Here is a 56,050-nt window from a genome sequence, read left to right on the forward strand (position 1 = left end):
ATCGGCTCCCAGCCCGGCGACGACATGACGTGCTGCGTCCGGTCCGAGAGCCTTGACGAACGCTGCCGCGAAATCCGGGTCATTCTGATTCTGCTGCACCTCGGCCCAGACATCAGGAGGCAGCTTGCCGTCCTTGTACTTGGCTGCCAGTTGCTTCGCCCTGGCCACGGCGGCAGCTGTACTCGTGAAGTTCCCGGTCCACTCAGTCCGCACCATGGCCGGCTTCTGCCCGAGTTGCAGCGCCTCGTGCTGGAGTTGCTCAGCCATGATCTGCCTGCGTTGCAGGCTCGGCAGTTCCGCTTCGATCCACCGGCTCACGGAGAGGATCCGATCGATCGGGCTGGTGTCCAACTGCGCCGTGCTGAACGATACCCGGATCTTCGGGAGGAGGGCATGCACCAGCGCGTGTGCGATCGCCAAGTCCTTGTTCATGGCCTTCAGAGCCGCGGGATCGATCCCGACGAAGGCCTTCTCCCGCGGCTCAGCCATTGTTCAGACGACGCTTCCAGCTCAATGCTTCCGCCTCATCGCACGTTGGTGGGGTGGATGCCAGCCGGTCGGACACGACAGCTTCGAGCATCTGCAGCTGGGCGTTGTAGATGCCCCTCTGCTCATGCAAACGATCGCCCCACCGTTCGGCGGTCGGACCGGACCAGACGTTGCCTGTAGCAAAGTTGGCGAGCGGGCGATCCAGCTTGCCCTTCAACTGGTCCTGTTTGTCCCGCACCACGCTCTGCAGCTCACGCAGATACTCGTAGAGCGGATTCGGCACATTCCCCATGAATACATCGTAAGGGGCTGAAGCTACCAAATCGGGTCTCGAGAGCACTGTTGCAGCTTCATGCAGTGCACATCATGGATTCGATGCTGCCCATCGCCTCACGGTTCTTCTGGATTGCTGCGGCGGCGCTAGAGGTCTGCTTCGATGTTGGTGAGATTCTTCTGGCACTGCACCCACGAAGCGCGGAACTTGTCGGCGTACCCGCCTGTCCACTTGGTGCTCGCGACAACCTTCGTGGAGGCGGGTGGCGCTGGCCGCCTTCTGGCCGACAACTTCTGACGATCCCGGCCGACGCGTCAGCGACTGACGACCTGAATCTCGTTCACGGTGATGGCTGCGGTTGCGGTGTTGTCGGGGCCCTCGATATCGCCCTGCGGCACACCACCAAGCCACCATTGGACGGTCCAACTGACTGTCGCGGTCATCGTGTACCGTCCGGACTTGGCGTACGACACTGTGCACGCACCGGCAGGATCGGCGGACTGTGACCACGGCACGCCGATCCCAGTGCATGAAGGAGCCGCGCCGCCGTCACCGGGATCGATCGCGATCCTGGGCACGATCTGCCACCGCAACGGGTAGCCGAACAGCCTGATCTCCTTCGAATTCACCGAGTAAGCACTCGGCTCGTACTTGCCGTCCTCATTGGTCAGCCAGATCCAAGTCGGCACATTGACGACGTTGGCGGTTGGCTTCGGACTCACCGCGATGTGCGTATCTGGGAACGGCAACGTTCCCGCGACCCAATACATGACCTGCTCGGCACTCGGTCGGGTGGGGGGCGGCGTCTTCCAGAAGCGGTACTCGATTCCCGCGCGACGCATCAGGTCGGTGCGCTTGATGCTTCCCGTCTCGTCCCAGCCAGCCGTTTCGGCCTCAAACTGCTCAAGCGTTGCGAACCTCCCGAACTTGCAGAACCGCGCATACCACTGACCGTCCTTGCCCGCCTTTGGCTCGCCCGGCCCCGGAACGAAGCCAGGCTGCACAACCCAAACACACAAAGGCGGCTGCCCACCTTTGGTCCAAGTGCTCCTGTGCTTCCCACCGGGGTCGCTGCTACCGCCCGGGCACTGCAGACCGCCATTCGACGTGTTGAATCCCGACGTGATCGAGCCCGTCGGGACGCATGTGGGCGAGGCTGCTGCCGGCCCGGCAACAGTCGTAAGACTGCTAACCAACGACAAGACGATGACGAGTGGACGGGCGAGCTTCATCTCGTGCATCCGTACGACTTGTCTTGGGTTTCAGTCAAATACACCATCCAGCGCCCCTTGACCAACTTGAGTCCGTCCCGCCTGGAGATCTTGCCTGCCGGCTTGGCGATGACCTTGCCGTTCTTGTCAACGGCGGTCAGGTTGTCGGTCACGCAGGCCACGACGGTTGCCGTCGACGACTTGCTCGACACTCGAATGTCGCTGACCTTCGACTCGAGCAGTCGACCGTCGCCGCTGATCTTGGCCCGCCGGAGTCCCTTGTAGTAGGTCTGGTTGTCTTTCGCGGCGGTAAGCGCTGGGTCGATCATGAATTTCTCGTACGGATAGGTGACGCCGCCGTCCCGCAAACCATTGATGACCTGCGTATAGAAGACCGCATACGCGGCGAGGACCTGCTGCCTGGCCGCGGTCGTCGGATCCACCGGCGTCGGCGTCGCACGTGGGGTTTCGGTCGGCACCGTTACCGGGGTGCTCGGGATGATCGGCGTTCGGTTACTCGCGGCAGCAGGTTTGTCGCTGCCGCCACAGGCACCGAGGGCCAGCAGCAGACCGATCGCTGCCAGCGTCGCGCCGTACCTGTTCACTCAGGCCTCCCCGTAATTCTGATACAAACACCTGATTGTAAGTGACAGCCGGTTCCGGATCGATCGCGAAAAGTTGCAGGAAGTTGCAACTCGGGTGATCGAGAATTGAAATGCGGCTGGTCGAAGCAAGCACGCCTCGCGTCAGCGGCGTGATCAAGGCGATCAGGGACGAAGTTGGCGCCGCCACTGCAAAGACCTGCAAGAGCATCCTGACCAGTACCTTCGCGCTCGCCGTCACACACGGCGCGCTGGCAGCGAATCCGGTATGAGAGATCAAGATCCGAGCGAACTCGAAGAAGCGGCTACCGCGGGCGCTGGAGGCCGATGAACGGGAGCAATGGTTCGACCTGCTCCGGCAGGACGAGCAGGCGGCAAGGGCCGACCTCATCGATTTGAGCAAGTTCAGGCTGGCAACGGGCGAACGCATCGGGGAGAGCCTGGCGGTGACCTGGCAAGACTTGAATCGCGAGACCGGTGAGATCGACTGCAGCCATCAGATCCAGCGGATCAAGGGCAAAGGCTTGATCCGGCGACGGGTCAAGTCATCAGCCGGTGATCGCATCGTCGGGTTGCCACCCTGGGCGCTGGAAATGCTTCTGGCCCGTTGGACACCAGGAACATCCCTGGACGCCCCAATCTTCCCCGACAGCAACGGCGGATTCCGCGATACCCACAACGTCCAGAAGGCCCTGCGCAACGCACGCCGACCGGTCGGAAGCCAGCGGCGGCAGCAGTTGGGCAAGATGCTTCGCGATCACCGCCGCGACGCCGGCTTCACACAGACCCAGGTCGTTGCAAAGCTCGGCTGGCGCAAGACTCGAATCAGCCTGATCGAGACCGGACGCGTCCGGCTGACGCCCGAGGAGTCAGCCACCCTCGTCGACGTGACAGCCTCACGCGGAGCGATCGGACGGCCGTCCTCAAGCTAACGGAGTTGGCCGGTATGCGCTCGTTGGCCGACGAGCTCGAGTGGGTGACGGCCCATGTGTTCCGGAAGACCACCGCAACTATTCTCGAGAATGCTGGACAGACACCACGCCAGGTCGCCGACCAACTAGGGCACGCTCACACCTCAACAACAGTCGACGACTACTTCGGCCGCAGACGCCGAAACCCCGAAGCCGCCGACCACCTCGAAGCCGCCATGAGACACATACACGATCGGGACCGCGACGCACCAGCAGGGCCCGAACCCTAGTTCGAAACGAGAGTGGTGAGGTCAGTCTGGTCCTGAGATGTCGAGGACATAGACATCGACGGTGGCCTGAGAGGCGAGTTGGGCAGCTTGTGCCTCGAGGCGAACACGAAGTGCTGCGCGGTCGTCGTGCGTCGACTTCCAGGTCTCCGGACGCTTCGTCGCGTTCACCCAGTAGACGATGTAGATGCCACGGCTGAGCCCAAGCGGCTTGAGATACTGATCAACCAGTTGGTTCCGAAGCGCGGTCATCAGATCTGGGTGTTCGACACGCTTGGCCTCAAAGATCACGCGTGCCTCGGTGCCCGACCCAGTTCTGGTAACCGTGATATCCATACGCCTGCCGGTGCCGGCGCCTTTGTGATGCGTAGCCTGGAGTTCTCGATCAGCGACGAGATGTGGCTTCAAGCGTTCGTTGATGCGCCGGACGAGCCAGTCAGAGATAATGTCCTCGGCCTCAGGTGCCGCGTTAGCCTGACCGGGGTAACCGTTCCAGATCTCCTTGAAGCCGTCCTGGTCCACGAGGTACCGCTGGATCCGATCGAGCTCCTCCATCAATGCGGCGGCAAGCCCGGCCTCATCTCGTACGATCCGCGCATCTGCATCGCTTGCAAGCCGTATCAGGTCAGTCGGTGTGATCGGCCCGTGCGCGAGCTCGGCTGCTCGAATACGGCTGTCCTGCATGAAATGCCGGAGGTAGTCAGCCTCTTCAGGCGATCGGCCCGACAGCAGCGATTCGAGAGAGGAGGTCATACCTGCCTCAGCCAGGCACTGAAGCACCCGATGCAGGACCGATCCAACCGAGGAGAACGGACTTTCTTCATCGTCCTGCGGTACCTGACTCTCCTCGAACAGCAGGCCGGCGAAAGGCTGAAGAAGCTCCAGGGCAAGCTCTGTCACCTGGAGATCGACAAGAGCCTGCGGTTCGGTGATCGCGCCCGCGCCAAGCCAGGCACCAACCAAGATGTCTGGCTTCAGAGCAGCAAGGACCCTGCTCGCGAGCCAAGGCTCGCCGGACAAGCGCGGCATCCTTTCAGCCAGCTCGAGCGCTTTCTCCGGATGATTCTTCTCGAGAACCCCCATCGCCTGCTTGCGGCGGTCCACCGGTAGATCGTCGGCGAGCGCGATTGAGGCAATCACCTCAACAAATCTGGGGTTGCCAAGCTCAGCTAACGGATGGACAAGCGTTGTCGATGATGTGTCTCTCGCGAGATCGATCACAGCGAGATCAATCGCCGCTTGACCAGCCTCAGGAGCTATCTCGCGAACCTTCTGGAACGCACCTCGTGCTCCATCCCGCAGAACCGCGCGAACCATCGCCGGCGCCCATTTCTGCCAATCTCCGTCCGGCAGGTTCCGCAGCAGGTCGGGCCGGTGGCTAGCCAGCGTCAAGATCAGATGCGCACCGGACCAGTCGGGAAGGACGAGGTCCAGCGGCTTCGACTCTAAGCCGACCCACTCATCTACCTTCGGCGTCCACTGACGGAGGAACGCAACCCCGCTGCCAACCACTCCTTGCTGCTCGTCGAGGGTCAGAGCATGCCAGTACTTGCGCTCGGTCAGATCGAAGGAGAACAGTTCTTCACCCGGGTGATCTGCCAACGCCACCGCTGCACGCCACCACTCGACGGCTTCGCCGTCCGCGGCGTTGATGCGTCGGCGCACCTCTTCGATCCTCTCCGCGTCCTTGGCGCCTTCGGCCTGCACCATCTCCCGGCCGGCCGCCGCCAGGTCAGGGTCAAGAGCGCATACGCCGCGCAGCCCTTGCGTCGCCTCAAATGCAGGGTGGTCGCTGGAGAGATCCAAGATCCGATCCGCGGCTCGCGCGTCGGGCGGATTCCCGGCGAGATGTGCGACGGTCCGAGCCGCCCCATCCCTCACATCTCCGGCAAGAGTTGGCAGAATGTCCAGCAACCAATCAACATCAGATCCGACCAGCAACCCGCACTGAGTAACTGTCAAGTAGCCGTGCTTCTGGTCGGCGTGAAGGACCTCTATTCCAAGTTGTCGCCGCTGGCCAGATGCTGCCGTAAGCCACGGCAGCTCGGCCCGTCCTCGTAGAGATGGGCAGGTCTGAGGTGCACAAGAAGGCGAGCTAATGCAGCCGGGATACCCGGCTGATCCCAATGTATCCACGCCGCGTCGATCAGACTTCGGGTGTATCGGCTCAGATCCGAATCGAGAAGGTCTCGATCCATCTGCCCAGCCGCAGCCAAGAGATGGATCAGGTCCTCTGCTCGAACCAGCGTGGGGATCCTTTCGAGCATCTGGGCATAGCCGATGTAGCGTCGCCGCCGCGTCGGCCTGATGCTTGCCGCGATGATATCCGCGGGCACGTGGTCCGGAAGAACAGCACGAAGAGTGGCACCCAGTACCTCATCGTCTGGGTCCTCCGTGGCGCTCAGGCTCAACAGCGGTTCCAGGCCCGCCAAGGTGGCACCGTCAGCCGTTACGGCCAGGGCAGCAACGGCTTCGGACCGAACCATCGTCGGCCACGCATTATCGAAAGCGAGGCTTCGAAGCTCCGGCGTCACATCTCGAACTACACAGTCGCGGGCGATGCGGCACAGCCATAGCGCCTGCCATTTGTTGGCTGGACTAGCTACTGCAGCGCGAATCTCGACCGCCAGGCCAGGATGCGCAAGTCCCGACAGATCCATTCCCCATGGCTCAACGAGCCAACCGGCGGTGGTACCTCGCAGCACTGCCTTCGCAAGGTGCGCCTTCAGCTCGTTGTCGGCGACCTCCACGATCGTGGACTGCAGAAGACCCTTGGCATTGCGTTCGACCAACTCGGGGTCGATATCTGAAGACTTGGTCAGCAGCCATCCGAGAACCGGAAGCATTGCTCCCGGGACAACGCCATCCGGATCGCATCCAAGCAATGATCTGAGCCTGGCGCCGCCGATCCTCCGATGGACCAGATACTCAGCCGCAAGAAACTCTGCGTACGCCCCGTGCGCGAACGCCAACACATCCGCAGTCCCGGACGTGAAGAGCACGGTCCCAAGAACCTCTTTGTACGCCTTCAGATTGAAGTTCGCCGTCGAGCCAGGCTCGGCATCAGACGGGAGATTCTGTACCGGCAACGCACCCGCATGGTCCTTCGCACCGAGGTGAAAGCGACCGTTGCCGCAGAACATCGCGAACGCGGCCAGCCTGCGAGCTACCACCAGCATCTGGTCCGGAAGCTGGACAGGCGCCTCACGAAAGGCACCTTCCTCCCTCATGAGCCGCACGACCGAGTAGGCCATCGAGTCGCCGACCTTGGCCGGAACGTCGCCGTGCTCCTGCCAATGTCGGAGAAGATCGAGCATCTGCAACGGGCTGCCCAGAAGCGCACCGAGCCCCGCGGTCCGCACCTTGAGCAGGAACGCGTCCGCGTCTGCCTCGCTGAGGCCAGCAAGTGTCCGCACAGCTTCTTCGTCCAACGCAAGCAGCTTCAGCTCCCGAAGGCCCGCCAACGAGGACTTCAAGCTGACCGCGAGGTCGGCATCCCAAGCCGCCGGCCGACAGACCAGACGCCACCGGACCCGACTGTGCTCAACGGTCAACAGGCGACTCCTGATAGTTGACCTGAGAACCGGCCGCGACCGCTTCGTCGATCGCGTCGACGTATACGACGTCAGCGTTCGCGACTGCTCGCTCGAACATGGCCGGCAGGCCCTCCGGCCCGGCCATCTTCAAGTCGACCGAGACAGCGCCTGGCTCGCGGGATCTAAGTTCCTCGATCACAGTGGTCTTACCTGCCCCACCAGGAGCCAGCAGCACGAACGAGTCGGGGGTGTTGGCCAGCTCATCAACCGAACGTGGGCGGTCGCCCGCGTACCACGGCCCCATCATCCCGTCGGTGTCGAGTAGACCCTCCGAGCTGTACCTAAGGTCGTCGTCGACACCCGCTACCCAGCGGTGCACTCTCGTCGTACTGATCATCACCCCAATGATGACACCGACATCCGTCGCTTGGTCGACGCCGAACGATCATCCGGCGGCGACTCACGGGCACGCGTAATCAGGATCGCGAGGCGTCGAGAGTACGTGCGACTCAACAGCAACCCAGAGCACTCTCGACGGCAAAGCAGTGAGTAAACAGTGAGTTGGAGCCAAAAAACCATCACTCTTGGCTTATATTCCCAGGTCGGAGAGCCGGTGAGGGGACTTGAACCCCTAACCCCCGCTTTACAAGAGCGGTGCGCTGCCAATTGCGCCACACCGGCGGGTGTGCGGGAAACATACTAGAGGTGGGGGTGGGGGTGGGGCGAATTCTAATCGGGGGTTGGGGTGGTGGTGGGGGTTTTGGTGGGGAGGTGGTGGCGGAGGGTGTGGGCGCCGGGGAGGGCTAGTAGGGGGATGGCGGCCATAGTCAGGAAGGCGGCTGTGGGGTGGTGGACCAGGAGGCCTACGGCTGTGGCTACCAGGAGGCCGCCTAGGTTGCCGGACATCCAGATGAGGCCGGCGGCGGTGCCTTCTGCTTCGCCGGTTCGGCGTTCTACCAGTTCCAGGACTATGGGGAGGGCTGGGAGGAGTAGGAGGCCGATGAGGGTGATGGAGAGGTAGCCGGTGGCGGTGCTGGGGGCGACTGCGAGGAGGGCGCAGGCGGCTGCGGTGGTGGCGAGGCTGGTGATCAGGAGGCGGGATTCGGCTTTGTGGCGGGCTACGAAGATGGGGATGGTGGCGCTGCCCAGTACGCCGGCTATCACGTTGAGCAGGAGGATGGTGCTGGCGGTGGTGCCGGAGACGCCGGCTGGTTCCAGGAGGGCCTGGGCGAAGGTGCTGATGGCAACGAAGACGCCGAAGGGGAAGATCGCCAGTACGCAGAGGCGGCGGATCAGCGGGTCGCCCCAGGCGGCGGCCAGGTTTCCGCGGGTGGTCGGGGTGGTCGGGGCGGGCGTGGTCGAGGCGGGCGTGGTCGGGGTACTTGCCGGTGCGGCGGGCGCAGGCGGGCTTGGCGGAGCGTCAGGTGCGGTGGGCGAAGGCGCACCTCCCGAAACCTCGCGGGCGGCGGACGGCTGTGGGTGGGGTGTGGGGGCTGGGGTGAAGGGGCCGGGGGTGCGGAGGGCGAGGGTGAGGATCGTGGCGGCCGCGATCGAGAAGATGGCGGTCAGGAGGAGCATGGTGGGGAGGGTGGTGGCGGTGGGGAAGATTGCTGAGAGCAGGAAGGCGATCACCATGCCGGCGAAGATGCTGGCGGTGCCGGTGGCGATGCCGGTGGGGCGGTGTTTTTCGGTCAGGTAGCGGGCGGTGATGCCGGTGACCGCGTTCAGGACCAAGGGCTGGGCGATCGACGCGATGATCTGGCCGGCCAGCAGCCAGGCGTACGTGTCGCCGGCCAGGCGGATGGTGGCGCCGAGGGCGGTGAGGACCGCGCCGGTGATGAGGGCAGGGCGGAACCAGCGGTCCAGGGCCAGGCCGCAGGGGATTGCCAGTACGACGTACAGCAGCGGGAAGACCTGGGCGAGCCAGCCGATCGCGCTTTCGGAGACGTTGTAGCGGGTGGCGGCGACGGTGGTGACGCCGGCGAAGTTGAGCCAGACGAGCTGGGTTGCCGCGCCGGCCAGGGAGTAGCCGACGATGGCCGACCACCGGCTCCGGATTTGCATGGCCGCACTGTACTCCTGGGTAGCTTCGGTGGCAGCCGGGCGGGAAGTCAGCACCTCGGCAGCGGCGGGGCAGGAAGTTCGGGGGCGTGTCGATTTCCGTGGGGGTCGATCGACGCTGGGGTGTAGGACAACAACTCAGGAGGAAATCAGCATGTCGTTTCAGGCTTACCTGGACAAGATCGAGGAGAAGACGGGGAAGACCCCGCGGGAGTTGGTCGAGGAGGCCAAGGGGCGCGGGTACGACGCCAAGGACGTGAAGGCCGGCGTCATCACCGACTGGCTGAAGGAGGAGTACGACCTGGGCCGCGGGCACGCGATGGCCTTGGTGCACGTGATCAAGAACGGGCCGCAGATCAGCGACAAGCACGTCGGCGGCAAGGGTACGCATGCCGATGCCACCAACATGCTGTGGCTGGATGGGAAGGCGACGAACCCGGCGCTAACGTAGTCGGGTGGATTCGAAGAAGTCGCCGCGGGACAAGTGGATCACCGTGTACGGGCGGAAGCCCGTACTGGAGGCACTGCAGGACCCCGGCCTGTCGGTGGCGAAAGTAGTAGTGGCAGACAACGCGACCGGTCACTCGCTGCAGGACATCCTGCGCGCGGCGGACCGGTACGGTACGCCGGTCGAGCGGGCGACGGCCAGCCGGGTGAAATGGCTGGCCGGGAACGGGAAGCACGACCAGGGCGTGGTCGCGGACGTGAACGCGCCGCGGATGACGCCGCTGGAGGAGTTCGTCCGGGAGCGGGGGAAGCGGCCGACGAACGTGTTCCTGCTCGACGGCGTCACCAATCCCGGCAACGTCGGGATGATCCTGCGGACCGCGACCGGCGCCGGGTTCGACGGTGTCATCCTGCCCCGGGCCGGTACGCCGCACGTGGGGCCGCTGGTGATCAAGGCGTCGGCCGGCGTCGCGTTCCAGGCGCCGATCGTGAACACGCCGACCGCGAAGGCGGCCGTGGAGCTGCTCCGGACCGCCGGGTACCACGTGTACGGGCTGTCCGCGCGGACGAAGGATTCGCTGTTCCGGACCGAGCTCGCACCGCGCGCCGTGTACGTACTCGGTGGTGAGACGAACGGCATCACCGTCCGCACCGACTCCGACCTGCGCATCCCGCTCAACCCCGGCGTCGAGTCGCTGAACGTCGCGGTCGCGGCCGCCGTGGTCGCGTTCGAGGTCACGAACCGCTGAACTCGCGGGCAACCTCGAGCTGGCGAACCGGTTGCGTACGGGTGCGCCGGCCGTCGAACTCGTGGCCGCCGTGCGCCAGGTAGCCGCGCTGATCAGCCGACGATCTTGTTCACCACGCCCTCGGCGTCGGCCCGGGTGAACCCGCCGGTGATCTCCACCTTGCCGCCGGCGATCGCGGACATCACTGTCGGCGCGGTCACCACCTGGCCGCGGACGAGGATCGCGAGCTGGTTCGCGGGCGGGTTCTGTTTGGCCAGTCCCGCGGTCAGCTGCTCGAAGAGTTTGGCGCCCTCGGCGTCGAGGGTGACGGCGATCAGCCAATCGCCGGTGGTTTTCTGGGTGTCGAGCTTCACGCCGGACACGTTGCTGCCGTCGAGTTCGACCTTGCCGAGGGTGTAGCGGTTGCCCTTCTCGTCGCAGGCGGTTCCCTTGGGGGCCGGCGTGGGGCAGGTGCCGGGTTGGCTGGTGATCACGCGGCGGAACTCGACCGCGGTCGGGGCGGACGGTTTGCTGGGCACCACGGTCGGTGGGGCGCTGCTGATCGACGGCTCTTTGCTGCGGTTGACGGCGATGATCACGCCGGTGGCGACGAGGGCGACCAGCACGACGGCAAGGCCGATGACGAGGGCGAGGGTGCCGCGGGAGACCTTCCGGGGCACCGGGGCGTACGGCTGCTGCCCCTGGAAACCGGGCTGAAACGGCGCATTACCGTGCGGACCGGGCGGGTACGGCGGCTGGCCGGCCGGATTCGGCGGGTAGGACTGCTGGCCCGGCGCACCCGGCGGCTGGTTCTGTGCGCCCAGCTGTTGGTTCTGGGGTGGGGGTGGTTGGTTCGGGGTGTGCGGCTGATCCTGCGGATTGTTGGAATCGTTCGGCGGGACCGGCGGCTGTGTCATGGGTCGAGTTTAAGTAAGCAAGATGTCACCCGTTGCGCAGACGTGCCGCCAGTTCGGCATTGCGCCGCGCGAGAGCACGCCACAGTTCAGGTGTCGACGCCACCCGTTCGCGAGCCGTCGCCGCACTCATCGCACGTTGCGTCCACGTACACATCCGCCCGTCGCGTACCTCGAACCGCACCAGCACCCCATCCGCCCACCCGTACACTTCCGCGTCCACCGCCCCGAGCCAAGCGACCTTCTGCTCCGAGACGATCCAGTCCAGCGCCTCCAGCTCCGCCTGTACCTTCGCCGCGAACTCGTACCGCAACTCCCCCGCCGCTCGGTCGCGCCGGCGGATCAGTTCGTCGCGCAGCGTACGAACCGCTTCCGCATCGCGTTGCAGCACGGCGATCGCCGTACGAGCCAACGCCGCGCGATCGCCCGGCCCGATCCCGAACAACCGGCCGAACTCTTCGGCCGACGCGTCCCCGGCAACCGTGTACTGCAACGGCAGCACGCGATACAGTCCCGAGATCGCCTGCCGAATCCGCAAACCACCGAGGTACGGCCCGAAATGCGGCGCCGTCCCGGTGATGGTGTGCTCGAACCGCAGCCCTGGCCTGGCACCGTCCGCGAGCCGGATGTACCCGACGACTTCCGCGCCACCCTCGACCCGGTTCCATCGTGGCTTCGAATGCTCGAGCAGGTTGCGTTCCAGCCAGGCCGCCTCGTGCTCGGAATCGCACCAAACCCCTTCCACGCGGGCGATCTGCCGAACCATCCGGCGCAGGTGCGGACGGTCGCCGACGTTCACCCAGTACGAACGCACCCGCCGCCGCAGGTTCCGCGCACGCCCGATGTACAGCACCTTCCCGGCGTCGTCGCGGAACCGGTAGACGCCGGGCGCCGTCGGTAGCTCGCGGACGCTGCTGATCATCAGCCCAGTGTGCCCGCTCTGACCCGGCGCGTGACCAGCCGGTGGCCGGTTGGCGGCAGCTTGACGGCGGCTTGGCCGCGAATGCCGGTGAGGTCTTGCGCGGCGGGGCGATGACGGTCGATCCTGACGGGCGATCCGAGTACCCGTAGGGGGCTGTGCGGGCGGGTGCCGGGGATCGTGCCGTGGGGGCTTCGTGAGGATTTCCGCCAAGTGGCTTCGTCCTGTCCTATTGTTCACAATCGCCATGCTGTGCGTACTCGCGCTGCTGCCGATCGCCGTCACGCCAGCACGCGCCGCTGTCGCACCGAGCGGTTTCAGTGAGCAAGTGGTGTTCAGTGGCCTGACCGATCCGACCAACGTCGCGTTCTCGCCGGACGGTCGCGTGTTCGTCGCCGAAAAGAGCGGCCTGATCAAGGTCTTCGACTCACTCGACGACCCGACCCCGAGTGTGTACGCGGACCTGCGCACCGAGGTGTACAACTACTGGGACCGCGGTTTGCTCGGGCTCGCGCTGAACCCGAACTTCCCCAAGGACCCGCGGATCTACGTGCTGTACACGCACGACGGGCTGATCGGCGGACCGACGCCGAAGTGGGGTACGCCGAACACCGACGCAGACCCGTGCCCGACCCCGCCCGGTCCGACCGGCGATGGTTGTCAGGCCAGCGCGCGGCTTTCCGTACTGAACGCGAACGGCGCCGAACAGGTGCTGATCGAGGACTGGTGTCAGGTGTTCCCGAGTCACTCGATCGGATCGATCGAGTTCGGCCCGGACGGGATGCTGTACGCCGGTGGTGGCGAGGGCGCGAGCTTCACCTACGTCGACTACGGCCAGGACAGCTACCCGGCGTCCGATGTCACGCCGGACAATCCCTGTGGTGACGGCCCCGCTCCGGTCGGCGCGACACTCAAACCGCCGGCCGCCGAAGGTGGTGCGCTGCGCGCGCAGGACGTGCGTACGCCGGGCGATCCGACCAGCCTGGACGGCTCCATCATCCGGATCGACCCGAACACCGGCCAGGCCGCGCCGGGTAACCCGATGGCCTCCAGTACGGACGCGAACGCCCGCCGGATCGTTGCTTACGGCCTCCGTAATCCGATGCGCTTCACGTTCCGCCCGGGTACGAAGGAACTGTGGATCGGCGATGTCGGGTACTCGACGTGGGAGGAGATCGACCGCGTCATCGACCCGACCGCGAAGGTGACGAACTTCGGATGGCCTTGTTATGAAGGCTCCGCGCGGCAGCCCGGGTACGACGCGATCAACGTGAACCTGTGCGAGAACCTGTACGCGGCCGGACCGTCGGCGGTCGCATCGCCGTACTACGCGTACAAGCACACCGACCACATCGTCCCGGGTGAATCGTGCACTGTCGGCAGCTCCTCGATCGCCGGAATGTCCTTCTACAGCGAGGGAAACTACCCCGCCGGGTACGACGGAGCGCTGTTCTTCGCGGACTACAGCCGACGTTGCGTGTGGGCGATGATGCCGGGCGCGAACGGTCTGCCTGATCCGGCGAAGACGCAGGTGTTCGCATCCGGGTACGGCGCGACGCGGTTGCAGACGGGCCCGGGTGGCGACCTGTTCGCGGTCGACTACGACAACGGCCGAGTCCTGCGGTACGTGTACGACGCGACGAACAACCCACCGACGGCGGTGATCCAGGCCGATCCGTCCAGCGGTCCGACGCCGTTGACCGTGACGTTCGACGGCACCGCATCCAACGATGCCGACGGCGATCCGCTCACGTACGCCTGGGATCTCGACGGTGACGGCGTGTACGACGACTCGACCGCGGCGGTTGTCCAGCACACGTACACGACGTCCGGCGAGGTGACGGCACGATTGAAAGTGTCGGACGGCCACACCACCAGTACGACGTCGAAACAGATCAGCGTCGCGAACACGGCGCCGACGGCAACGATCACCGCGCCTGGTCCGGCCACGACCTGGAAGGTTGGTGACACCATCAACTTCTCCGGTACGGCGACCGATCCCGAGCAGGGAACCTTGCCCGCGACGGCGCTGACCTGGGCGTTGATCATGCACCACTGCCCAAGTGATTGCCATACGCACACAATCACCTCGATGACTGGCGCGCGGGGGTCGTTCACCGCGCCGGATCACGAGTATCCGTCGTACCTCGAACTGCGGTTGACCGCTACGGACGCGCAAGGACTCACCGACATCAAGAGCGTTCGGCTCGATCCGAAGACGGTCACGATGAAATTCGGTACGTCGCCCGCCGGGTTGCCGGTGACCTACAACGACAAGAGCGGAAAGAGTCAGCTGACCGGCACGACGATCGTCGGATCGAGTGTTTCGGTGTCGGCAGATCCCTTGCAGACGGCAACGAACCAGGTGTATCGATTCGGTTTGTGGTCGGATGGCGGCGCCCGGGATCACAACCTGGTAGCGCCGGCGACGGCCACCACGTACACCGCGATGTACGGCGCGAAACGCAATCTCGCTCGCGGTCGACCTGCCGTTGCCTCCAGCACCTATCTGGCCGGGCGCGAGGCATCGAAGGCGGTCGACGGCGCGATGACGACCGCCTGGTCGAGCGCACGCACCGATCCGCAGTGGTTGCGCGTCGATCTCGGCTCGGTACAGCTCGTGAACCGGGTACTGCTGAACTGGCTGTCGACGTCCTACGCGAAGGCGTACCAGATCCAGGTCTCCGGGAGCGGGCGGACCTGGAAGACGGTCGCGTCGACAGTGAGCGGCGACGGCGGTACGGACAACGTGATGTTCTCGCCGAACTACGCGCGCTACGTACGGATCAACGCGACCAAACGAGCCGTTGCCGGAAGCTACTATTCGCTCTGGGAGTTCGGTGTCTTCCAGGACACCGGCGCGGCGACCGGGATCGCCGGGAAGTGCATCGACGTGTACCAGGCCGCGACCGCCAACGGTACGCCGACGACGCTCTACACCTGCAAGGGCGCGGTGAACCAGCAGTGGACGCCGTCGGTCGACGACGGGACAGTGCGCACGATGGGCAAGTGTTTGTCCGCTCGTGGCACTGCCCTCAAGACGCCGACTGTGCTGTGGACTTGCGACGGCTCACCGGGGCAGCGGTGGATTCCGCAACCGAACGGTTCGCTCGTCAACGCCGCCGCGCCACTCTGCCTCGACGCCAGCGGCGCGTCTTCGGCCAACGGCACCCGACTGATCCTCTACACGTGTAACGGCGGGACCAATCAGAGGTGGGCGCTGCCCTGAAGCAGGTCGCCGAGGCGGCGAAGGACGTGGCTGCGCCAGCCGCCGTTCATGAAGCGGCGGGCCAGCTGCTGGGTCGGGTCGTCCGGATCGAACCCCGAATGTTCCAGAAACAGCCGCGTTCCTTACCTTCGGGCTGGAGCGTCCAGGCGACCTCGGTTGCCATGCCGTCCGGGTCGGCGGCGTCGGCCCAGCTGATCCGCAGCCGCTTCTGCGGTGTCAGCTCCAGCACCTCGCAGGCGATCGTGCCGGAGAACCCGGTCTGCCCGACCGGCCGCGCCTGGAAGGTGAACTTGTGGCCGATCGCCGGCCGGAAATCGTTCGGCATCAGCCATTCCGCCATCAGCTCCGGCGTGGTCAGAGCACGCCAGAGCTTCGCCGGTGGATGCGGGAAGTACTGATCGACCTCGATCGTGGTCAGGTCGTCACTCGTTGCCATCAGCATCCATCCGGTCGAGTACGCCACCGAGCGCGGCCATCCGGTCACGCCAGAAGCGCTCGTACGGAGCGAGCCAGTCGATCAACTCCGCCATCGGCGCTCCGGTGACGCGATAGAAGCGATGCCGCCCGTCGAGCCGTTCCTCCACCAGGCCACTCTCCCGTAACGCGCGGAGGTTGCTCGGAGACGCTCGGGCGCGCCATGTCGAACTTCCCGGCCAGCTCGCCGGCGGTGTGCTCGCCGATCAGCAACGCGTCCAGAATGTCGCGGCGCGTCGGGTTGGCGAGCGCGCCGAACACCTCGTCCAGCGGCCCGCTCTTGACCCGTCGAGGCACGGTTCCTCAGCCCTGCAGCACGTAGCCGTTGCCGTCCGGGTCGGCGAACGTTGCCTGCTTCCCCCACGGCATTTCGTTGGCACCCTCAACGATCACGCCGGCCGCCTGCAGCCGCGCGATGTCCGCGTCGAGATCATCGGTGTTGATCGCCATAGCTTCACTATAGGTAGGAATATTCCTACACGTCGAGATTGGCCAGCGCGGCCGTCGTGGCCGCGTCGTTGGGCGTGTAGATCTCCAGCCGGTGGTCGGGGCTGTCAGGCTGCAGCCAAACCTGGTACGCGACGTTGGCGGGGCCAATCGTCGGGTGCTGGAGGTACATGTCCCCGGTGGTGCAGTCGGCGACCTCTCCGGTGGCCCACAGCTGGGCGAATCGGTCGCTGCGCATGGTGAGTTCGCCGATCAGGTTCGCCAGCCGGGCGTCGGTCGGGTACCGGCCGGCGGTCAGCCGCAGGTACGCGACGTGGATGCGAGCGAGTTCGTCCCAGTTGCGGTGCAGTTCTCTGGTCAGCGGGTCGAGGAAGAACATCCGCGGGATCGAAGGACGGGCACCGGCGTCGTACGGCGCCTCGTGGTCGACGTGTTCGGCGAGCAGCGCGTGCCCGGCGCGGTTCCACGCGAGTACGTCGCCGCGCCGGCCCAGCAGGATCGCGGGCGTTGTCTCGGCCAAGGACTTGAGCAACGACAGGACCCTCGGATGCGGCTCCTCGGGTGGCGGCTCGGCCAGGCCCGAGTGCACCGGCTGCCGGGCGAGGTTGTGCAGATGCGCGGTCTCCACGTCATCCAGCTCCAGTACTCGTGCCAGCGCGCCGAGTACCTGCTCGGATGCCGTCTCGGCCTGTCCTTGTTCGAGTCGCGTGTAGTACCCGGCGCTCATGCCGGCCAGGTGGGCGAGTTCTTCGCGGCGCAGTCCTGGTACGCGGCGGGCGGACCCGTACGTACGCAGGCCGATCTGGTCAGGGGTGACCCGATCCCGGCGGCTCTTCAAGAACGCTCCGAGGCTTTCCACATCATCGAGCGTACGCAACCACGCACGCCGGCTGGGTGTACCTGTCAGGTGTACCCACGACAGGTGGCTGGTTGCCGACGCTGCGAGCTCCGATGGTTGCCGTATGTCGCAAACCACCGCATCCACGACGAACCTGCGGGCCTGGCTTGGTCTCCTGGTCGTCCTCGGTCCCGTCCTGCTGGTCTCGATGGACGGCTCGATCCTGTTCCTCGCGCTGCCGCGCATCAGCCAAGCCCTCGATCCGTCCGCTGATCAGGCGCTCTGGATTCTGGACGTGTACGGCTTTGCGGTCGGCTCGTTGCTGATTGCTTTCGGCAACATCGGCGACCGGTACGGGCGGTTCAGGCTGTTGCGGATCGGGGCGCTGTTCTTCGGGCTCGGGTCCGCCGGTGCCGCCTTGGCCCCGTCGCCGGAGCTGCTGATCGCGGCTCGCGCGGTGATGGGGATCGCGGGCGCGACCCTGCTTCCGTCCGCGCTGGCGTTGCTGAGCGAACTGTTCGCCGATCCACGCCGCCGGGCACAGGCGATCGGGATCTTCGCGGCGACGTTCGCGGCCGGGTTCGCGATCGGGCCGGTGATCGGTGGGGTGCTGCTGGAGCGGTTCTGGTGGGGGTCGGTGTTCCTGGTGAACCTACCGGTGATTGTGGTGTTCCTTGCGGCCAGTCCGTTCCTGCTCAGCGAAGTACGCGCTACCCGGCGAGGGCGGGTCGATGTGCCGAGCGTGGCCGCGTCGGCGATCGGTCTATTGTTGACGATCTACAGTCTCAAGCATGCCGCCGCCGATGGGGTGTCCGGTGCGGCCGTGATCACGATGGTTGCGGGGCTGGCCGTGCTGGGCTGGTTCGGCGTACGTCAGCGGCGGTTGGAGCATCCGTTGATCGACTTCACGCTCTTCCGTGACCGGGTGTTCGGGATCGCTGTCATCACCGGGTTGCTCCCGCTCGCCGCGTGGTCCGCGACGGCGTACCTGGCCGGGATCTATCTGCAGTCCGTGCTTGGGATTCCGGTGCTGCGGGCGGCGCTGCTCGCGCTGCCTGGCGCGGCGGTGCTCACCATCACGTGCGTTGTCGTGCCGGCCGTGGTCGATCGGATCGGGAAGCGGAACGCACTGCTGATCTGCCATTTCACGATCGCCGGCGGGTTGCTGTTGTTGCTGCCGATCACGGTCAGTGGTGGGGCGGGCTGGTACGTGGCGTCGACCGCTGTCGCGGGGGTTGGGTACGGGATTTCGTTCGCTGTGGTCGCGGACACGGCGGTCGGCGCGGTGCCGCCGGAGCGGGCCGGGTCGGCGGGCGCGATCGCGGAGACCAGCAATGAGCTCGGCAACGCGCTGGGGATCGCGTTGCTGGGGTCGCTGGCGGCGCTGTTGTTCCGGCTGTACGGACCGGACCTCGCACCGACACTGGATGCGACGCTCCAGGTTCCTGGTCTGGCGGACACGGTCGTCGCCGACGCGAAGTCAGCGTTCGTCACCGGCCTACAGGTAGTCGCCGCCACGGCAAGCGCCTTACACCTGCTCCTCGGCGCCGTCACCCTCCGCCGGCTACCCCGAACCACCGGACGCTAGAAGTGCCTGCCGGCCCCGCCCACCGCCGCCGACCCGGGAACTGAAGGTGCCTGCCGGCCCCACCCACCGGCCCCGACCCGAAACTGGAGGTGCCTGCATTTTCAATCTATAGCTGATGGGGGGACTTGCCGCAAGCCCCCGATTGTGGTGGATGATTGCCGACCGCAACCAGAATTCCGGACACCTTGGGGGAAGTTGAGATGCGGGTTTTGCTGTCGACCTGGGGCTCTCGCGGCGATGTCGAACCGCTGGCGGGGCTCGCGGTCAAGCTTCGGCAGCTGGGCGTGGACGCGCAGGTGTGCGCCCCACCCGACGACGAGTTCGTCGCGCTGCTCGCGCGAGCCAACGTACCGATGATTCCACTCGGACCGAGCGTGCAGTCGGTCGTGTCGCGGCCGAAACCACCAACCGCGCAGGATGCGTTCAAGCTCGCGCCGGAGCTGGTCGCGGCGCGGTTCGAGACGCTGACGAGGGCAGCGGCGGATGGCTGCGACGCGATGCTGGCAACCGGTTTGATGCCGGCCGGCGTGCGTGATGTCGCGGAAAGGCTGGGCATTCCGTACGTGCTCGCCTGCTTCCACATCCTCGGTCTGCCGTCGCAGCACACCAGCCCGGGAAAGCGCCCGGGTACGCCGCCGGCCACCGGCCCGACCGATCGGCGCGCGGAGTGGGCCCAGGACGCCGAGCGGGTGAACGCCCTGTACGCGGAGGCGCTCAACACGCACCGCGCCGCGATCGGCCTGCCGCCGGTCGGCAATGTCCGCGATCATGTCTTCACCGAGCATCCGTGGGTCGCGGCCGATCCGGTCCTGTTGCCCGCGGCCGGGCAGACCGAACTCGACATCGTCCAGACCGGTGCGTGGATTCTGCCGGACGAACGCCCGCTGCCGGCGGACCTCGAGCGGTTCCTCGATGCCGGGGAGCCGCCGGTGTACGTCGGTTTCGGCAGCATGGCGTCGTACGCCCCGCAAGACATCGCCCGCGCCGCGATCGAAGCGAGCCGGGCGCACGGTCGGCGCGTACTCCTCGCGCGTGGCTGGGCAGGATTGTCAACAATCGACGATGCTGCCGACTGTTTCGTGGTCGGCGAGGTGAACCAGCAGGCGCTGTTCCCCCGCGTCGCAACCGTCATCCACCACGGCGGCGCCGGCACCACCGGAACCGCGGCCCGCGCCGGTGCTGCGCAGCTGATCGTCCCGCTGATCGCCGACCAGCCCTTCTGGGCCAAGCGCGTCACCGAACTCTCCATCGGCACCTCCGCCCCTGATCCCACCACCGAGTCCCTAGCGACCGCCCTGGCCACCACCCTGTCCCCCACCACCCAATCCAAGGCCAGGTCCCTCGGCCCCACCCTCCAAACCAACGGCACCGAAGTAGCCGCCAATCTCCTCCTCCAAACCATCAACAGCTGACCCAGCCCCGCTTGCCCGCTCAACGGGAGGGTTGCCCCCTGGAAATTCGAGGGGGCAACCCTGTACCCGAAGGGGCAACCCCTGTCAGCGGATCGGTTCCCAGGTGAAGGAGGTGGCGGTTCGGCGTACACGGCCGAGGCCTGGGAACGGGAGGTGGTAGGCGTGGAGGAGGACCTGCTCGTCCGCCGCCCAAGCGAGGATGCGGCGGCGGGTGGCGACTGAGGCAGGGTGGTCGAGGTCCCACGGCGTTGCCCAGCCTGGGTTGGTCACCTGTAGTGGGTCGTAGAACGTGTCCCCCACGCACAACAACCGCTCCCCAGCCGACTCCAGCAAGATCGCGGAGTGCCCCGGCGTATGCCCAGTGGCCGGTAGTGCCCGCACCCCGGGAAGAATCTCGTCGTGATGCTCGAAGGACCGGAGCCGTTCGCCGTACAGCCGGATCGTCTCTCGCGCCGCCGCGCTGTGCGGCAACGCGGATTCCTGCTCGATCGGCCCTGACCAGTACGCGACCTCGGCCACATGCGCGTACGCATCCGCCACCGGAAACGTCGGCTCCCCGGACCAGATCGCCGTGTCGACAACCGCCATCCCATCCACCGTGCTGACAAACAGACAGTTGTACCCACAGGTGAGACCGGACCGCTCCGTCGCGGCGCGTAGCTCCCGGCGGTCACGTACAGAACGACCGGACGAAGCGGCGGTGGGTTTTGTGATGTGGGGTAGCTCATGTCACATCGGTCGCCGTGGCGGCGTCAGGTGGTCATGAGCATAGTGATCGAGGGTTTTGCCGGAAAGATCGTTGGGGCGGGCGATGAGGCGTACGACGGCTTGAGCGGGAGCGTCCTGGTCGGCGGAAGCCCGCTGGGCGTACTACAGCCGGTGGACGTGCCGGACGTGCAGAAAGCCGTGCGGTACGCCGCGACGAGTGGTCTGAAGCTTGCGGTTCGGGGTGGTGGGCATGCGTTTGCGGGGTTCGGGACCAACGACGGCGGGCTCGTCATCGATCTCGGGCTGTTGCACACGGTCGAGATCATCGACAAGGAGCAGCACCTGGTACGGATCGGTGGCGGCGCGAACTGGGGGCAGGTGGTGGACGCGCTGGCGCCGCACGGGCTGGCGATCTCCTCGGGCGACACCAGGAGCGTTGGCGTCGGCGGCCTGACGTTGTCCGGCGGGATCGGCTGGAAGGTACGGAAGTACGGCCTCGCGCTGGACAGCCTGGTCGCGGTGGAGCTGGTCACCGCAAGCGGCGAGCTGGTACGGGCATCAGCGGACGAGCGCCCCGAGCTGTTCTGGGCGGTCCGTGGTGGTGGCGGGAACTTCGGCGTCGTGACCGCATTCGAGTTCGCGGCGCACCCGACCGGCGAGATCCACTTCGGCAAGATCGTGTTCGCGGCCAGTGAGATCGCGGACGTCCTGCCGCGGTGGGCCGACTACCTGCGGACCGCGCCGGACGACCTCACCTCGATCGCGTCCTTCGCGAACCCCTTCCTCGGCGGGCCGGAAGCGCCACTGGAGATCCAGGTCGCGTACGACGGCAGCGACCCCGCGGAGGCGCTCGACCCGATCCGGAAGCTCGGTACGGTGATCGCCGACGACGTCACGCCGACCCCGTACGCCGAGGTACTCGTGAGTGGTGCCGTACCGCCGCCGGGTATCCAGCTGGTGACCCGAAGTGCCTTTGTCGACAAGGAATCCGTCCCGGACGTGCTGCGCATCCTCGCCGAGGCGGGTACCGCGCAAGGCGCCCCGGTGATCGCCGTACGCACCGTCGGCGGAGCGGTCGCCCGGGTCGCCGACGACGCGACGGCGTACGCGCATCGCCAGGCCGAGCTGATGATCATCACCACGACCATCGGCCCACCGCCGGTGATCGAGGCGACCCGCCCGGGCCGGCAGCAACTGTGGGATCGCCTGTCCCCACACGTGCACGGCGCGTACGCGAACTTCCTGTCCGACGCCGACGACGCCGATGTGGCCGCGGTTTACCCGGCCGGAACGTACGAACGACTCGCGGCGACCAAGCGCGACTACGACCCGGCCAACCTGTTCACCGGCAACCACAACGTACGCCCGGTCTGACCCGGCTACTCTTTCAACTGCTCCGCATAGACGTCCGGCGACCAGCTGGCCGCGGTTTTCGTGACCAGCTTGGCGCCGAGGCGTTCGTAGAAGCGGTAGCCGGACGTGTTCTCGACACGTAGGCCCCAGCTGATCGGGAGGCGGTCCGGCAGCGCGTGCCGGGCGAGACCCAGCATCAGCTGCCGGCCAACTCCGGCGTCGCGGTAGCGCTCCCGGACGTACAGGTCGTCGAGCGCGAGCAGATCTCCGCCGACCCAGAGGTACGGCCGGCGCAGCGCGGACACGTACCCCGCCGCGTCGCCGTTCACCTCCGCGATCAGCACGACCACCTCGGCCCGCGCCAGGAACCCTTGCCAGTCCGCGACGCTCGCGGTCAGGTACTGCCCTTGGTCCTGGTAGTCGGCCAGCTCACCCATCAACGTCAGCACGGTTTCGGCGTCCGCGACCGTCGCGCGCCTGATTTCAGTGGACATGTACTCCTCCGGTCGAAGGTTTCAGCGCCGGCACGGTCACCAGCGCCAGCACCGCGGCGAGCGCGGCCGTGACCGCGGCGAAGGTGAATCCCCGGGTGAACCCGGTCGTCACCGTCCCGGCCAGGCTCGCGGCCGCGACACTCGACACCACCGCGACCCCGATCGACGCGCCGAACTCGTGGAACGTGCTCAGGATTCCGGATGCCAGCCCAGCCTCGTGCGGCGCGACGTGCGCGAACGTCGTGGTCGACGCGCCGACGAACGCCGCGCCGAGCCCGATCGTCCCGACGGTCATCCCGATCACGATCATGGCAGCACCCTCCCAGACGGCGGGGACAGTCACGCCGGCGGCGGTGATCACGAACGCGGTCAGCACCACCGGTCGGGCGCCGACCCGGCTGACGAGCTGTCCGCCGAGGTGCGCGCCGGCGATCGCGGCCAGTGCGACCGGAAGGAAGAGCAGTCCGGTACGCAGCGCGCCGTACTGCTTGAAGTGCTGCAGGTAGAACGAACCGAGGAAGAACATCGAGATCATCAGCGCGGTCGCGACCAGCAACATGAAGGTGCCGGCGGCAACGGTTCGCCGGGCCAGGATGCGCAGGTCCATCAACGGTGACCGGACCGAGCGCTGCACCTGGGCGAAGATCCCGTACAGCACCAGGGCGCCGGCCAGCGTACCGAGAGTTGCCGCCGACAACCAGCCGCGATCGCCCGCGTTGATGAGCGCATAGATCGCCGTACCGGTTCCGGCCGTGACCAGCAGTGCGCCGGGTACGTCGAGGCGGCCCTGTTCCACGCGCGGACCATCGGCCGGGAGCATCCGCAGCAACAGGGCGAAGACGATGACACCGATCGGCAGGTTGATGTAGAACACCCACTGCCAGCCAGGTCCCGCGGTCAGCAGACCACCGAGCAGTACGCCGATCGCCGACCCGCCGCCACCCATCGCGGACCAGATGCCGAGTGCTTTGTTCCGTTCCGCGCCGTCGAACGTCTTGGTGACGATGGACAAGGCGGCCGGCGACAACATCGCGGCGCCGACACCCTGCGCGACCCGGCCGCCGAGCAGCAGCTCCGGACCGCCGGCCAGGCCGGTGGCGAGCGAAGCGAGGGTGAAGACGGCCAGGCCGGCCAGGACGATGCGGCGCGAGCCGAACAGGTCGGCGGCGCGCCCGCCGAGCAGCATCAGGCCGCCGAACATCAGCGTGTACGCGCTGACCACCCAGGTCAGGGTCTCGCGCTGGAGTCCGAGGTCTGTTTCGATGTTCGGCAGTGCGATCGCGACCACTGTCACATCCAGGATCAGCATGAACTGCGCGACGGCGAGCAGCCCCAGCAGCCGCCACCGCCGGGGGTCCGGTTGGGTCATGGTTCCATCCTCAAGTCGAACACGTGTGTACGGTTTACAGCGCTACCGTAACTCGTACACTGGTGTTCGACAAGAGGAACTCGTACAACCGTGTTCGGAATTGAGGAGGGCGGATGACCGAAGGTGCACGACGGGCCGACGCGCAGCGGAACATCGCGGCGATCCTGGCCGCGGCGGCCGAATGCCTGGCCCGCGACCCGGGCGCGAGCACGTCCGAGATCGCGAAGGCGGCCGGCGTCGGCCGGGTCACGCTGTACGGGCACTTCCCGTCCCGCGCCGAACTCGTCGACGCGGTCTTCGTCCAGGCGATCGCGACCGGCGAGGAAGCACTCGGGCAGGTCGACCTCACCGGCGATCCACGGGCCGCGCTGTCCCGGCTGATCGAGTCGAGCTGGCAGCTGGTCGATCACTTCCGCGCGTTGCTGCTCGCGGCGCAGGAATCACTGCCACCAGGTCGCGTACGCGAACTGCACGCCGATCCGATGACGCGCGTCGAACGACTGCTCGAACGCGGGCGTACGCAAGGGGTCTTCCGGAGCGACCTGCCGTCGTCGTGGCTGGTCAGCGTGATGCACAACGTCATGCACGGCGCCGCCGCGGAGATTCAGGCCGGTCGCATCACGTCCGAGCAGGCCGGGCCGTACATCAACGCGACCCTGCTCGCGGCGTTCACTCCGCCAGGTACGGAAGTTCCCCAGTAGTCACTCCAGCCAGATGGTTTCGAAGGTCGGGTTGGCGTGGATGTGCAGCGCCTCGTACCCACCGGGGCCGGTGCGGAACTTGTGCGGGGTGTCGGCCGGTACGACCAGGATCTGCCCGGCTTTGCCGATCAGCTCCTCGCCGTCGACGGTGAAAATCGCGGAGCCGCGCCGGATGATGAACGTCTCGGCGTACGGGTGCTTGTGCAGCCGCGGACCGGAGCCCTCCTTCGTGGTCGACTCCAGAATCAGCGAGACGCCGGCACCACCGGGGAGCTCGGTGTAGTTCTCGGTCCACTCCTCGCCGTCGTCCCGCCCGTCCGCCCGATTGATCACCACGGCGCCGGATTTCGCGATCTCGGTCATGCGATCCCCTCCTGGCTAGGTCCTGCCACCGTAACCACGCCCGGGGACAAATCGGAAGGTCGGCGACGGGCACCGGGCCGGAGCGGACGGTCAGTGGGTCGGGACGTCGGTGGCACGGGGGCCGGCGATGCGGGCCGCGACGGGGGCGAGGGCGGCGACCACCACCGCGAGTACGGCGACCGCGCTGAGTGCGGTCGGGAGGGTCCACAGTGAGGCGGCCGCGCCGACTGCCGCCGGGCCGAGCAGGAAGCCGAGGTACGCGATCGTGGTGACGACGGAGATCGCGCCCGCGCGCCGCTCGGGACCAGCCCAGGCGCCGGCCATCCCGATGATCGTCGGCGCGCAGACCGAGGTCCCGAGACCAGCGACGCCGATGCCGACGAGCGCCGACCAGGGCTGGTCCGCGAGTGAGGCGATCAGCGAGCCGACCGCGGCGATGCACCCGCCCGCGACGAGTAGCTGAACCGGGCGGACTCGTTTCAGCAGCGCGTTTCCGGCGAACCGTCCGGTGGCGGCCGCGGCGGCGAACACCGCAGGCGCACTGGACGCGAGACCTGGCGCGGCATGCAGCGAGGTGTCGAGATGCACCGCACTCCAACTCTGCCAGGCGTTCTCCACCACATAGGCCAGAGCACACAACACACCGAACATCAGCAACGCCCCTTCCAACCTCCCTAACTTTCGTCGGGTTGGCTTCTCCGAAACAGCTTTCACGGTTTCAGTAGGTCGGGTTGTGCTTGTACCGCGTGGGATCAGGACCGTGAGGGCCGCGATGATGATCACGACGGCGGTGCCGGCGAGGACAGGTAGGGCGGCGGCTCCGGTCGCGCGGAGGGCTGCCGTGCTCAGGCTTGCTACGACGACGGCTACCGAGAAGAGACCGTGGGCGAGGTTCATGACCGGTCGGCCCGCGACGGACTCGGCCTGGGAGCCGGTGGCGTTGATTGCCACGTCCATCGCGCCGGAGGTTGCCCCAAGCAACAACAATGCGATGCTCAGCGTCACGGCCGAACCAGCGAGCGCCGGCAGTACGCCGCACAGCGCGAACAGCACTGTCACCGCGGGCAGTACCACCGCGCCGTACCGGTCGATCAGGTATCCGGTGAACCGCATCGACACCAGTGCCCCGAGCCCGATCATCAACAGCGCGACCCCGAGCCCCGCGTCGCTGACACCGGCACCGGAACGCACCGCGGGCAGGATCGCACCCCACGCGCCCCAGAAGAGACCGAACACCGAGAAACCGATTGCCGTTCTGAGCATCCGCGCACCCTAGTACACGGCAACCCCGATCTCGCAGCGTTGTTTCCGCGTCACTTAGCCTGCCGTCATAGCGGCCCGGAGCGTCTCGAAATCCGTTGTGGACAGTGGTATCAGACCTCGCCGCAGCTGGTATCCCCAGTTCGGCCCGGAAGTGAGTTGGAGCTCAACTTCCCGCAGCCCCGCACGGCGTACCGGCAGGAACTCGACCCGCCGTCGCCACGGCTCGACGATGCCTCGATCACCCATCGACATCGGTTCGCCTTGGTACGGCGCGTCGTCCGCGACCATCCCGAGCGCGGTGAACGCGCGGAGCGGTTCCTTCCCGCCGCGCTGTTCGGTCGGCGAGTAGATCGCGAAGCCGTCGCCGAGCCGTAGCCGGGCCACGCCGTGCCGCTTGCCGTGGTTGAGTTGGATGAAGCCGCCTTCGACCGCCCGCTGGGTGTGCTCCGCGGAGATCACACCCAGCCAGGCTCGCTGTAATTCAGTCACCGGACTACTGTCCAGCGGTATATGCGACATCCTTTGTCATCATTTTCCGGCGCAACCGGGCGATCAACGGCCAGGCGATCATCAGCAGGATCACCACATAGATGACGTACGCGACCGGTCCACCGATCAGGCCGGACGCGTCGCCGTTGGACAACTGCAGTGCCATCCGGGCCTGGCGTTCCGCGATCGGGCCGAGGATCACGCCGATGATCAACGGCAGCACCGGCAGGCCGAACCGCCGCATCCCGAAACCGAGTAGTCCGAGCAGCAGGAGCAGCAACAGGTCGAGCGGCTGCGCGTTCACCGCGTAAGCACCCATCGAGGCGAAGAAGATGATGCCCGCGTACAGGTACGGCCGCGGGATCTGGAGCAGTTTCGCCCAGGCCGGAGCGAGCGGAAGGTTCAGCAACAGCAGGAACAGGTTGCCGATGAACAAGCTCGCGATCAACGCCCAGACCAGCTTCGGTTCGCGCTGGAAGAGCAGCGGCCCGGGCTGGATGCCGTACGAAGTGAACGCGGCCAGCATCACCGCGGCGGTCGCGTTCGTCGGCAGACCGAGCGCCAGCATCGGCACGAGCGTCCCGGCTGCGGACGCGTTGTTCGCCGCCTCCGGTCCGGCGACACCCTCGATCGCGCCGTGCCCGAACTCCTCGGGATGCTTGGACAGCTTCTTCTCGGTCGCGTACGAAAGGAACGTCGGAATCTCCGCGCCTCCCGCCGGGAGCGCACCGATCGGGAACCCGAACGCCGTACCACGCAGCCAGGGTTTCCACGAGCGGCGCCAGTCCGACTTGCCCATCCACGGCCGGCCGACCGGGATCACCGTGCCCGGGTTCCGGCGCAGGTGCGCCGCGACCCAGAGCGCCTCACCGACCGCAAAGATGCCAACAGCAACGACAACCACATCGATGCCATCGGCAAGCTGTGGTACGCCGAACGTCAGCCGCTGCTGGCCGGTCACCTTGTCGATACCGACCAGCCCGATCACCAGACCGAGCAGCAACGCCGCGAAACCACGGATCCGCGACGACCCGAGTACCGAGGTGGCACCGGCGAACGCGAGCAGCATGATCGCCAGGTAGTCCGGCGCGCCCAGGCTGATCGCGAACTTCACCACCTGCGGCGCCACCAGTACGAGCAGCAGCGTGCCGATCGTGCCGGCGACGAACGAACCGATCGCCGCCGTCGCCAGCGCCTGCGCGGCCCGTCCGGCCCGGGCCATCTTGTTGCCTTCGATCGCCGTCACCACCGATGACGACTCACCCGGCGTGTTCAGCAGGATGGACGTGGTCGAGCCGCCGTACATGCCGCCGTAGAAGATGCCGGCGAACAGGATGAACGCCTGCACCGGCTCGAGGCCGTACGTGATCGGCAGCAGCAGTGCCACCGTCATCGCCGGGCCGATCCCGGGCAGCACGCCGACCGCCGTACCGACCGTCACGCCGAGCAGCGCGAGCAGCAGGTTCAGCGGACTGAGTACGTCGCCGAACCCGTTCATCAGGTTCATCAGGTTGTCCATCAGAGAATCCCTTGCAGTACGCCGGCCGGCAGGTTGATGCCCAGCCCGATCGCGAACGCGTAGAACGTGATCAGCGACAGCGCGACGGCGATCACCAGATTGCGGACGTAGTGGCGGTTGCCGAGCGCGTACGCCGAACCCCAGAACAACAGCGATCCGCTGATCACCCAGCCGAGCGGTTCGATGGTGGCGAGGTTGAGCACGAACGCGCCGATCAGCAGCAGGACGGTGCGCCAGTCGACGGCTGACGTCACGTCGACGTCCTCGCCTTCCTCGGCCGCGCCGGTACCGCCGCGGGCGACGTCGACCGCGTACAGGACGGCGATCAGCAGCAGCAGTACGCCGAGCACGATCGGTACCGGCTTCGGGCCGATCGGATCGTTGCTGGTGGCAATGTGCGGGAGCCGGGCGGCGTCGGCGATCACCAGACCGCCGACGACCGCCAGTACCGCGCAAACCCCGTACTGCGCCTTGTCCCGCCGAGTCTCAGCCTGAGCCTCGGCGGCGGTCACGAGGTCAGACCGAGCTTGGTGAGAACGTCCGCGACCCGCTTGTCCTGCTCGGTCAGGAACGCGCCGAACTCGTCACCGGTCAGGAAGGCGTCGGTCCAGCCGCGCTTGTCCAGCTCGGCCTTCCATTCCTTCGAGTCGCGCATCTTGGTCAGCGCGTCGATCCAGACCTTCTTGTCCGCGTCGCTGATCTCCGGCGGCGCCACGATGCCACGCCAGTTCGTGAACACCAGGTCGATCCCGGCCGACTTCAGCGTCGGTACGTCCTTGAGCGCCTCGATCGGCTGCTCGCTGGTGACCGCGAGCACCCGCACCTGACCGCTCTCGACCTGGTCCAGGAACTCGCCGAAACCGCTGGCACCGAAGGCGATCTTGCTGCCCAGTAGCGCCGGCAGCAGCTCACCGCCACCGTCGTACGAGACGAAGTTGACGTCCTTCGGGTCGATGCCGACGGCCTGCGCGAGCTGCATCGGCAGCAGGTGGTCCGGGCCGCCCGGCGACGAGCCGCCGCCGACCGCGAGCTTCTTCGGGTTCGCCTTCCAGGCCGCGACCAGGTCCTGGATCGTCTTGTACGGCGAGTTCTTCGGCACCACGATCGCGCCGGCCTCCTCGATCAGCTTCGCCAGCGGCGTGGTCTGGGTCAGCGTCGCCTTCGACTTCGACGTGTACGTCGCGCCGACCACGCCGAGGCCCATCTGCATCGCCAGCTTGCCGTTGCCCTTCTCGTTCACGGTCCGCTGCAGGCCGACCGTCCCGCCGGCGCCGGGCAGGTTGAACACCTGCACGCCGGTGGCGATCTTGGCGTCGTCCATCACCTTCGCGGCGACCCGCGCGGTGGTGTCGTACCCGCCGCCGGCCGTGTTCGGAACCATCAGCCGCAGACCGGTGGCCGGCTTGCCGTCCGTACCGGTGTCGGCGGCGTCCTTCTTGTCGGCGGTCGCACCGCAGGCGGTGGCGCTGACGAGCGCGAGTAGCGCGGTGGTGACCCAGAGCATCGGCCGTGACCTCATCGGCGGAATCCTTCCGTGTTGCAAGCGGATCAAGTGGCGACGATGCTGGCGTCCCGGCGGTCGTGGCGTCTGCGTTCTGGCCGCAGCGGTGGTTGAGTTCATTGTGGTCACAGGCAGAATCCGGGTGAAGTGTGGCACTCCGGCGCCGGACCGGTGATCATGCGGCAGGACCAACGGGTTTGTTTCGAGTACGCGAGGAGGTGGAGAGATGGCGATCGGGTTGCCCCCGAGAATCGGTCAGCTTGGGCGAATCGGGCGGCCGACGCTGGCCGGGCAGTTGCTCGTACTGCAGCTGGCGATCGTGGTCGTCGTACTCGTTGCCGTCGCCGCCGTCTCGCTGGCTCAGTCTGCCGCCACGTTCAACCGGGTGGAAGGCCGCCGGGTGACCGCGCTGGCCGAGCAGCTCGCCGGCAACCAGACCCTCCGGTTCGGTATCCGGAATCCGGCGCCTGCCGAGGTGCTCGCTCCGCTGCTGCAGAGCACGCTGATCCAGTCCGGCGTCACCTCGATCACCCTTTCGGACGCCCGCGGCAGAATCATCGCGGCCACCAACCTGACCACGATCGGAACCAAGCTCACGCTGGGTGATCCCGGCGTGGCCGACGGCCGCGGCTGGTCCGGTGAGCTGCGGGTCGATCGCGACAAGGAACTCGTGTCCCAGGTGCCCGTGCTGAGCCAGGGCACCGACGCGGAAGGACAGTTGGACGGTACGCTCGGCGACCGCATCGGCACCGTCACGGTCGGTGAGAGGTCCCCTTCGGTACTGCAGCGGCTGCGCGGCGCGTCCTCGTACCTGGCGATCTATCTCGGCATCGCCTGCCTGCTCGGGCTGCTCGGGTCGTGGTTGCTGGCGCGCCGGATCAAACGGCAGACGCTCGGCCTGGAGCCACGGGAGATCGCCGGGCTGGCCGAGCACCGGGAGGCGATGCTGTACGGGCTCGCCGAAGGTGTTGTTGCCCTGGACCCGCAACTGCGCGTGACGCTGGTGAACGACGTCGGCCGGCGGCTGCTCGACCTGCCCGAGAACGCGGTCGGTCGCAGCCTGAGCGACCTCGGCATCGAGGGCCGGTTGCGTGAGGTACTCGCCGGTGAGGACGACGCGCGGGACGCGGTCGTCGTCCGGCGCGGGCGCGTCCTGGTGATGAACCGGATGAGCGTCACCAAGGATGGGCGGTCGCTCGGATCGGTCACCACGTTGCGCGACCGGACCGAGCTGGCCCAGCTGGAGCGTGAGCTCGGGTCGTTCCGCAGCTCCGCCGAGCTGCTCCGGGCGCAGACGCACGAGTTCGCCAACCAGCTGCACACGATCTCCGGGCTGATCCAGATCGGGGAGTACGAGGAAGTGGTCACGTACGTCGGCGCGCTGAACCGCTATCGTGAGTCGCTCGACCTGACCGTGACCCGGCGGGTCCACGATGTCGCCGTCGCTGCCCTGCTGATGGCGAAGTCCTCGGTCGCGGCCGAACGTCGCGTCGAGCTCCGCGTCTCCGAACGAACCACGCTGCTCCGGCTGGACCCGGCGCTGTCCGCGGACATCGCGACCGTACTCGGGAATCTCGTCGACAACGCGGTCGACGCGGCGGCACAGTCCGGTACGCCGCTGTCGCCCGCCTGGGTGGAGGTCGAGTTGCGGCAGGATGCCACCAGCGTCGAGATCGTCGTTCGCGACTCCGGTCCCGGGGTGACGCCCGAGCTGGCGCAGGAGGTGTTCGCGCACGGGTTCACCACCAAGGCCGCCGCCGAGGGCGAGCGTGGGATCGGGCTGGCGATGACGCGGCTGATCTGCCGCCGGCGCGGCGGCGAGGTGGCGGTCACCAACAACGCCGACGGCGGCGCCGTGTTCGTCGCCCGGATGACCACGAACCAGGCCCGGCGTACGCCCGAAGGAGCCCGATGATCACCGTCCTGGTGGTGGACGACGACTTCATGGTCGCGCGCATCCACCGCGGCTTCGTCGAACGCATCGACGGGTTCGAGGTCGTCGGCACCGCGAACTCCGGCGATCAGGCGGTCGCGGCGCTCACCGGCCTGCGGCCCGATCTGGTGCTGCTCGACCTGTACCTGCCGGACGTGTTCGGCCTCGACCTGATCGCGCGGCTGCGGGCGGTCCGGCCAGAGGTGGACATCCTGGTGATCACGGCCGCGCGGGAGGCCGAGGCGGTTCGCGGCGCGGTCCGGCAAGGGGTCGTCAACTACCTGCTCAAACCGTTCGGTTTCGAGGATCTGCGGGCGCGCTTGCAGGAGTACGCGCGGCGGCGCGCGAGCGTACCCGAGCAGGTCACGTCGCAGGCCGATGTGGATCGGGTGCTGGCGCCCGCGCGGCCGCACGTGAACCGCCTGCCCAAGGGCCTCAGCCAGGAAACCGCGGACCTGGTCGCCGCGGCACTGCGCACGACCTCCGACAACCTCTCCGCCGCCGAATGCGCCGAGAAGGTGGGCATCTCCCGGGTCAGCGCGCGCCGCTACCTCGAGTACTTCTGCACCCGCCACCAGGCCGAAGTCGCCCTCCGCTACGGCACCACCGGCCGCCCCGAACGCCGCTACCGCTGGACCGCCTGACCCGCGCGAGTTGGGTTAAGAGGGTGTCTGAGCACTCTGCGCCGTAGCGAGGAGGTGCTCAGTGCGGTAGCTCGGCGCGCGGGAGGGAAGGCGTCGATGTGGTTTCATCGTTGCCTTTCCTCCCGTGCGGCGAGGTGCCGCACTGAGTGCCCCGCAGTAGGTGCAGAGTGCTCAGACGCCCTCTAAGGTGCCGGGTATGCCTCTGTATTCGTTCGAAGGTAAGCGACCGGTCGTGCATCAGGATGCCTGGATCGCGCCTACTGCCACGCTGGTCGGTGATGTGGTGATCGAGGCCGGCGTCTCGGTTTGGTACGGCGCCGTGATCCGTGCCGACCTGGGCACGATCACGATCCGGGCCGGCGCGAACATTCAGGACAACACCGTGATCCACGTCGGCCACAACGGCTGCGAGATCGGGCCGAACGCGACCATCGGGCACCAGTGCCTGATCCACGACTGCACGATCGGCGAGCAGGCGCTGGTGGGGAACGGCGCGATCGTGCTCGACGGCGCGGTCGTCGGGAAGCGCTCGCTGGTCGCCGCCGGGTCGACTGTGACGCCCGGAGTGACGATCCCGCCCGAGTCGGTCGCGATGGGCAGCCCGGCGAAGAAGATCGTGCCGCTGGACGGCACGGCCAAGCTGTTCGTCGACCACAACGCCGCCGTCTACCACGCCCTCGCCAAACGCCACGCCACCACCGTCGAACTTGTCGAGGACGAGTAACCACCCCCCTCTCCTCCCCACACACCCAGCCAGTCCCCATCCCGTCCGCCCCAAACGCGAGTGGATATCCACCGGTGTTGTGGGTTCTCCACCCGCATACCAGTAGAGAACCCACAACACCGGTGGAGAACCCCACCGCGATGGTGGGTCGGGAGGTGCGGCGCGCGGCAGGCGCTGCGCCGCGCCGGGCGCTGTAGGTTCGGTGCATGGTGGCCCTTGGTGACGAGGTTTCGGTGGGGAGTGCGCGGCGGATGGCTCTGCGCGCGCAGGGGTTCGGCGAGCTGCGCAGGACCGGCGAGACGCCCGGCGCCGGCGGACGCCGCGCGGCGGGGCGGGCGCGTGCGGCGGGGCGGGTGCGTGCGGCGGGGCGGGTGCGTGCGGCGGTTGAGCGGACCGGGGTGCTGCAGCTGGATTCGGTGAATGTGTTGTGCCGGTCGCATTATCTGCCGGTGTTCGCGCGGATCGGAAACTACCCGCGGGAGACGCTGGATCACCTCAGCTGGGGAACAAGCCGTGAGCTGTTCGAGTACTTCTGGGGCCACAAAGCCGCTCTCCTCCCGCTAAGCGTCTGGCCGCTGATGCGCTGGCGGATGCTGGCCGCCGAGCGGCAGGTCTGGGACGAGGAGCTCAGCCCCGACGTCACCGCCCCGTGGTCCGTGGTGACGGGCATGCGCCGGCTGACCGCCGAGCGGCCGGGGTACGTCGACCAGGTCCTCGAACGAGTCACCGAGCTGGGCCCGCTGACCGCAAGCGAGGCAAGCCCCGACGGCGTACGCCGGAAGCGCACCGATCCGGACCCGGACCCGACCACCGGCGCGATGTGGAACTGGCAGGACGCGAAGATCGCGATCGAGTACCTATTCTGTACGGGCCAGGTGACGATCGCCGGCCGCCGGCATTTCGAGCGCGTGTACGACCTGACCGAGCGCGTACTCCCCGCCGACGTACTCGCCGCACCGGAACCGACCGCCGCCGAAGCACACCGCGACCTGGTCCGCACCGCAGCGCGTGGTCTGGGTGTCGCGACCGCCAGGGAACTGTGCGGCCTCAGCGGTCGCGGCCATTTTCCATTGCCTGCGGCAACCGCTCGCAAGGTGGTCGGCGAGCTGGTCGACTCCGGCGAGCTGATCCCGGTCCGGGTCGAGGGCGTGAAGCAGCAGGCGTACCGCTGGCACCAGGCGAAGGACAAGCCGGTCGACGTACGGGCGTTGCTGTCACCGTTCGATCCGCTGATCTGGAACCGCGACCGGACCCACCACCTGTTCGGCTTCTTCTACCGGATCAGCATCTATACCCCGGCCCCGCAACGCGTCCACGGGTACTACGTGCTGCCGTTCCTGCTCGGTGATCAACTGGTCGCGCGCGTCGACCTCAAAGCCGATCGCGCGACGTCAACATTGGTCGTACCCACGTTGACTGCCGAGCCGGGCGCACCGGACTTCATCGAGCCGCTGGCGGCGGAGCTGCGACTGATGGCCGGCTGGCTCGGTCTGGAGCACATTGCCGTCCGGGCCCCCGGGAAACCCGCGGCTCAGTTGACCGATCGGATTCGCGTCACGAGTACGCCGGCCAGTACGGTCACGAACGACGCCAGGAAGTAGAGCACTGGGTACCCACCGAGGTGTTTGACGATCGGCGCGGCGATCGCGGGCGCCAGTACTTGCGGGAGTGAGTTGGCGATGTTGATCATGCCAAGATCCTTGGCGCGGTCGCGGGCATTCGGCAGTACCTGGGTGAGCAGCGCGAAGTCGACCGACAGGTACACGCCGAACCCTGAGCCGAGGATGACCGCGCCGACGATCGCGCCCGGCCAGGTCGGCCACAGCGCGAGGACGACACCGGCGATCGCCATCACCCAGCCGGATGCGGTCACGAACACCTTGCGGCGCGCGATCCGATCCGACCAGCCGCCGACGCTGATCGCGGTGACCAGCACGCAGAGGCTGTAGATCGCCGTCAGGACGAGTACTCCGGTGTCGGGGTCCTCGATACCGACCTTGTCCTGCAGGTAGTAGAAGAGGTACAGCGTGCCCAGCGCGTTGCCGACGTTGAACAGGAAGCGCGTCAACCACGCCCAGCCGAAGTCCGGGTACTGACGCGGGTCGATCCAGAACCCGCGCAGGAATTGGCCGAGTACGAACGGCGGCCGCGTCGCCAAGCGCGTGTCATGACTGCGCAGCAGGTACGGCACGACTGACAAGAGCAGGAACGCCGCGCAGGCGATGTACCCGAGGGTGTAGTTGTCGAAGGCCGCGGCGAGTGCGGTCCCGACCAGTGCGCCGAGCACTTGCGAAATGGCGACCCAGCCGCCGACCGCTCCGCGTTGCGCGACCGGCACCCGGTCCGGTACGACGGCCGTTGCCGCGGCCAACAATGCGTTGCCGAACAGTTGCATCAGGCACCAACCGAGCAGCATCAGCCCAATCACCCGCGCACCTGACAATACGAACAACCCGACCGCCGCGCCGACAGCGCCGGCCAGTACCCACGGCACCCGGCGTCCGTACCGCGACGCGGTCCGGTCGGAGATCGCGCCGAACGCCGGGTTGGCGACCACGGACACCGCGGCGCCGATCCCGGTCACCAGCCCGAACACGAACTCCTTGTTGCCCGGCGCAACCGCCTCGGACTGCTTCGCGAGCAGCACCTGGATCGGCCCGAGCCAGGCCGCGAACACGCCGACGTTCGCGAGTACGACCGCCGCCGTCCAACCCGGCCGAACCCGAACCGTTGGCTCGGTCAACGCCGCTGACACGGACGGCCGGGCGGACGTCATCACCGGCTCTGACTGGGCGTTTGCGCGATCACATCACGCAACCAGTGATACGAGGCCTTGGGCGTACGGACCTGGGTCTCGAAATCGACGTGGACGAGACCGAACCGCTGCGAGTACCCGGCGGCCCACTCGAAGTTGTCGAGCAACGACCATTGGAAATACCCACGGACGTCGATGCCGTCGTCGATTGCCGAACGCAACGACCGCAGGTACCCGTCCAGGTAAGCGATCCGGCGCTGATCGTCCACCACGCCGTCGACCGGGCCGTCGTTGATCGCGCAGCCGTTCTCAGTGATGTAGATCGGCGGCAGGCGGTCGCCGTACCGGTCCTTGAAGATCCGCAGGATCTCGCCGAACGCGTCCGGCACCACCGGCCAGCCGAAGTCGGTGGTCGGGTAGCCGGTGATTGTCCTTGGTTCGAACGGCAGGCCCGGCGGAAGCAGTACGCCGTCGGTGGCCGCGGTGTCCGGGTTGCCGGTGGCAACACCGACCGAGACCGGCGCGTAGTGGTTGATGCCGAAGAAGTCGAGTGGGGTCGAGATGACGGCCAGGTCGTCGGCGACCGGGCCGGGCATCGCTGCCTCCAGACCGGTCGGGTACGAGCCGAGCAGGATCGGGTCGGCGAACATCCAGTTGATCAGGTTGTCGTACAGCCCGGCCGCTTCCTTGTCCTCGGCGCTGTCGCTGGCCGGCCAGGTCGGCGCGTGGTTGGAGGCAATACCGATCTGCTGGGCGCCGGCCGCTCGCAACGCCTGTACCGCGCGACCGTGCGCGAGCAACTGGTGGTGCGCTACGGGGAGCGCGTCGAAGAGCAACTGCTTGCCTGGCGCGTGGGCGCCCAGCGAGTAGCCCATCAACGTCAGCACCATCGGCTCGTTGATGGTGATCCAGAGCGGTACCCGGTCAGCGAACCGCGCGCCGACGATCGCGGCGTACTCGGCGAATCGGTCGGTGGTGTCGCGGGACAGCCAGCCGCCGGCGTCTTCGAGCGGCTGCGGGGTGTCCCAGTGGTACAGCGTCGGCGCGGGCTGAATCCCGGCGCCGAGCAAGGTGTCGATCAGGCGGTCGTAGAAGTCCAGGCCGGCCGCGTTGCCCGGCCCGGTGCCGTCCGGCTGAATGCGCGGCCACGCGAACGAGAACCGGTAGGTGTCGACGCCCAGGTCACGCATCAGCGCGACGTCGTCGGCGTACCGGTGGTAGTGATCGCACGCGATCGCGCCGGTGTCGCCGTTCAGTACGCGGCCGGGCTCGGCGCAGAACGTGTCCCAGGTGGAGGTGCCGCGACCGTCCGCGGCCACGGCACCTTCGATCTGGTACGCCGAGGTGGACACGCCCCACCGGAAGCCGGCCGGCATCACCACCGGCGCATCGGGGTCAGCTGTCATTCGCATCATCCTCATCGGGTTTGCTGTCCTGGACCCTCGGTGGCTCATCCTTCTGGACCTTTTGGACCACGACGGCGGTCCCGTACGCGGCCACCTCACTCATCGTGTTCGCGATCTCGTTGCAGTCGAACCGCATCGCGAGCACCGCGTTCGCGCCCATCTGCTGCGCCATCTGGCACATCCGCATCACCGCGACGTGCCGCGACTCGGCCAGCATCTGGGTGTACTCCGGCACCTCGCCGCCGCCGAGCGACCGGAAGCTCGCGGTGAAGTTCGAACCGAAGTCACGGCTCCGTACGGTCAGCCCGAAGACCTCGCCGAACACCTTCTCGGCGGTGTATCCGGGCAGATCGTTCATCGTCGAGACCAGCACCGGGTACGGCGAACCCTGCGGCGCCACGTGCGGTGCGTTCTGCCGCGCCGGCTGGTAGTTTCCCGGCGCTTGCCCGTACCCCGGCCCTGGCTGTCCGTACCCCTGCGGCGGCGGACCCTGCTGGTACCCCTGCTGCTGCGGCGGCGGGCCTTGGTACCCGGGCGGCGGGCCCTGCTGGTAGCCCTGCTGCGGCGGGTACGGCTGGTTCGGAGGAAAGTTCTGATTCATACCCCACATCCTGACAGGCAGTAGGGGGTCATGATCCGCGGCGGGCTGGGAACTCGACCACCTGCTGGTAGGTCGGCCGGTTGACCCAGGCGATCCGATTCTGGGTGATGCCGCCCATCGGATTGTGCACAATCTGATCCGCGCAGAACTGGTCACCCGCCTTGCAGTCCGCGGTCGCCGGGTACGTCGTCGCCGCCGGCACTTTGGTTGCCGCCAGCAAGGTGTCGGTGAGTACGGATCGGCACGACGCCAGCGAACCGCCGCCGCAGTACGTCACGGGTTGTGAAGCCTTGACCGGATCGCCGAGGACCTTACGCAGGTCACGCTGGACGAAACCCCACCAGCCGCTCTGGAACGCCGAACCCTGCGAACTCGGCCGCTCGTCGATCTTCAGGTTCGCGGTCAGCGCGCCGTACAGATCCGGTCCGAGGTCCTTGAACTCCGCCGGGACCAGCAGCGGCCACCAGGCATCCAGCAGCCGGATCGCCTCCGCGTTGTCGTAGCTGCGGGATGAGGCACTGGGTGTCTTGCGGTGGGCGCCGGACTGCTGCCAGACGGTCAGTTTGGCGACCGCGTCCGCGACCGCCGGATCGGTGATCGGCGCGCTCTTCAGCACCCGGAGCAGGTACGGGAGCACCTGATCACCGCGCAGGTCGACCGTCGCCGCGTCCTCCATCGCCTCGACCAGCTTGCCGCGGGTGAACTTCTGCCCGCTCCCGATCACCGCCTTGATCCGGTCGTCCAACGGCTGACTGCGGTAAACCGAGTTGTAACCCCATTGACCGTCGGACGCGGAGTACCCGGGTGCCTGTTTGTTGTTCCAGCTCGTCAGGTAGTCCTGGTTGACGACCTGCGGATGCTGCGCGGGCGGCGTGTAGATCGCACGATTGTCGACCGGGTTCCAGCCCTGCCATTCGTAGCTGCTCCAGGTCGGCAGGTTCGGGTCGGCGCCGGCCGCGCGCACCGGGTTGTCGCCGGAGTTGAAGTACGCGATCGAGTCCTTGTCGGTGTAGAACCAGTTGAAGGTGTATCCGATGTTCGCCGCGGCCTTCTGGAAGTCGGCGGCCGAGTGGATCCGATCCGGGTCGTTGAACTGCATGAACCCGAGCGCCGACCCCGCCTCGTTGCCGTACGTCGACCTGTTCTTGGTGAAGAGCACCGGCTTGCCACCGACCGTACCGCGATGCGTCACGATGCCGTACTTGGTGCGCAGGGCAACCAATGTGTACGACCCGGCCGGCTCGGACGAACCGAGACTGGCGTACCAGGCGTTGTGCCGTTCGAGTCGTTCGATCGGTACGCATTGGCCCCGGAAGACGTAGTACTGCGAGGCTTTCGTCGGGGTTCCGCCGTTCGGCTCACACAGCGGTACGGCGAAGGTGTCGGTGATGTCCTGGCCGGCCGACGTGGCACTCCACGAATAGTCGGGTCCGCGACCGATCAGCGTGTAGAAGTTGAGACCGGCGAAGGCGATACCGCGCGAACTGACACCCGGCCCTTGCAGTTCCTGGCGGAGCAGTAGTTGTGGCGCGAAGTATCCGGTTTGCGGTCCGTACACGGCGATCGGGTTGCCGCTCTGGGTGTGCGCGCCGGACACCAGCAGCGCGTTCGACATGGCCTTCTTTCCGAACCCTTCCGGGAACAGGCCACCGTTGAAGATGCCTTTGAGTTTCTCGGCACCCTTCGGCGCGGGTTTGGCGGCGGCCGTCTTGTTCGCGGTCTGGTCGATCACCTCGGGCTCGGCGGTCACCGAGCCGCGGTCCGGCAGCGCGCGTCCGGCCGGGTTCGGTCCGGTCGTCCCGTACGGGAAGGTGGCGCCGTTGTGCACGGTCGTACTGGCCTCCGGATCGTTCTGCGAACGGAACGACTCCCACACTTTGGTGCCCTGGGCAACGCCGTACTTCGCCTGCGCCTCGATCAGCGCCAGCGCGGACGCGACCTCGGCACCACCGCCGGTACCGAAGATGCCCGCGACCACGGCCGCGGTGGCGACCACATCGGTCACCTTCCAGTGCGGGGTCGGCCAGGTCAGACCGAGCGCGACGTACTCACCTGGGTACCCGATGCCGACCGTGTCGATGTAGTGGTTCACCCCGTCGACCCAGGCCTGGATGTCTTGTTGCATCTTCACGCCGTCCGCGCCGTACAACTCGTCCGCGTCGTCGAACTGGCGTTGCAGATCCGCCTCGGTGTACGGCGCCGTACGCCAGAACTCCTGCTCGAACTCCCGGTTCGCCGCCGCGCCACCCGCGAACGGCGTCAGCTGACCGCGGCCGAGATGCCGGAACACGTCCATCACGAACAGGCGGTCCTGCGCGCCCGCGTACCCGGCGCCGAACATCGTGCCGAGCCGCGTCGTGCCGGTGATGTGCGGGATGCCGCGCGACCTGTCCCGGACGATCGTGACGTCGCCGCGCGGGTGGATCGTACTGGCGATGTCGTTCGGTTTCACTCCGAACGACGCGTCGTCGAAGTACGGCGCGAGGCCGTCGTCGGTGATACCGCGCGAGTTCCAGACCAGGTCCTGGTACGGCTTGACGGTGTCGCTGAAGTGCGCTGGACGTACGCCCAATGTCTTGAAAACAAGGAGGTCCGTGAAGGTGGCGTTGCCGTTCTGGCCCGGTGGGAGGATGTCACGACATTGCTGCCGGCAATAATCTTCAGGGCTTGCGGCAACGGTCTGAGCTGCCGCGCGCGACGCTGCCTGGGTCGGGGCGGGCAGGGTCGCGAGGACCGCGGTGGCGGCGACGGCGGCGACCGTCGTCCGAAGCCGGGTACGGAGTGCGGGGCGGGGCACGGTTCCCTCCTCGGGTCGATGAAAGTGAGAATGACTCACTAGTAGCTTTCGGTCAAGAACTCACCGCCAGACTCTCGCCAATTGCTGTCCGTGACCACTACGCTCGGCAACACCATGAGCATCCATGATCGTTACCGCTTGAGTGTGGTGATCAATGCCAAGGGGACGTACACGCCGCTCGGCGTGTACCGGAGTCCCGACGGAGTGGCCGCGGCCGTCGCCCAGGCGTTGCCCGAATTCTTCGTGATGGACGAGCTGGGCGACCGCGCCAGCGAAGCCATCGCGCAGGTCACCGGCGCCCAGGCCGGCGCGGTCGTACACTGCACCGCGGCCGGTGTCACCCTGTCCGTCGCGGCCACCATGACCGGCGGCGACCCGCGCCGGATCAGTACGCTGCCGGACACCAGCGACCTGCACAACCGGGTCGTCCTGCCGGCATCGCACGTCGTCGACTACGGCCACACCAACCTGCAGGGCATCCGGCTGTCCGGCGCGCAGGTCGATCTCGCGGGCTCCGCGGACGGGTGCACGATCGCCGACCTGGAGGCCGAGCTCGACGGGCCGGACGTCGCCTGCCTGATGCTGGTCGCGTCCCGGCTGACCCGCGGCGAACCGATCGACCTGGTGTCGGCGATCCGGGCGGCGCATCGCCGTGGCGTGCCGGCGATCATCGACGCGGCGGCGCAGTTCCCGCGGATCGCGGACCTGCTGGCGACCGGTGCCGATCTGGTGCTGGTGAGCGGGCAGAAGTACCTCGGCTCACCGACCGCGGGCATCGTGGCCGGCAGCTGGCCGCTCGTACAGGCCGTACGCGCCCAGGAGAAGGGCATCGGGCGGGTGATGAAGCCGTCCAAGGAGGCGATCGTCGGCGTACTCGCCGCACTGGAGGAATGGCAGGCGTTCGACCGGGTGAAATGGGAAGCGGACGAGCTCGCCAAGGTGGACGCCTTCGTCGCCGCGGCCGGGCGGATCCCGGACCTCACCGCCGAGGTCGTACCGGACCCGACCGGCCTCCAGGTGTCCCGCGTACTGCTCAAGGTCCCCGACGCCAAACGCCTCGCCACCGAACTGGAAGCCGGCACCCCACCCATCTACGTGATGACCGACCGCATCGACGACAACGAACTCATGCTCGAACTAGTCCCCCTGTCCCCCGACGAAACCGCCACCATCCTCGCCCACCTCTGGACCGCCCTCACCTAACCCACCCATCCTCACCACCCACCCCGCTCCCACCCCGCTCCCGCCCCGCGCTGCCCCGCGCTGCGCTGCGCTGCCCCGCGCTGCGCTGCCGGGCCGCCCCCACGCCGCGCTGCCCCCGCCCCGCGCCATTTCGGGGGTTAACCCATGACAACGCCCCTTCACTTCCTGCCTGCAGGGGGTGAAGGGGCGTGTCGAGAGGTTAACCACTCAAATGGATCCGGGCATCCAAGCGGTCGACCGGGGTGCTGTCGGGTGGTGCAGGTGGATCTGTGGTGCAGGTGGATCTGTGGTGCAGGTGGATCTGTGGTGCAGGTGGATCTGTGGGGCGGGTGGGTTAGTGCTGGTAGGACTTGCCGTCGGTGCGGCGGGGGCCGTTGCCGCGGCGGGGGCCGTTGCTGCCTCGGGAGTCGTGGCCGCGGCCCGGGCGGGTGCCGCCGAAGCGCCGGCCGCCCTTGTTGTTGCGCGGCTTCGGGGCCGGCAGCTTCACCGGGTACCCGGACGGGCGGCTGCCGCCGGTCAGCCCGGTGACGACCTCGTCACCCGGACGCGCCCGGACCGGCTCGACGTCCACGCCCGCGGACTCGGCCAGCCGGATCATCCCGCGCCGCTGGTGCGGCAGGACGAGCGTGACGACCGCGCCCTCACCACCAGCGCGAGCCGTCCGGCCGGCGCGGTGCAGGTAGTCCTTGTGGTCCGCCGCCGGGTCCGCCTGAACCACCAGGCCGACGTCGTCGACGTGGATACCGCGGGCCGCGACATCGGTCGCCACCAGTACCGGCACCGAACCGTCCTTGAACTGCTCGAGCGTACGGTTCCGCGCGCCCTGGGTCAGACCGCCGTGCAGCGCCGCGGCCATCACGCCACGGTCCCGCAGCTGGGTGGCGACCCGGTCCGCGCCGAGCTTGGTCCGGACGAACACGATCGTCCGCCCGTCCCGGCTGGCCAGCTCGGCCGTCAGTGACTGCTTGTGCGCCGGCTCGATCACCAGCAGGTGGTGCTCCATCGTCGTGACGGCCGCCTGCGCGGCGTCGGTCGAGTGGATCACCGGGTCCTTCAGGTACGTCTTCACGATCGTGTCGACGTCGTTGTCCAGCGTCGCGGAGAACAGCAGCCGCTGACCCTCGGACGGGGTCATGTCGAGCAGCGTGGTGACGGCCGGCATGAAGCCCATGTCGCACATGTGGTCGGCCTCGTCGAGGACCGCGACCTCGACCGCGCCGAGGTCGGCGGCGCCCTGCTCACACAGGTCGATCAGCCGGCCGGGCGTGGCGATCAGCAGGTCGACACCACGCCGGAGCGCGTCGATCTGCTTCGGGTACGGGAGTCCGCCGGCGATCAGCTTGAGCGACACGTTCATCACGTGCGCGAGCGGCTCGAGGGCGTCGTGTACCTGCATCGCGAGTTCACGGGTCGGTACCAGGATCATGCCGCGCGGGCGGCGGGACTCGGTCCGGCCGCCGGACAGGCGCATCAGCGTCGGCAGGCCGAACCCGAGGGTCTTGCCGGAGCCGGTCTGACCGCGACCGAGTACGTCCTTGCCGGCCAGCGCGTCCGGGATGGTCGCCGCCTGGATCGGGAACGGCGCGGTGATGCCGTCCCGGGCCAGCCGCTGCACCAGCCGCGGCGCCAGCCCGAGGGCGGCAAACTGGTTGTCGTCGGCAACGGTTCCCAGGTCGGCCGGGGCCACCTGCTCCCGGCGGTCGTCCCGCTGTACCCGCCGGTTGTCCTGCTCCACTCGTCGATCGTCCTTCCGGAAGTTCTTGTCGTTCCGCTCGAACCGGGACCGGTCATCCCGGTTGTACTGCTGCTGCTCATCGCGGTCGTAACGCGGCCGGTCGTCCCGGTTGTACTGCGGCCGGTCGTCGCGGTTGAAACGCGGACGCTCGTCGCGATCGAACCGGGGACGCTCGTCCCGGTTGAAACGCGGACGCTCGCCGCCGTTGTACTGCGCCCGGTCGTCGCGGTCGTAACGCGGCCGCTCGTCCCGGTTGAACTTGGACCGCTCATCGCGGTTGTACTGCGGCCGGTCATCCCGGTTGTAGCGAGGACGCTCGTCACGATTGAACTTCGAGCGGTCGTCCCGGTTGTACTGCGGCCGGTCGTCGCGGTTGAAACGCGGCCGCTCGTCCCGGTTGAACTGCTGGCGGTCGCCACCGTTGTACTGCCGGCGGTCGTCCCGATTGAACCGCGGACGCTCCTCCCGGTTGAACTTCGAGCGGTCGTCGCGGTTGAACTGCTGTCGCTCGCCACCGTTGTACTGCGGCCGGTCATCGCGGTTGAACCGCGGCCGCTCGTCCCGGTTGAACTGCGGCCGATCGCCACCGTTGAACTGCTGCCGATCGCCACCGTTGAACTGCTGGCGATCCCCACCGTTGTACTGCGGCCGGTCGTCGCGGTTGGGGCGGCGGGTTTGGCCTCGGTCGGGGCGGGGTTGTTCGGAGCGGTAGCCCTTGACCTCGGGGCGCTCCTCGCGACGCGGCTGGTACGCGGACTCCGCCGCCATCCGCTCGCCGTACGACTGGTTCTGATGCTTCTTGTGCCGGGGCTTCTTCGCCCGCCCGTCGGCGGACTCGGGGTCGTGCTGGGTCACGCAAACTCTCTCTCGGATTCACGGACGATTTGCCGGTTCGCAGCAGCACGCGTGAGCGCCGGTCACGAAAATCATGACCGGATCGTGACGTACTCAGCAGGAGACGGGCATCGACCTGCGGGTGCTATCGCGTTGCACCCATGTCGCCGGAATGTTTTCAGCCGGATGCTGAAACCGACGGGTCGGAGCGCCTGGAACATCTCTGGTGACGCGACTCGCGCACCGACACCAGAAAAGTATAACCGATCGTGACGGCACCTCCGACCATCCAGACCACCCCCACCACTGGTCTCCCAAGCTGAAAGTCACCCTCCGGCACTGGCCCACCACGTGCCCTACCATCCTGCGATGGTCACGATCTGTATTGCCTTCAAGCTACCTCCGCGGTACGACCAGGCAGCTCGCACGATCAGCCGGCACGTGGCGCGGCAGAGCCCGTCCCAGTTCGTTCTCGGCGAACGGTTCGCCCGCGAGGACGGCGAGATCCCCGTCGCCCATTCGACGGTCCTTCAGGTCGAGATCGATCCCGCAGACATACCTGCCATGTGGGACGCCGTCCAGCAGAAGGTCGCCTCGCACTCCTCGCTACGGATCGACAACGCCGTCTACCGCCACAACCCGTACGGCGCGGTCGAGGCGCACTGGGATGCGTCGCCGGAGTGGACCGCTCTCCAGCAGGATGTAGTGGACGCCGCGCGCCCGTTCTGCAGAATGGCCGACAAGGACCCGTCCGGAGTCTCGAACGAAGAGATCCTGAGCTTCTGGCAGCAGAACCCGGACAACCGGGATCGGATCGAAAAGTTCACGCAGGATCATTTCGCCGAGACGGGCCCCTGGTACAGCCCACATGCGACGTTCACCTGGCTGGACACCGAGTTCGAGGCGCACCCCGACGGACTGCACGACTCCGACGGCGTGGTCACGAAAGAAGGTTTCCCCGACCTCGAGCCGCTCCAGGCCGAGTACCCGGCGGAGGCGTTCAACGGCGCCGAACTCGGCGAGCTCTGCTGCTTCCGGCGGGGCGGCCTCGGGACCTGTCTGGACGAGCGCGCGGATCCCATCACCCTGCCCTCCCGCCAAGAAGCACGGGCGGTCCGGGCAGCAACCGCTGGAATCACGTCGCCCGCGGCGGCAGCCGGCGAGCCTCGCCCGGAGTCCGACAGCGCACACCGCTCCACGATCGACCCGGAACGCGGGCGCTCAGGCCGCTGACCCGTCAGGCCTTGGACCGATGACTGTCCTGCCCTCACTTCAAGCGAGGTTGAGTTTTTGGGGTGGGGATCTAGGGTGTCGGTATGGGAGAGGAGAACGTCCCGAGCAAGGAGCACTGGCTCTCGATCGGGGAGATCGCGCAGCGGTCCGGAGTGGCGGCGTCGGCGTTGCGCTTCTACGAGGACCAGGGTCTGATCGATTCGCGGCGTACGGCCGGCAACCAGCGCCAGTACCAGCGCAGCACCTTGCGGCGGATCGCGTTCGTCCAGGCGGCGCAGCGGGTCGGTCTCGCGCTTGCCGAGATCAAGGAGGCACTGGACTCGCTGCCCGAGGACCGGACGCCGACGCGCGCCGACTGGAGCAAACTCTCCAAGTCCTGGCGCAGCCGCCTCGACGACCGGATCGCCGAGCTGGAGCGCCTGCGCGACGACCTCGACACGTGCATAGGTTGCGGCTGCCTGAGCCTGCAACGCTGCAACCTCTACAACAAGGAAGACCGCCTCTCCACGCGCGGACCCGGCGCCCGGCTGCTCAACGTCGGCATCCCCGGCGAGGCCTGACACTCAACAGCTCAGGACAGCAGGCCGTTCTCCACCAAACCAACCAACAGCTCGGCGGCGGCGGACGCGTCGTACGCCGGATCGCGTAGTGACTCGGCCACGATCGAGTCGATCCCGCCACCCAGTATCAACGCTGCCGATCGCAGGTCGAGCTCCCCGGCAATCCCCCGAGCATCCCGCGCCGTCGCCAGGAGATCCGCGACAACCCTCCACCTCTCCGCGGAATCAACCGCCGACTGGGTGGAGGTGACTGCTTCTATCAGCATGCGTACGTGGTGGGGGTGGTCGTGCAGGTGACTGATCATCGTGCGGATGTACGCGGCGGGCGCCTCGGCCGGCCCGGCAGCTTCCACCGCGGCGCCGACCTCGGCCACCACCCGCGACACGACCCGCGCGTGCGCCGCCGAGACCAGCGCCTGTTTGGACGGGAAGTGATACAGCACGCCCGCCTTCGTGATCCCCGCGCTTTCCGCGATCCGTCCGAGCGACGTCGCGGCGTACCCGTGCTCGGCGACCAACTGGATCGTCACGTCGACCAGCTGCGCCCGGCGGGCTTCCTCGGTGAAGGTCAGATTCCGGCCCCGCGCTGACGGCATGGCCTCAACTTACCGTATGGTCGGATCACTTACCGATCGGTTAGGAGACGTCATGCCGAAGAAGCGCCTCGGACACTGGAACAGTCCGGCTGGGTACGAGGACTACCGCGCCAAGTACGCGGCCGCGATGCGCGACGTCCCCGCACCAGACGCGACCCACGACATCCAGACCGGCTTCGGCACGGTCCGCACGTACCGCTTCAAGAGCAGCGCCGCCAGCGTTGACCCACTCGTCCTGCTCCCGGGCACCTCATCCGGTACGCCGGTGTGGGCCGGCAACCTGGACTCACTGCTCACGATCACCGACGTGTACGCGATCGACCTCCTCGGCGAGCCTGGGATGAGCGTCCAGACCGAACCCATCACCAGCGACGAAGACAAGGCGGCCTGGCTCGACCAAACCCTCGCCGCCCTCCCGGAGCAGAAGTTCAACCTTCTCGGCCTGTCGATCGGCGGCTGGACGGCGATGAATCTCGCCGTCCGCCGGCCGGAGCGGATCGCGACGGTGACCACCCTGGACGCGGTGAACGTGTACGACGGCATCCCGTTCGCCATCATCGTGCGCTCGCTGCCGGCCACGATCAAATGGCTGCCGCGTTCGTGGCGGGACAGCTTCAACTCGTACACGGCCGGTGGCAAACCGGTGGCGCACGTCCCGGTCGCGGACATGATCGAGTCCGGAATGAAGAACTACACGATCCGCCAGCCACCACCGCACCGGATCACCGAGCAGCAACTCGGCGCGCTGCCGATGCCGGTGCTCGCGATCATCGCCGGCCGGTCGGTGATGCACGATCCGGCAACGGCCCGCCGGACCGCAGAGCAGGCGCTGCGTACGCGGACCGTCGCGTTCTACCCGGACGCGTCGCACGCGATCAACGGCGAGTACCCGGACCGGATCGTGGCGGATCTGCGGACCTTCCTGAACCCATAACCATGTAGTTATGTCCGGCATAGAACCGGCCGGCTGCCGCGCGGGTTAACCCCTGGCTTTCGGGTGATGGGGTGCGGAAATCCGGGCCGCTTGCGACGATCCGATGGTGGCGATCGGTAATCCGCCCGTCGCTTTCCGCCACCGATTTCGGAGTGAGGCCTCCATGTCGCATCGTCGTATCCTGTCCGGTTTCGCAGCGCTCGCCGCTGCCGCGCTGGCTGTCCCCGCGTTCGCAGCGTCCCCCTCGACTGCCGCGCCGGCCACCAGCCCGAACGTCTCCACCACCGCCACCCGCGCGGCGTACGTCGGCTCGCCGCAGGACGAAGCCGCCACCAAGGCGTTCTACGACGCCGTGATGAAGTCCGCCCGGGCCAAGTTCGCCCAGCAGGCGAAGAGCGGTCGCAAGGTCACCGCGGTCACCGTCACGTACACCGTCGACGCACCGACCTTCCGGTCCCAGATCGCTTCCAGTACGTCGATCTGGAACTCGTCGGTGAGCAACGTGAAGCTCGCCGAGGGCAGCAACTACGACTTCTACTACACCGAGGGCAACGACTCGCGTGGTTCGTACGCGTCCACCGACGGTCACGGCAGCGGGTACATCTTCATCGACTACGCGCAGTCCCAGCAGTACGACAAGACCCGCATCGTCGCGCACGAGACCGGCCACGTCCTCGGCCTGCCCGACCACTACTCCGGCCCGTGCTCCGAGCTGATGTCCGGCGGCGGCCCCGGCCCGTCCTGTACCAACGCCTACCCGAACTCCACCGAACGCTCAAAGGTCAACCAACTCTGGGCCAACGGCAAGGCGACCCTCCCCCAGGCCGCCTTCCACGTGGCCAAGTAAGCCGACTTTGTGTACCCACCGCGCAGAAATCCGCTCTGAAAATGCGCGGTGGGTACACAAAGTGCGGGGGTCAGGCGGGGCCGGTGGAGCCGCGGACTACGAGTTCGGGGCGGAAGAGGAACTCGGTGTGGGGGGTGACGTGGCCGCGGACCTCTTCCAGGAGGGACTGGACGGCGGCCAGGCCCATGGCTTGTACCGGCTGGCGGATCGTGGTCATCGGCGGATCGGTGAACTCCATCATCGGCGCGTCGTCGTAACCGACCACCGAGATGTCACCAGGGACCGACAGACCGCGCTGGCGGGCGGCCCGGATGACGCCGAGCGCCATCATGTCGGAGCCGCAGACGACCGCCGTGACGCCGGCGTCGAGCAGCTGACGGCCCGCCGCTTCACCGCCCTCGACGCCGAACATGCTCAATGCCACCAGCGGTTCGAGGTCGTCGTCGGTCAGCCCGAGCTGCGCCTTCATCGACGTCCGGTACCCGGCCAGCTTCCGCTGCACGACCAGGAACCGCTCCGGCCCGGACGCGAACCCGATCCGGCGGTGGCCGAGGGCAACCAAGTGCGAAACGGCGAGCTCCATCGCGGCGTACTCGTCGGAGGAGACGAACGGTGCCTCCACTTCCGGCAGCCAGCCGTTCACGAACACCACCGGCAGCCGCCGCTCGACCAGGGCCTGGTACCGCCCGTGGTCCGCTCCGGTGTCGGCGTGCAGGCCGGAGACGAAGATGATCCCGGAGACGCCGCGCTCCAGCAGCATCTCGACGTACTCCTCCTCGGTCGCGCCGGACGGTGACTGCGTACACAGCACTGGGGTGAAACCGCGCTGCGACAGCGCCGACTCGATCACCTGGGCGAACGCCGGGAAGATCGGGTTGATCAGCTCCGGCATCACCAGCCCGATCAGGCCCGCGGACCGGCGCCGCAACCGCGACGGCCGCTCGAAGCCGAGTACGTCGAGCGCCGTCAGCACCGACTGCTTGGTGTCGTCGGCGACACCCGGCTTCCCGTTCAGTACCCGGGACACCGTCGCCTCGCTGACCCCCGCCTTGGCCGCGATGTCCGCCAGCCGTGCCCGCCCACCCGCGCCACTACTCACGCCCGGCACTGTACCGAGCCACCTCTGACTTTTCAGCAAGATCCTGCAAGAACTTGCAAGATGCGCACAGGTGTCCAGTCCGTGAACAGAACGGACACATCACACCCCGGATACCTTGTCAGGAGCTGCTGCTCAGGCGAGGATGGGCGGACTCCCCCGCCTGGGGGTGCCTTTACTCGGATCGTCCGGCACGTTCCTGCCGGTGAAGGGAAGTACAGTCATGGCTACTGTGTCGTTCAAGGCGGCAACCCGGGTCTACCCCGGTGGTGACAAGCCCGCCGTCGACAAGCTCAACCTCGAGATCGAGGACGGCGAGTTCATGGTGCTCGTCGGCCCGTCGGGCTGCGGCAAGTCCACCTCGCTCCGGATGCTCGCCGGCCTCGAAGAGGTCAACGAGGGTTCCATCTACATCGGCGACCGCGACGTCACGCACCGTCCGCCGAAAGAGCGGGACATCGCGATGGTGTTCCAGAACTACGCGCTCTACCCGCACATGTCGGTCGCCGACAACATGGGCTTCGCGCTGAAGATGCAGGGTGTCTCCAAGGAGGACCGGGCCAAGCGCGTCCTCGAGGCCGCCAAGCTGCTCGGCCTGGAGGAGTACCTGGACCGCAAGCCGAAGGCGCTCTCCGGTGGTCAGCGTCAGCGGGTCGCGATGGGCCGCGCGATCGTGCGTAACCCGCAGGTCTTCCTGATGGACGAGCCGCTGTCGAACCTCGACGCCAAGCTGCGGGTCCAGACCCGTACCCAGATCGCCGAGCTGCAGCAGCGCCTCGGCGTCACCACCGTCTACGTGACCCACGACCAGATCGAGGCCATGACGATGGGCGACCGGGTCGCGGTGCTCAAGGACGGTCTGCTGCAGCAGGTCGACACTCCGCTGAACCTGTACGACAACCCGAAGAACAAGTTCGTCGCGGGCTTCATCGGTTCGCCGGCGATGAACCTGATCGAGGCCGACATCACCGATGGTGGCGCCAAGGTCGGCGACTACACCATCCCGATCGCGCGCGAAGTACTGGCCAAGGCCGGTAGCGACAAGACCCTGACCGTCGGCGTTCGCCCGGAGGCCTTCAAGGTCGCCGACGAGGGCCTGCCGGTGAAGGTCGCCGTGGTCGAGGAGCTCGGCGCGGACGCGTACCTGTACGGCACCGCCGAGCACGGCGCGAACCAGCAGATCGTCGCCCGCATCGACGCCCGCCAGGTCGTCGAGAAGGGTTCCACGGTCCGGCTGCAGGCGCTGCCGGAGAAGCTGCACCTGTTCTCGGCCTCCACCGAGGAGCGGCTGTCCGTCTGACCCGCCCGTAGTACCTCTATCGGCCCCTGGTGGTTCTGCCACCGGGGGCCGATGGCTTTTCCAGCCGGTTGGCGGGGTCCATGTTGGTCTGCTTGAGCAGGTAGTGCGGGCGCTTCTTGGCCTCGTAGTAGATCCGGCCGATGTACTCGCCGATCACCCCGAGCATCACCATCTGCAGTCCGCCGAGCCCGGTGATGGCCGCGATCAGCGTCACGTACCCGGGCATCTCGACGCCGTGCACGATCGCCGCGACGATCACCCAGATCGCGTACCCGGCGGCGACCGCGGTGAGCAGCAGCCCGACGTAGATCGCCAGCCGTAGCGGCTTGTTGTTGAAGGACAGCAGCCCGTCCAGCCCGTACTCGAGCAGCCTGCGGAACGTCCAGCGGCTCTTCCGGTCCGGCGGTGGTTTCACGTTCTCGTACTCGAACAGGATCGACTCGAAGCCGATCCAGGCGAACAGGCCTTTCGAGAACCGGTTGTACTCGTTCAGCTCGAGCAGGCCGTCGACCGCGCGCCGCGACAGCAGCCGGAAGTCGCCGACGCCGTCCATCAGCTCCACGTCGGCCCACTTGTTGATCAGCCAGTAGTACGCCCGCGCGAACAGCGTCCGGGTGGCCGGGTCGCCGGTCCGGGTACGCCGGGCGATGACCTGGTCGAAACCGCGCTCGTACTCGGCCAGCATCCGGCCGATCAGCTCCGGCGGGTGCTGCAGGTCGGCGTCCATGATCACCACGGCGTCGCCGCTCGCGTACCGGAGGCCCGCGAGCATCGCCGCCTCCTTGCCGAAGTTGCGGCTGAAGGACAGGTACCGGACCGATTCGTCACCGGCTGCCAACCCAACCAGGGCCTCGAGCGTCCCATCAACGCTGCCGTCGTCGACGTACACGATCTCGTACGGACGGCCGGTGGCGGCCAGGTCGCGGCTCACCGCCTGATGGAACCGGGTGATTACCTCGATCTCGTTGTAACACGGCACCACCAGACTCAACCGCATCGTTGTCCCCATCCGCCCTGTGTACCGACTGTGATGCGATTCTTGTCCAGACCAGAACTACCCGCTAGCTTGAGCGAGCGAACCACCGGAACGAAGGGGCGGCCAATGGGTTCCGAGGACGGTACTGTCCGCCGGCGATCGGCGGTGTTACCTGCCGTCGTCGCGTTCGTCGTGGTGGCGGCGGTGTTCACCGCCTCCGGCATCATCCGCGGTACCTATCCCTTCGGTTCGCTGTCCCGCAGTACCAACGATCTTGGCACGCAGTACATCCCCTTCTTCGCCCACCTCTGGGACGTCCTGCACGGACGGGCCCAAGGTGACTTCCTGTTCAACTGGCAGAGCGCGTTCGGCGTCGGCTTCCTGGCCGATGCCGGCGTCGACCTCGGCAGCCCGTTGTCGTTGCTGGTCGGGCTGTTCCCCCGCGACCGGATCGACCTGGCCGTGTACGTCATCACCACTCTCAAACTCGGCCTGGCGGCCGCCGCGATGGCGGTCGTCCTGCTGAAGCTGCGTCCGGGCCCGCGCTGGGTCGCCGCGATGCTGGGTGCCTCGTACGGCGTCTGTGGCTGGGCCCTCGACGACGGATCGTACGTCCCGATGTGGCTGGACGGACTGATCGCCCTGCCGATGTTCTTCCTGGTGGCGGAGTGGTCGTTGCGGCGTACCAATCGGGTGCTCAGCGTGCTGGTCGTCGCCGTCTTCTGGCTGTCCAACTTCTACACCGCCTACATGGCAACGTTCGCGGGTGGGATCTACCTGCTCGCCCGGCTGCTGACCAGCGACCTGAGCTGGTCGCTGCGCCTCCGGTCGGTCATCCGGCACGGCATTTCGTTCGCGCTCGGGATAGCCTTGGTCGCGCCCATCCTGCTACCGATCATCACCGCGAACCGGGCCGCAACGCCGTCACCGTCCGGGATCTTCCGCCCGTCCGCGCTGGACGTGTTCCTGTCCCGGCTGCTGCCGCTGTCCGAGGGCGTCGGCAAGACCGCGAGCCTGTACGTCGGCACGGTCGCGCTGCTGCTCGCGCTGACGCTGCCGTTCAACCGGTTCGTGCCCTGGCGGAGCAGGGTGATCTGGGTGATCACCATCGTCGGAGTGGCGATGTCGTTCCGGTGGGCGCCGACGCAGGAGTTCTGGCACGCGTTCGACACCCCGAACGGCAGCCAGTACCGCGAGGCGTTCGTGCTGTGCGGCCTGCTGGTCGCGGCCGCGTGGGTCGCGGTCGCGCATCGGCTGCCTGGTCCGCTCGCGTTGCTCGGCGGCGGCGCGCTAGTGGCCGTGATCGCCGTACTGTCCGACGGCAGCCGGCTGCTGACCCGGCACTCGATGTTCGTGCTGATTGTGTCCGGAGCCGTCACTTTGGTTGCGTTCGGCACCATTTGGCTGCTGCGGCGAATGCCCGCCACGCGGCGGCTGAAGCTGCCGGTGGCGGCAGCTTTCGCGGTACTGCTCGCGGTCGTGACGGTCGAGACGACCTGGACCGCGATCATCACCGACGAGTACCGGGCGAAGGCGCTGACCCCGTCCGCGCCGGCCTGGACCGGCAAGGAGACCGACCAGCTGAACGCGATCCGCGCGGCGGGCGACTGGCCGAAGTACCGGACCGAGCCGGGTACGACGCTCACGCCCAACGACCCGATGCTGCTCGGCGGGCAGGGCGCCGGTCTGTACAGCAGTTTGTTGCCGTCGACCACCAACCAGCTGCTGACCGGCCTCGGCTTCGGCTGGTCCGGGTACGGGCGGGCGTCGCGCACGCTGGACAACCCCGTGACCGATGCGATCTTCGCGGTCGGAGCGCGGATGCGGCCCGCGGACGACGGCACGCCACACATCAGCCGCTCCGAGGCGCCGCCGCTCGTCACGGTCCAGCGCCGACTCGCGCCGGCACCCGCCAGTACTGACAGCAACGCACCGAACCCGTACGCCGCGCAGGATCAACTACTCGGCTCCAAGGTCTACGAGGTCCCGGAGTACAAGGGCACCCGATTCGCGACCGGCGAGGTCAAGCTGGTCGCCCAGTGCACGCCAGGTACGACCGCTTACCTGTTCATGCCCCGCGTCGGCGGGCGCGCCCGGCAGCCCGGCGGTAGTTGGCACGAGCTGAGCTCGACGCGGCGGCCCGGCATCAACACCAGCAGCGCGATGATCGACCTCGGCACGGTGCCGGCGACCGGCAACCTACTGATCGAGGTCAACTTCGGCGAAGCGCCGCAGGGCATCCCGCCAGAGAACGCGATCGGCTGCCTGGACGAAAAGGCGCTGGCCGGCGCGGTCAAGGGACTGCGGGCCACCGGCGCCAGCGACGTACAAGCCGGCGGGCATTCTCTGCACGCGACGCTGCGCCCCGGCAGCAAAGGCTGGGCAGTGCTCTCGGTACCGAAACTCGACGGTTGGACCTGCTCGGTCGACGGCGCGAAAGCCCAAACCCCACGAAACTTCGGCGGCCTGATGGCAGTACAACTCACCAACCCAGCCAAACGCGTCGACTGCACCTTCACCCCAGCCGGCCTCCGCCGAGGCCTCGCAATCGGCGCCGCCGCCGCCGTCCTCACCCTCGCAATCGCACTGACCGGCGCGGCACGCCGCCGCCGCACCCCCAGCTGACCCCCGCGACCCCCGCGATCCGCCCTACGCCCGCTACACAGCCGCTCCCCCCGTCGCCACCTCCCCGGTCGCCACCTCCCCGGTCGCCACCTCCCGGTCGCCACCTCCCCGTCGGGCACCTCCCCGTCGGGCACCTGCTCGTCGGGCACCTGCTCGTCGGCACCTCCTCGTCGCGACGAGCGGAGTACCTGCATGGGGCGCGTGGGATGGAGCACATTCTCCGGAATACCCCCAGCAGGTATGGCGTGGGGGTTGCGTGGGATACCCATAGGGGGTAATTTATTGGTCGTGGAGATACCCCCTAGGGGTAGTTAGATGGGAAGAGGAGCGCGCGATGGCCACCGATGAGGCAGCTGAGGTGCATGGCTACACCGCTGAGAAGACGAGTCATTTGAAGCGGTTGCGGCGGATCGAGGGGCAGATTCGTGGGCTGCAGCGGATGGTCGAGGAGGACAAGTACTGCATCGACGTCCTGACTCAGGTGTCCGCGGCCACCAAGGCGTTGCAGTCGTTCTCGCTGGAGCTGCTCGAGGAGCACCTCGCGCACTGTGTGGTCGAGGCCGCGCAGCGTGGTGGCCCGGAGGCCGAGGAGAAGGTCCGCGAAGCCTCCGACGCGATCGCCCGCCTCGTCCGCAGCTGACTCCACTTCAACCGCACACACAGCAGTACCTGGAAATTCTTTCGAGCTAGGAGCATTGATATGGCTACCACTACCTACTCCGTTGCCGGTATGACCTGTGGGCACTGCACTGCCTCCGTCACCGAGGAGCTGAGCAAGCTTGTCGGTGTGCAGGACGTGAAGATCGACCTCGTCGCGGGTGGCACCTCCGCGGTGCACGTGACGAGTGAATCCCCGCTCGACGAGGGCGCCGTTCGGGCGGCCGTCGACGAGGCGGGTTACGAACTGGCGGCGTCGTGAGCCGGGCCGTCGCGCTCCGGATCGGCGCGTTCGCCGGTGCGCTCGCGCTTGCCTTCGGGGCGGCGTACGGCGTCGGCTCCGCGGTCGATCCGATCGCGGCGGCCGACGAGACCTCCGCGGCCGCGGGGCACGGAGAGGAGATGGGTGGAATGGAGCAGAACTCACACGGCGGACACGGCGCCGGCAGCGGACAGCTGCCTGGGCT

55 protein-coding genes, 1 tRNA gene and 1 pseudogene (2 of these 57 only partly in view) are annotated in these 56,050 nt (G+C 67.3%); 24 read left to right on the plus strand and 33 right to left on the minus strand.

Translation table 11 applies throughout. The features are described from left to right. The 4 genes from HDA44_RS21105 to HDA44_RS21120 form a co-directional block, all read right to left on the minus strand. Positions 1-489, minus strand: the 5' end (the start) of a protein-coding gene (locus HDA44_RS21105; RefSeq protein ID WP_184837001.1) for a hypothetical protein. 1,380 nt of this gene lie to the left of the window's left edge; the window shows 489 of its 1,869 coding nt (coding positions 1-489); the start codon lies at positions 487-489; the stop codon falls past the left edge of the window. Next, positions 482-781 carry a hypothetical protein gene (locus HDA44_RS21110; protein WP_184837003.1) on the minus strand — a complete coding sequence of 100 codons (300 nt, stop codon included), beginning with the start codon at positions 779-781 and terminating at the stop codon, positions 482-484. The genes HDA44_RS21105 and HDA44_RS21110 overlap by 8 nt, the downstream gene beginning before the upstream one ends. Positions 782-1,077: 296 nt before the next feature. Next, positions 1,078-1,767, minus strand: coding sequence for a hypothetical protein (locus HDA44_RS21115; protein WP_184837005.1), 690 nt, complete (start codon positions 1,765-1,767; stop codon positions 1,078-1,080). Between the two features lie 224 nt (positions 1,768-1,991). Further along, positions 1,992-2,579, minus strand: a complete 588-nt coding sequence (locus HDA44_RS21120) for a hypothetical protein (RefSeq protein WP_184837007.1) — start codon at positions 2,577-2,579, stop codon at positions 1,992-1,994. Positions 2,580-2,689: 110 nt separating this feature from the next. On the opposite strand from HDA44_RS21120, the gene HDA44_RS21125 reads away from it, so the two are divergent. The 3 genes from HDA44_RS21125 to HDA44_RS38955 all read left to right on the plus strand — a co-directional run bounded on the left by HDA44_RS21125 (position 2,690) and on the right by HDA44_RS38955 (position 3,777). Next, positions 2,690-2,848: a hypothetical protein gene (locus HDA44_RS21125; RefSeq protein WP_184837009.1), complete on the plus strand. Its 159-nt coding sequence runs from the start codon at positions 2,690-2,692 to the stop codon at positions 2,846-2,848. A gap of 123 nt (positions 2,849-2,971) precedes the next feature. Then, positions 2,972-3,508: a helix-turn-helix domain-containing protein gene (locus HDA44_RS36750; RefSeq protein WP_202887473.1), complete on the plus strand. Its 537-nt coding sequence runs from the start codon at positions 2,972-2,974 to the stop codon at positions 3,506-3,508. Positions 3,509-3,522: 14 nt separating this feature from the next. Then, positions 3,523-3,777 carry a tyrosine-type recombinase/integrase gene (locus HDA44_RS38955; protein WP_420488540.1) on the plus strand — a complete coding sequence of 85 codons (255 nt, stop codon included), beginning with the start codon at positions 3,523-3,525 and terminating at the stop codon, positions 3,775-3,777. Between the two features lie 21 nt (positions 3,778-3,798). Here the strand turns inward: HDA44_RS38955 and HDA44_RS21135 are convergent, their stop codons facing one another. The 5 genes from HDA44_RS21135 to HDA44_RS21155 all read right to left on the minus strand — a co-directional run bounded on the left by HDA44_RS21135 (position 3,799) and on the right by HDA44_RS21155 (position 9,374). Next, a complete protein-coding gene (locus HDA44_RS21135) occupies positions 3,799-5,580 on the minus strand; it encodes a hypothetical protein (protein WP_184837011.1) in 1,782 nt (593 codons plus the stop codon). Between the two features lie 188 nt (positions 5,581-5,768). Beyond that, a complete protein-coding gene (locus HDA44_RS21140) occupies positions 5,769-7,205 on the minus strand; it encodes an NACHT domain-containing protein (protein ID WP_184837013.1) in 1,437 nt (478 codons plus the stop codon). A 112-nt stretch (positions 7,206-7,317) separates the two neighbouring features. Beyond that, the gene (locus HDA44_RS21145) at positions 7,318-7,707 is read right to left on the minus strand and encodes a hypothetical protein (protein ID WP_184837015.1); all 390 of its coding nucleotides are present in this window, start codon (positions 7,705-7,707) and stop codon (positions 7,318-7,320) included. Positions 7,708-7,918: 211 nt separating this feature from the next. Continuing rightward, a tRNA-Thr gene (locus HDA44_RS21150) sits at positions 7,919-7,991 on the minus strand. Between the two features lie 48 nt (positions 7,992-8,039). Then, entirely contained in the window at positions 8,040-9,374 is a 1,335-nt protein-coding gene (locus HDA44_RS21155) for an MFS transporter (protein WP_184837017.1), read from the minus strand. Positions 9,375-9,525: 151 nt separating this feature from the next. Between HDA44_RS21155 and HDA44_RS21160 the strand changes: the two genes are divergently transcribed. Both HDA44_RS21160 and HDA44_RS38625 read left to right on the plus strand, forming a co-directional pair. Then, entirely contained in the window at positions 9,526-9,822 is a 297-nt protein-coding gene (locus HDA44_RS21160) for a DUF4287 domain-containing protein (protein ID WP_184837019.1), read from the plus strand. A 4-nt stretch (positions 9,823-9,826) separates the two neighbouring features. Beyond that, complete coding sequence (locus tag HDA44_RS38625; RefSeq protein WP_184837021.1) at positions 9,827-10,567, plus strand: TrmH family RNA methyltransferase; 741 nt, start codon at positions 9,827-9,829, stop codon at positions 10,565-10,567. 92 nt (positions 10,568-10,659) lie between these two features. Here the strand turns inward: HDA44_RS38625 and HDA44_RS21170 are convergent, their stop codons facing one another. Continuing rightward, positions 10,660-11,463 carry a SecDF P1 head subdomain-containing protein gene (locus tag HDA44_RS21170; RefSeq protein ID WP_184837024.1) on the minus strand — a complete coding sequence of 268 codons (804 nt, stop codon included), beginning with the start codon at positions 11,461-11,463 and terminating at the stop codon, positions 10,660-10,662. Positions 11,464-11,488: 25 nt separating this feature from the next. After that, positions 11,489-12,382 carry a GIY-YIG nuclease family protein gene (locus HDA44_RS21175; RefSeq protein ID WP_184837026.1) on the minus strand — a complete coding sequence of 298 codons (894 nt, stop codon included), beginning with the start codon at positions 12,380-12,382 and terminating at the stop codon, positions 11,489-11,491. A 229-nt stretch (positions 12,383-12,611) separates the two neighbouring features. Here HDA44_RS21175 and HDA44_RS21180 point away from each other — a divergent pair, with 229 nt between their 5' ends. Then, positions 12,612-15,608: a PQQ-dependent sugar dehydrogenase gene (locus tag HDA44_RS21180; RefSeq protein WP_184837028.1), complete on the plus strand. Its 2,997-nt coding sequence runs from the start codon at positions 12,612-12,614 to the stop codon at positions 15,606-15,608. A gap of 46 nt (positions 15,609-15,654) precedes the next feature. Here the strand turns inward: HDA44_RS21180 and HDA44_RS21185 are convergent, their stop codons facing one another. The 5 genes and pseudogenes from HDA44_RS21185 to HDA44_RS21200 form a co-directional block, all read right to left on the minus strand. Beyond that, a complete protein-coding gene (locus tag HDA44_RS21185; RefSeq protein ID WP_202887474.1) occupies positions 15,655-16,044 on the minus strand; it encodes an SRPBCC family protein in 390 nt (129 codons plus the stop codon). Then, positions 16,031-16,192, minus strand: coding sequence for a hypothetical protein (locus tag HDA44_RS38630; RefSeq protein WP_337906839.1), 162 nt, complete (start codon positions 16,190-16,192; stop codon positions 16,031-16,033). Before HDA44_RS38630 ends, HDA44_RS21185 begins: the two co-directional genes overlap by 14 nt. Before the next feature lie 76 nt (positions 16,193-16,268). Next, positions 16,269-16,379, minus strand: a pseudogene (locus HDA44_RS38635) (ArsR/SmtB family transcription factor); the annotation flags it as partial. Between the two features lie 6 nt (positions 16,380-16,385). Beyond that, the gene (locus HDA44_RS21195) at positions 16,386-16,532 is read right to left on the minus strand and encodes a VOC family protein (protein WP_184837030.1); all 147 of its coding nucleotides are present in this window, start codon (positions 16,530-16,532) and stop codon (positions 16,386-16,388) included. Between the two features lie 25 nt (positions 16,533-16,557). Next, positions 16,558-17,388, minus strand: coding sequence for an MmyB family transcriptional regulator (locus tag HDA44_RS21200; protein ID WP_184837032.1), 831 nt, complete (start codon positions 17,386-17,388; stop codon positions 16,558-16,560). Between the two features lie 103 nt (positions 17,389-17,491). Between HDA44_RS21200 and HDA44_RS21205 the strand changes: the two genes are divergently transcribed. Both HDA44_RS21205 and HDA44_RS21210 read left to right on the plus strand, forming a co-directional pair. Further along, a complete protein-coding gene (locus HDA44_RS21205; protein ID WP_184837034.1) occupies positions 17,492-18,955 on the plus strand; it encodes an MFS transporter in 1,464 nt (487 codons plus the stop codon). A 200-nt stretch (positions 18,956-19,155) separates the two neighbouring features. Next, the gene (locus HDA44_RS21210) at positions 19,156-20,367 is read left to right on the plus strand and encodes a glycosyltransferase (RefSeq protein WP_184837036.1); all 1,212 of its coding nucleotides are present in this window, start codon (positions 19,156-19,158) and stop codon (positions 20,365-20,367) included. Between the two features lie 84 nt (positions 20,368-20,451). On the opposite strand, the gene HDA44_RS21215 is transcribed toward HDA44_RS21210, so the two are convergent. Further along, the gene (locus HDA44_RS21215) at positions 20,452-20,955 is read right to left on the minus strand and encodes an MBL fold metallo-hydrolase (RefSeq protein ID WP_184837038.1); all 504 of its coding nucleotides are present in this window, start codon (positions 20,953-20,955) and stop codon (positions 20,452-20,454) included. Positions 20,956-21,129: 174 nt separating this feature from the next. Between HDA44_RS21215 and HDA44_RS21220 the strand changes: the two genes are divergently transcribed. After that, positions 21,130-22,449, plus strand: a complete 1,320-nt coding sequence (locus HDA44_RS21220) for an FAD-binding oxidoreductase (protein WP_184837040.1) — start codon at positions 21,130-21,132, stop codon at positions 22,447-22,449. A gap of 5 nt (positions 22,450-22,454) precedes the next feature. Here HDA44_RS21220 and HDA44_RS21225 read toward each other — a convergent pair whose 3' ends face one another. Beyond that, the gene (locus tag HDA44_RS21225; RefSeq protein WP_184837042.1) at positions 22,455-22,922 is read right to left on the minus strand and encodes a GNAT family N-acetyltransferase; all 468 of its coding nucleotides are present in this window, start codon (positions 22,920-22,922) and stop codon (positions 22,455-22,457) included. Next, positions 22,912-24,291, minus strand: a complete 1,380-nt coding sequence (locus tag HDA44_RS21230) for an MFS transporter (RefSeq protein WP_184837044.1) — start codon at positions 24,289-24,291, stop codon at positions 22,912-22,914. Before HDA44_RS21230 ends, HDA44_RS21225 begins: the two co-directional genes overlap by 11 nt. A gap of 113 nt (positions 24,292-24,404) precedes the next feature. Between HDA44_RS21230 and HDA44_RS21235 the strand changes: the two genes are divergently transcribed. After that, positions 24,405-24,992, plus strand: a complete 588-nt coding sequence (locus tag HDA44_RS21235) for a TetR/AcrR family transcriptional regulator (protein ID WP_184837045.1) — start codon at positions 24,405-24,407, stop codon at positions 24,990-24,992. Here the strand turns inward: HDA44_RS21235 and HDA44_RS21240 are convergent, their stop codons facing one another. From HDA44_RS21240 to HDA44_RS21265, 6 genes are all read right to left on the minus strand, one after another. After that, complete coding sequence (locus HDA44_RS21240; protein ID WP_184837047.1) at positions 24,993-25,355, minus strand: cupin domain-containing protein; 363 nt, start codon at positions 25,353-25,355, stop codon at positions 24,993-24,995. A gap of 90 nt (positions 25,356-25,445) precedes the next feature. Beyond that, positions 25,446-26,618 carry an MFS transporter gene (locus HDA44_RS21245; RefSeq protein WP_184837049.1) on the minus strand — a complete coding sequence of 391 codons (1,173 nt, stop codon included), beginning with the start codon at positions 26,616-26,618 and terminating at the stop codon, positions 25,446-25,448. 54 nt (positions 26,619-26,672) lie between these two features. Then, entirely contained in the window at positions 26,673-27,107 is a 435-nt protein-coding gene (locus tag HDA44_RS21250; RefSeq protein WP_202887477.1) for an EVE domain-containing protein, read from the minus strand. Between the two features lie 4 nt (positions 27,108-27,111). Further along, entirely contained in the window at positions 27,112-28,626 is a 1,515-nt protein-coding gene (locus HDA44_RS21255) for a tripartite tricarboxylate transporter permease (RefSeq protein ID WP_184837054.1), read from the minus strand. Beyond that, complete coding sequence (locus HDA44_RS21260; RefSeq protein ID WP_184837056.1) at positions 28,626-29,138, minus strand: tripartite tricarboxylate transporter TctB family protein; 513 nt, start codon at positions 29,136-29,138, stop codon at positions 28,626-28,628. Before HDA44_RS21260 ends, HDA44_RS21255 begins: the two co-directional genes overlap by 1 nt. Beyond that, on the minus strand, positions 29,135-30,145 hold the full coding sequence (locus HDA44_RS21265) for a Bug family tripartite tricarboxylate transporter substrate binding protein (RefSeq protein ID WP_184837058.1): 1,011 nt from the start codon (positions 30,143-30,145) through the stop codon (positions 29,135-29,137). Before HDA44_RS21265 ends, HDA44_RS21260 begins: the two co-directional genes overlap by 4 nt. Before the next feature lie 208 nt (positions 30,146-30,353). Between HDA44_RS21265 and HDA44_RS21270 the strand changes: the two genes are divergently transcribed. From HDA44_RS21270 to HDA44_RS21285, 4 genes are all read left to right on the plus strand, one after another. Further along, positions 30,354-32,042 carry a sensor histidine kinase gene (locus tag HDA44_RS21270; protein ID WP_184837060.1) on the plus strand — a complete coding sequence of 563 codons (1,689 nt, stop codon included), beginning with the start codon at positions 30,354-30,356 and terminating at the stop codon, positions 32,040-32,042. Beyond that, entirely contained in the window at positions 32,039-32,704 is a 666-nt protein-coding gene (locus tag HDA44_RS21275; protein WP_184837063.1) for a response regulator, read from the plus strand. Before HDA44_RS21270 ends, HDA44_RS21275 begins: the two co-directional genes overlap by 4 nt. Positions 32,705-32,900: 196 nt before the next feature. Beyond that, positions 32,901-33,428 (plus strand): gamma carbonic anhydrase family protein, encoded by a 528-nt coding sequence (locus HDA44_RS21280; protein ID WP_184837065.1) that lies wholly within the window; start codon positions 32,901-32,903, stop codon positions 33,426-33,428. 206 nt (positions 33,429-33,634) lie between these two features. Then, positions 33,635-35,029: a winged helix-turn-helix domain-containing protein gene (locus tag HDA44_RS21285; RefSeq protein WP_184837067.1), complete on the plus strand. Its 1,395-nt coding sequence runs from the start codon at positions 33,635-33,637 to the stop codon at positions 35,027-35,029. Here the strand turns inward: HDA44_RS21285 and HDA44_RS21290 are convergent. From HDA44_RS21290 to HDA44_RS21305, 4 genes are read right to left on the minus strand one after another with little or no spacing between them, the layout of a single operon-like run. Continuing rightward, the gene (locus HDA44_RS21290; protein WP_184837070.1) at positions 34,960-36,204 is read right to left on the minus strand and encodes an MFS transporter; all 1,245 of its coding nucleotides are present in this window, start codon (positions 36,202-36,204) and stop codon (positions 34,960-34,962) included. The two genes, HDA44_RS21285 and HDA44_RS21290, sit on opposite strands and share 70 nt — an antisense overlap. Continuing rightward, positions 36,204-37,589 carry a GH1 family beta-glucosidase gene (locus HDA44_RS21295; protein ID WP_184837072.1) on the minus strand — a complete coding sequence of 462 codons (1,386 nt, stop codon included), beginning with the start codon at positions 37,587-37,589 and terminating at the stop codon, positions 36,204-36,206. Before HDA44_RS21295 ends, HDA44_RS21290 begins: the two co-directional genes overlap by 1 nt. Continuing rightward, positions 37,579-38,190 (minus strand): YbjQ family protein, encoded by a 612-nt coding sequence (locus HDA44_RS21300; RefSeq protein WP_184837074.1) that lies wholly within the window; start codon positions 38,188-38,190, stop codon positions 37,579-37,581. Before HDA44_RS21300 ends, HDA44_RS21295 begins: the two co-directional genes overlap by 11 nt. Before the next feature lie 28 nt (positions 38,191-38,218). After that, entirely contained in the window at positions 38,219-40,987 is a 2,769-nt protein-coding gene (locus HDA44_RS21305) for a penicillin acylase family protein (protein WP_184837076.1), read from the minus strand. Positions 40,988-41,101: 114 nt separating this feature from the next. Between HDA44_RS21305 and HDA44_RS21310 the strand changes: the two genes are divergently transcribed. Next, positions 41,102-42,190, plus strand: a complete 1,089-nt coding sequence (locus HDA44_RS21310; protein WP_184837078.1) for an aminotransferase class V-fold PLP-dependent enzyme — start codon at positions 41,102-41,104, stop codon at positions 42,188-42,190. Positions 42,191-42,524: 334 nt separating this feature from the next. Here the strand turns inward: HDA44_RS21310 and HDA44_RS21315 are convergent, their stop codons facing one another. After that, positions 42,525-44,780 (minus strand): DEAD/DEAH box helicase, encoded by a 2,256-nt coding sequence (locus tag HDA44_RS21315; protein WP_337906220.1) that lies wholly within the window; start codon positions 44,778-44,780, stop codon positions 42,525-42,527. Positions 44,781-45,128: 348 nt separating this feature from the next. Here HDA44_RS21315 and HDA44_RS21320 point away from each other — a divergent pair, with 348 nt between their 5' ends. Together HDA44_RS21320 and soxR are read left to right on the plus strand one after the other, a co-directional pair. Continuing rightward, complete coding sequence (locus HDA44_RS21320; protein ID WP_184837080.1) at positions 45,129-45,992, plus strand: hypothetical protein; 864 nt, start codon at positions 45,129-45,131, stop codon at positions 45,990-45,992. An 83-nt stretch (positions 45,993-46,075) separates the two neighbouring features. Beyond that, positions 46,076-46,552: a redox-sensitive transcriptional activator SoxR gene (soxR, locus tag HDA44_RS21325; protein WP_184837083.1), complete on the plus strand. Its 477-nt coding sequence runs from the start codon at positions 46,076-46,078 to the stop codon at positions 46,550-46,552. An 11-nt stretch (positions 46,553-46,563) separates the two neighbouring features. Here the strand turns inward: soxR and HDA44_RS21330 are convergent, their stop codons facing one another. Continuing rightward, entirely contained in the window at positions 46,564-47,148 is a 585-nt protein-coding gene (locus tag HDA44_RS21330; RefSeq protein WP_184837085.1) for a TetR/AcrR family transcriptional regulator, read from the minus strand. 52 nt (positions 47,149-47,200) lie between these two features. On the opposite strand from HDA44_RS21330, the gene HDA44_RS21335 reads away from it, so the two are divergent. Both HDA44_RS21335 and snpA read left to right on the plus strand, forming a co-directional pair. After that, entirely contained in the window at positions 47,201-48,082 is an 882-nt protein-coding gene (locus tag HDA44_RS21335) for an alpha/beta fold hydrolase (protein ID WP_238352508.1), read from the plus strand. A 163-nt stretch (positions 48,083-48,245) separates the two neighbouring features. After that, positions 48,246-48,929, plus strand: a complete 684-nt coding sequence (gene snpA / locus HDA44_RS21340) for a snapalysin (protein ID WP_184837088.1) — start codon at positions 48,246-48,248, stop codon at positions 48,927-48,929. Positions 48,930-48,999: 70 nt separating this feature from the next. Here snpA and HDA44_RS21345 read toward each other — a convergent pair whose 3' ends face one another. Beyond that, entirely contained in the window at positions 49,000-50,028 is a 1,029-nt protein-coding gene (locus tag HDA44_RS21345; RefSeq protein WP_184837090.1) for a substrate-binding domain-containing protein, read from the minus strand. Between the two features lie 220 nt (positions 50,029-50,248). Here HDA44_RS21345 and HDA44_RS21350 point away from each other — a divergent pair, with 220 nt between their 5' ends. Next, positions 50,249-51,325, plus strand: a complete 1,077-nt coding sequence (locus HDA44_RS21350; RefSeq protein ID WP_184837092.1) for an ABC transporter ATP-binding protein — start codon at positions 50,249-50,251, stop codon at positions 51,323-51,325. A 16-nt stretch (positions 51,326-51,341) separates the two neighbouring features. On the opposite strand, the gene HDA44_RS21355 is transcribed toward HDA44_RS21350, so the two are convergent. Then, positions 51,342-52,334: a glycosyltransferase family 2 protein gene (locus HDA44_RS21355; RefSeq protein ID WP_238352509.1), complete on the minus strand. Its 993-nt coding sequence runs from the start codon at positions 52,332-52,334 to the stop codon at positions 51,342-51,344. A gap of 93 nt (positions 52,335-52,427) precedes the next feature. Here HDA44_RS21355 and HDA44_RS21360 point away from each other — a divergent pair, with 93 nt between their 5' ends. The 4 genes from HDA44_RS21360 to HDA44_RS21375 form a co-directional block, all read left to right on the plus strand. Continuing rightward, positions 52,428-54,926, plus strand: a complete 2,499-nt coding sequence (locus HDA44_RS21360; protein WP_184837094.1) for a YfhO family protein — start codon at positions 52,428-52,430, stop codon at positions 54,924-54,926. A gap of 334 nt (positions 54,927-55,260) precedes the next feature. Next, positions 55,261-55,566, plus strand: coding sequence for a metal-sensitive transcriptional regulator (locus HDA44_RS21365; RefSeq protein ID WP_184837096.1), 306 nt, complete (start codon positions 55,261-55,263; stop codon positions 55,564-55,566). A gap of 60 nt (positions 55,567-55,626) precedes the next feature. Then, positions 55,627-55,845 (plus strand): heavy-metal-associated domain-containing protein, encoded by a 219-nt coding sequence (locus HDA44_RS21370; RefSeq protein ID WP_184837098.1) that lies wholly within the window; start codon positions 55,627-55,629, stop codon positions 55,843-55,845. Next, positions 55,842-56,050: the 5' end (the start) of a hypothetical protein gene (locus HDA44_RS21375; RefSeq protein ID WP_184837100.1), read on the plus strand. The gene runs 775 nt beyond the window's last position; 209 of the gene's 984 nt are visible here — the first part of the coding sequence; it begins with the start codon at positions 55,842-55,844; its stop codon lies off the right edge, out of view. Before HDA44_RS21370 ends, HDA44_RS21375 begins: the two co-directional genes overlap by 4 nt.

This window comes from Kribbella solani, from assembly GCF_014205295.1.
Taxonomy (GTDB): Bacteria; Actinomycetota; Actinomycetes; order Propionibacteriales; family Kribbellaceae; genus Kribbella; species Kribbella solani.

Bases quoted from the DNA above. Each gene is read 5' to 3' on its own strand.
- HDA44_RS21285 (WP_184837067.1), top strand. From the start codon at position 33,635: ATGGTGGCCCTTGGTGACGAGGTTTCGGTGGGGAGTGCGCGGCGGATG.
- HDA44_RS21370 (WP_184837098.1), top strand. From the start codon at position 55,627: ATGGCTACCACTACCTACTCCGTTGCCGGTATGACCTGTGGGCACTGC.
- HDA44_RS21195 (WP_184837030.1), bottom strand. From the start codon at position 16,532: ATGGCGATCAACACCGATGATCTCGACGCGGACATCGCGCGGCTGCAG.
- HDA44_RS21205 (WP_184837034.1), top strand. From the start codon at position 17,492: ATGTCGCAAACCACCGCATCCACGACGAACCTGCGGGCCTGGCTTGGT.
- HDA44_RS21220 (WP_184837040.1), top strand. From the start codon at position 21,130: ATGAGCATAGTGATCGAGGGTTTTGCCGGAAAGATCGTTGGGGCGGGC.
- HDA44_RS21240 (WP_184837047.1), bottom strand. From the start codon at position 25,355: ATGACCGAGATCGCGAAATCCGGCGCCGTGGTGATCAATCGGGCGGAC.
- HDA44_RS21235 (WP_184837045.1), top strand. From the start codon at position 24,405: ATGACCGAAGGTGCACGACGGGCCGACGCGCAGCGGAACATCGCGGCG.
- HDA44_RS21290 (WP_184837070.1), bottom strand. From the start codon at position 36,204: ATGACGTCCGCCCGGCCGTCCGTGTCAGCGGCGTTGACCGAGCCAACG.
- HDA44_RS21270 (WP_184837060.1), top strand. From the start codon at position 30,354: ATGGCGATCGGGTTGCCCCCGAGAATCGGTCAGCTTGGGCGAATCGGG.
- HDA44_RS21265 (WP_184837058.1), bottom strand. From the start codon at position 30,145: ATGAGGTCACGGCCGATGCTCTGGGTCACCACCGCGCTACTCGCGCTC.
- HDA44_RS21110 (WP_184837003.1), bottom strand. From the start codon at position 781: ATGGGGAATGTGCCGAATCCGCTCTACGAGTATCTGCGTGAGCTGCAG.
- HDA44_RS21230 (WP_184837044.1), bottom strand. From the start codon at position 24,291: ATGACCCAACCGGACCCCCGGCGGTGGCGGCTGCTGGGGCTGCTCGCC.
- HDA44_RS21125 (WP_184837009.1), top strand. From the start codon at position 2,690: ATGCGGCTGGTCGAAGCAAGCACGCCTCGCGTCAGCGGCGTGATCAAG.
- HDA44_RS21160 (WP_184837019.1), top strand. From the start codon at position 9,526: ATGTCGTTTCAGGCTTACCTGGACAAGATCGAGGAGAAGACGGGGAAG.
- HDA44_RS21330 (WP_184837085.1), bottom strand. From the start codon at position 47,148: ATGCCGTCAGCGCGGGGCCGGAATCTGACCTTCACCGAGGAAGCCCGC.
- soxR (WP_184837083.1), top strand. From the start codon at position 46,076: ATGGGAGAGGAGAACGTCCCGAGCAAGGAGCACTGGCTCTCGATCGGG.
- HDA44_RS21355 (WP_238352509.1), bottom strand. From the start codon at position 52,334: ATGGGGACAACGATGCGGTTGAGTCTGGTGGTGCCGTGTTACAACGAG.
- HDA44_RS21300 (WP_184837074.1), bottom strand. From the start codon at position 38,190: ATGAATCAGAACTTTCCTCCGAACCAGCCGTACCCGCCGCAGCAGGGC.
- HDA44_RS21155 (WP_184837017.1), bottom strand. From the start codon at position 9,374: ATGCAAATCCGGAGCCGGTGGTCGGCCATCGTCGGCTACTCCCTGGCC.
- HDA44_RS21225 (WP_184837042.1), bottom strand. From the start codon at position 22,922: ATGTCCACTGAAATCAGGCGCGCGACGGTCGCGGACGCCGAAACCGTG.
- HDA44_RS21360 (WP_184837094.1), top strand. From the start codon at position 52,428: ATGGGTTCCGAGGACGGTACTGTCCGCCGGCGATCGGCGGTGTTACCT.
- HDA44_RS21185 (WP_202887474.1), bottom strand. From the start codon at position 16,044: ATGGCAACGAGTGACGACCTGACCACGATCGAGGTCGATCAGTACTTC.
- HDA44_RS21320 (WP_184837080.1), top strand. From the start codon at position 45,129: ATGGTCACGATCTGTATTGCCTTCAAGCTACCTCCGCGGTACGACCAG.
- HDA44_RS21215 (WP_184837038.1), bottom strand. From the start codon at position 20,955: ATGGCGGTTGTCGACACGGCGATCTGGTCCGGGGAGCCGACGTTTCCG.
- snpA (WP_184837088.1), top strand. From the start codon at position 48,246: ATGTCGCATCGTCGTATCCTGTCCGGTTTCGCAGCGCTCGCCGCTGCC.
- HDA44_RS21145 (WP_184837015.1), bottom strand. From the start codon at position 7,707: ATGATCAGTACGACGAGAGTGCACCGCTGGGTAGCGGGTGTCGACGAC.
- HDA44_RS21295 (WP_184837072.1), bottom strand. From the start codon at position 37,589: ATGACAGCTGACCCCGATGCGCCGGTGGTGATGCCGGCCGGCTTCCGG.
- HDA44_RS21245 (WP_184837049.1), bottom strand. From the start codon at position 26,618: ATGCTCAGAACGGCAATCGGTTTCTCGGTGTTCGGTCTCTTCTGGGGC.
- HDA44_RS21275 (WP_184837063.1), top strand. From the start codon at position 32,039: ATGATCACCGTCCTGGTGGTGGACGACGACTTCATGGTCGCGCGCATC.
- HDA44_RS21255 (WP_184837054.1), bottom strand. From the start codon at position 28,626: ATGGACAACCTGATGAACCTGATGAACGGGTTCGGCGACGTACTCAGT.
- HDA44_RS21335 (WP_238352508.1), top strand. From the start codon at position 47,201: ATGCCGAAGAAGCGCCTCGGACACTGGAACAGTCCGGCTGGGTACGAG.
- HDA44_RS21365 (WP_184837096.1), top strand. From the start codon at position 55,261: ATGGCCACCGATGAGGCAGCTGAGGTGCATGGCTACACCGCTGAGAAG.
- HDA44_RS38955 (WP_420488540.1), top strand. From the start codon at position 3,523: ATGCGCTCGTTGGCCGACGAGCTCGAGTGGGTGACGGCCCATGTGTTC.
- HDA44_RS21350 (WP_184837092.1), top strand. From the start codon at position 50,249: ATGGCTACTGTGTCGTTCAAGGCGGCAACCCGGGTCTACCCCGGTGGT.
- HDA44_RS21170 (WP_184837024.1), bottom strand. From the start codon at position 11,463: ATGACACAGCCGCCGGTCCCGCCGAACGATTCCAACAATCCGCAGGAT.
- HDA44_RS21310 (WP_184837078.1), top strand. From the start codon at position 41,102: ATGAGCATCCATGATCGTTACCGCTTGAGTGTGGTGATCAATGCCAAG.
- HDA44_RS21280 (WP_184837065.1), top strand. From the start codon at position 32,901: ATGCCTCTGTATTCGTTCGAAGGTAAGCGACCGGTCGTGCATCAGGAT.
- HDA44_RS21175 (WP_184837026.1), bottom strand. From the start codon at position 12,382: ATGATCAGCAGCGTCCGCGAGCTACCGACGGCGCCCGGCGTCTACCGG.
- HDA44_RS21210 (WP_184837036.1), top strand. From the start codon at position 19,156: ATGCGGGTTTTGCTGTCGACCTGGGGCTCTCGCGGCGATGTCGAACCG.